52 protein-coding genes, 1 pseudogene and 1 riboswitch are annotated in these 57,671 nt (G+C 37.9%); of the genes and pseudogenes, 30 read left to right on the forward strand and 23 right to left on the reverse strand.

Features of this window, described 5'->3' with window-relative positions; all coding sequences use genetic code 11:
* Positions 1–207, reverse strand: a pseudogene (locus B0B05_RS09025) (IS5/IS1182 family transposase); the annotation flags it as partial.
* A 241-nt stretch (positions 208–448) separates the two neighbouring features.
* Positions 449–2,017, reverse strand: a complete 1,569-nt coding sequence (locus B0B05_RS09030) for a sodium:solute symporter (protein ID WP_076783382.1) — start codon at positions 2,015–2,017, stop codon at positions 449–451.
* A gap of 131 nt (positions 2,018–2,148) precedes the next feature.
* Here B0B05_RS09030 and B0B05_RS09035 point away from each other — a divergent pair, with 131 nt between their 5' ends.
* The 5 genes from B0B05_RS09035 (at position 2,149) to coaE (ending at position 7,243) form a co-directional block, all read left to right on the forward strand.
* The gene (locus tag B0B05_RS09035; RefSeq protein ID WP_076783332.1) at positions 2,149–2,721 is read left to right on the forward strand and encodes a YceI family protein; all 573 of its coding nucleotides are present in this window, start codon (positions 2,149–2,151) and stop codon (positions 2,719–2,721) included.
* A 69-nt stretch (positions 2,722–2,790) separates the two neighbouring features.
* Entirely contained in the window at positions 2,791–4,395 is a 1,605-nt protein-coding gene (locus B0B05_RS09040) for an LIC_10190 family membrane protein (protein ID WP_076783333.1), read from the forward strand.
* Positions 4,396–4,478: 83 nt separating this feature from the next.
* Entirely contained in the window at positions 4,479–5,501 is a 1,023-nt protein-coding gene (gene ruvB, locus B0B05_RS09045; RefSeq protein ID WP_076783334.1) for a Holliday junction branch migration DNA helicase RuvB, read from the forward strand.
* 232 nt (positions 5,502–5,733) lie between these two features.
* On the forward strand, positions 5,734–6,600 hold the full coding sequence (locus B0B05_RS09050) for an MBL fold metallo-hydrolase (RefSeq protein WP_076783335.1): 867 nt from the start codon (positions 5,734–5,736) through the stop codon (positions 6,598–6,600).
* Positions 6,601–6,652: 52 nt separating this feature from the next.
* Positions 6,653–7,243: a dephospho-CoA kinase gene (gene coaE, locus B0B05_RS09055; RefSeq protein ID WP_076783383.1), complete on the forward strand. Its 591-nt coding sequence runs from the start codon at positions 6,653–6,655 to the stop codon at positions 7,241–7,243.
* A gap of 333 nt (positions 7,244–7,576) precedes the next feature.
* Here the strand turns inward: coaE and B0B05_RS09060 are convergent, their stop codons facing one another.
* The 4 genes from B0B05_RS09060 to asnS form a co-directional block, all read right to left on the reverse strand.
* Positions 7,577–9,658, reverse strand: coding sequence for a M13 family metallopeptidase (locus tag B0B05_RS09060; protein WP_076783336.1), 2,082 nt, complete (start codon positions 9,656–9,658; stop codon positions 7,577–7,579).
* 100 nt (positions 9,659–9,758) lie between these two features.
* On the reverse strand, positions 9,759–10,052 hold the full coding sequence (locus B0B05_RS09065; protein WP_076783337.1) for a type II toxin-antitoxin system RelE/ParE family toxin: 294 nt from the start codon (positions 10,050–10,052) through the stop codon (positions 9,759–9,761).
* The gene (locus tag B0B05_RS09070; protein WP_076783338.1) at positions 10,040–10,255 is read right to left on the reverse strand and encodes a DUF2683 family protein; all 216 of its coding nucleotides are present in this window, start codon (positions 10,253–10,255) and stop codon (positions 10,040–10,042) included. Before B0B05_RS09070 ends, B0B05_RS09065 begins: the two co-directional genes overlap by 13 nt.
* 81 nt (positions 10,256–10,336) lie before the next feature.
* Complete coding sequence (asnS, locus tag B0B05_RS09075; RefSeq protein ID WP_076783339.1) at positions 10,337–11,785, reverse strand: asparagine--tRNA ligase; 1,449 nt, start codon at positions 11,783–11,785, stop codon at positions 10,337–10,339.
* A 217-nt stretch (positions 11,786–12,002) separates the two neighbouring features.
* On the opposite strand from asnS, the gene B0B05_RS09080 reads away from it, so the two are divergent.
* Positions 12,003–13,406 carry an NAD-dependent succinate-semialdehyde dehydrogenase gene (locus tag B0B05_RS09080; RefSeq protein WP_076783340.1) on the forward strand — a complete coding sequence of 468 codons (1,404 nt, stop codon included), beginning with the start codon at positions 12,003–12,005 and terminating at the stop codon, positions 13,404–13,406.
* A gap of 86 nt (positions 13,407–13,492) precedes the next feature.
* Here the strand turns inward: B0B05_RS09080 and rimM are convergent, their stop codons facing one another.
* The 10 genes from rimM to mutY all read right to left on the reverse strand — a co-directional run bounded on the left by rimM (position 13,493) and on the right by mutY (position 23,909).
* Complete coding sequence (rimM, locus tag B0B05_RS09085) at positions 13,493–14,035, reverse strand: ribosome maturation factor RimM (protein WP_076783341.1); 543 nt, start codon at positions 14,033–14,035, stop codon at positions 13,493–13,495.
* 119 nt (positions 14,036–14,154) lie between these two features.
* Positions 14,155–14,709 carry a 30S ribosomal protein S16 gene (locus B0B05_RS09090; RefSeq protein ID WP_076783342.1) on the reverse strand — a complete coding sequence of 185 codons (555 nt, stop codon included), beginning with the start codon at positions 14,707–14,709 and terminating at the stop codon, positions 14,155–14,157.
* A gap of 389 nt (positions 14,710–15,098) precedes the next feature.
* Entirely contained in the window at positions 15,099–16,391 is a 1,293-nt protein-coding gene (locus B0B05_RS09095; RefSeq protein ID WP_076783343.1) for a cryptochrome/photolyase family protein, read from the reverse strand.
* A gap of 21 nt (positions 16,392–16,412) precedes the next feature.
* Positions 16,413–16,925, reverse strand: a complete 513-nt coding sequence (locus tag B0B05_RS09100) for a nitroreductase family protein (protein ID WP_076783344.1) — start codon at positions 16,923–16,925, stop codon at positions 16,413–16,415.
* 102 nt (positions 16,926–17,027) lie between these two features.
* Positions 17,028–17,477, reverse strand: coding sequence for a hypothetical protein (locus B0B05_RS09105; RefSeq protein ID WP_076783345.1), 450 nt, complete (start codon positions 17,475–17,477; stop codon positions 17,028–17,030).
* Positions 17,478–17,589: 112 nt separating this feature from the next.
* Positions 17,590–18,264 (reverse strand): tRNA (guanosine(37)-N1)-methyltransferase TrmD, encoded by a 675-nt coding sequence (trmD, locus tag B0B05_RS09110; RefSeq protein ID WP_076783346.1) that lies wholly within the window; start codon positions 18,262–18,264, stop codon positions 17,590–17,592.
* A gap of 71 nt (positions 18,265–18,335) precedes the next feature.
* Positions 18,336–19,595 carry an NAD(P)/FAD-dependent oxidoreductase gene (locus B0B05_RS09115; protein ID WP_076783347.1) on the reverse strand — a complete coding sequence of 420 codons (1,260 nt, stop codon included), beginning with the start codon at positions 19,593–19,595 and terminating at the stop codon, positions 18,336–18,338.
* A 120-nt stretch (positions 19,596–19,715) separates the two neighbouring features.
* The gene (locus B0B05_RS09120; RefSeq protein ID WP_076783348.1) at positions 19,716–20,780 is read right to left on the reverse strand and encodes a DUF5074 domain-containing protein; all 1,065 of its coding nucleotides are present in this window, start codon (positions 20,778–20,780) and stop codon (positions 19,716–19,718) included.
* Between the two features lie 11 nt (positions 20,781–20,791).
* Positions 20,792–22,606, reverse strand: coding sequence for a TonB-dependent receptor plug domain-containing protein (locus B0B05_RS09125; RefSeq protein WP_245799277.1), 1,815 nt, complete (start codon positions 22,604–22,606; stop codon positions 20,792–20,794).
* 25 nt (positions 22,607–22,631) lie between these two features.
* Positions 22,632–22,821, reverse strand: a riboswitch (cobalamin riboswitch).
* A 29-nt stretch (positions 22,822–22,850) separates the two neighbouring features.
* Entirely contained in the window at positions 22,851–23,909 is a 1,059-nt protein-coding gene (gene mutY, locus B0B05_RS09130) for an A/G-specific adenine glycosylase (RefSeq protein ID WP_076783350.1), read from the reverse strand.
* Between the two features lie 47 nt (positions 23,910–23,956).
* Here mutY and B0B05_RS09135 point away from each other — a divergent pair, with 47 nt between their 5' ends.
* The 3 genes from B0B05_RS09135 to porX all read left to right on the forward strand — a co-directional run bounded on the left by B0B05_RS09135 (position 23,957) and on the right by porX (position 27,722).
* Positions 23,957–24,247 (forward strand): HU family DNA-binding protein, encoded by a 291-nt coding sequence (locus tag B0B05_RS09135; protein WP_027383593.1) that lies wholly within the window; start codon positions 23,957–23,959, stop codon positions 24,245–24,247.
* A gap of 234 nt (positions 24,248–24,481) precedes the next feature.
* A complete protein-coding gene (locus tag B0B05_RS09140) occupies positions 24,482–26,038 on the forward strand; it encodes an Rne/Rng family ribonuclease (RefSeq protein WP_076783351.1) in 1,557 nt (518 codons plus the stop codon).
* A 139-nt stretch (positions 26,039–26,177) separates the two neighbouring features.
* The gene (gene porX / locus B0B05_RS09145; protein ID WP_076783352.1) at positions 26,178–27,722 is read left to right on the forward strand and encodes a T9SS response regulator signal transducer PorX; all 1,545 of its coding nucleotides are present in this window, start codon (positions 26,178–26,180) and stop codon (positions 27,720–27,722) included.
* 326 nt (positions 27,723–28,048) lie between these two features.
* On the opposite strand, the gene B0B05_RS09150 is transcribed toward porX, so the two are convergent.
* Together B0B05_RS09150 and B0B05_RS09155 are read right to left on the reverse strand one after the other, a co-directional pair.
* A complete protein-coding gene (locus tag B0B05_RS09150; protein ID WP_076783353.1) occupies positions 28,049–28,651 on the reverse strand; it encodes a hypothetical protein in 603 nt (200 codons plus the stop codon).
* A gap of 6 nt (positions 28,652–28,657) precedes the next feature.
* Positions 28,658–29,323 (reverse strand): hypothetical protein, encoded by a 666-nt coding sequence (locus B0B05_RS09155; RefSeq protein ID WP_076783354.1) that lies wholly within the window; start codon positions 29,321–29,323, stop codon positions 28,658–28,660.
* A 122-nt stretch (positions 29,324–29,445) separates the two neighbouring features.
* On the opposite strand from B0B05_RS09155, the gene B0B05_RS09160 reads away from it, so the two are divergent.
* Together B0B05_RS09160 and B0B05_RS09165 are read left to right on the forward strand one after the other, a co-directional pair.
* Positions 29,446–30,210, forward strand: a complete 765-nt coding sequence (locus tag B0B05_RS09160) for an exodeoxyribonuclease III (RefSeq protein ID WP_076783355.1) — start codon at positions 29,446–29,448, stop codon at positions 30,208–30,210.
* Between the two features lie 49 nt (positions 30,211–30,259).
* Positions 30,260–30,892, forward strand: coding sequence for a trimeric intracellular cation channel family protein (locus B0B05_RS09165; RefSeq protein WP_076783356.1), 633 nt, complete (start codon positions 30,260–30,262; stop codon positions 30,890–30,892).
* A gap of 43 nt (positions 30,893–30,935) precedes the next feature.
* Here the strand turns inward: B0B05_RS09165 and B0B05_RS09170 are convergent, their stop codons facing one another.
* Positions 30,936–31,502, reverse strand: a complete 567-nt coding sequence (locus tag B0B05_RS09170; protein ID WP_076783357.1) for a hypothetical protein — start codon at positions 31,500–31,502, stop codon at positions 30,936–30,938.
* 165 nt (positions 31,503–31,667) lie between these two features.
* Between B0B05_RS09170 and B0B05_RS09175 the strand changes: the two genes are divergently transcribed.
* Positions 31,668–33,071: a hypothetical protein gene (locus tag B0B05_RS09175; protein ID WP_076783358.1), complete on the forward strand. Its 1,404-nt coding sequence runs from the start codon at positions 31,668–31,670 to the stop codon at positions 33,069–33,071.
* Positions 33,005–34,504, forward strand: coding sequence for a T9SS type A sorting domain-containing protein (locus tag B0B05_RS09180; RefSeq protein ID WP_076783359.1), 1,500 nt, complete (start codon positions 33,005–33,007; stop codon positions 34,502–34,504). Before B0B05_RS09175 ends, B0B05_RS09180 begins: the two co-directional genes overlap by 67 nt.
* A gap of 30 nt (positions 34,505–34,534) precedes the next feature.
* Here B0B05_RS09180 and uvrC read toward each other — a convergent pair whose 3' ends face one another.
* A complete protein-coding gene (gene uvrC, locus B0B05_RS09185; RefSeq protein ID WP_076783360.1) occupies positions 34,535–36,328 on the reverse strand; it encodes an excinuclease ABC subunit UvrC in 1,794 nt (597 codons plus the stop codon).
* Between the two features lie 145 nt (positions 36,329–36,473).
* Between uvrC and B0B05_RS09190 the strand changes: the two genes are divergently transcribed.
* From B0B05_RS09190 to ribA, 10 genes are all read left to right on the forward strand, one after another.
* Positions 36,474–37,682 carry a metallophosphoesterase family protein gene (locus tag B0B05_RS09190; protein WP_076783384.1) on the forward strand — a complete coding sequence of 403 codons (1,209 nt, stop codon included), beginning with the start codon at positions 36,474–36,476 and terminating at the stop codon, positions 37,680–37,682.
* Between the two features lie 53 nt (positions 37,683–37,735).
* Positions 37,736–40,033, forward strand: a complete 2,298-nt coding sequence (locus B0B05_RS09195) for a GH92 family glycosyl hydrolase (RefSeq protein ID WP_076783361.1) — start codon at positions 37,736–37,738, stop codon at positions 40,031–40,033.
* A 100-nt stretch (positions 40,034–40,133) separates the two neighbouring features.
* Positions 40,134–41,594 (forward strand): lipopolysaccharide biosynthesis protein, encoded by a 1,461-nt coding sequence (locus B0B05_RS09200; RefSeq protein WP_245799280.1) that lies wholly within the window; start codon positions 40,134–40,136, stop codon positions 41,592–41,594.
* A gap of 47 nt (positions 41,595–41,641) precedes the next feature.
* Complete coding sequence (locus B0B05_RS09205) at positions 41,642–42,661, forward strand: sugar phosphate nucleotidyltransferase (protein ID WP_076783363.1); 1,020 nt, start codon at positions 41,642–41,644, stop codon at positions 42,659–42,661.
* A 204-nt stretch (positions 42,662–42,865) separates the two neighbouring features.
* Complete coding sequence (locus B0B05_RS09210) at positions 42,866–43,663, forward strand: lipoprotein insertase outer membrane protein LolB1 (RefSeq protein ID WP_076783364.1); 798 nt, start codon at positions 42,866–42,868, stop codon at positions 43,661–43,663.
* Entirely contained in the window at positions 43,660–45,195 is a 1,536-nt protein-coding gene (locus B0B05_RS09215; protein ID WP_076783365.1) for a M23 family metallopeptidase, read from the forward strand. The genes B0B05_RS09210 and B0B05_RS09215 overlap by 4 nt, the downstream gene beginning before the upstream one ends.
* 30 nt (positions 45,196–45,225) lie before the next feature.
* The gene (locus tag B0B05_RS09220) at positions 45,226–45,426 is read left to right on the forward strand and encodes a twin-arginine translocase TatA/TatE family subunit (RefSeq protein ID WP_076783366.1); all 201 of its coding nucleotides are present in this window, start codon (positions 45,226–45,228) and stop codon (positions 45,424–45,426) included.
* A gap of 12 nt (positions 45,427–45,438) precedes the next feature.
* Positions 45,439–46,050, forward strand: coding sequence for a DUF4254 domain-containing protein (locus B0B05_RS09225; protein WP_076783367.1), 612 nt, complete (start codon positions 45,439–45,441; stop codon positions 46,048–46,050).
* Complete coding sequence (locus B0B05_RS09230; protein WP_143745984.1) at positions 46,050–46,508, forward strand: hypothetical protein; 459 nt, start codon at positions 46,050–46,052, stop codon at positions 46,506–46,508. Before B0B05_RS09225 ends, B0B05_RS09230 begins: the two co-directional genes overlap by 1 nt.
* Positions 46,509–46,530: 22 nt before the next feature.
* Positions 46,531–47,127, forward strand: coding sequence for a GTP cyclohydrolase II (gene ribA / locus B0B05_RS09235; protein ID WP_076783369.1), 597 nt, complete (start codon positions 46,531–46,533; stop codon positions 47,125–47,127).
* 48 nt (positions 47,128–47,175) lie between these two features.
* On the opposite strand, the gene B0B05_RS09240 is transcribed toward ribA, so the two are convergent.
* Positions 47,176–47,466: an HU family DNA-binding protein gene (locus tag B0B05_RS09240; RefSeq protein ID WP_072997715.1), complete on the reverse strand. Its 291-nt coding sequence runs from the start codon at positions 47,464–47,466 to the stop codon at positions 47,176–47,178.
* 326 nt (positions 47,467–47,792) lie between these two features.
* On the opposite strand from B0B05_RS09240, the gene panD reads away from it, so the two are divergent.
* Entirely contained in the window at positions 47,793–48,143 is a 351-nt protein-coding gene (gene panD, locus B0B05_RS09245; protein WP_076783370.1) for an aspartate 1-decarboxylase, read from the forward strand.
* 11 nt (positions 48,144–48,154) lie between these two features.
* Positions 48,155–49,159 carry a lysylphosphatidylglycerol synthase transmembrane domain-containing protein gene (locus tag B0B05_RS09250; protein WP_076783371.1) on the forward strand — a complete coding sequence of 335 codons (1,005 nt, stop codon included), beginning with the start codon at positions 48,155–48,157 and terminating at the stop codon, positions 49,157–49,159.
* A 52-nt stretch (positions 49,160–49,211) separates the two neighbouring features.
* Here B0B05_RS09250 and B0B05_RS09255 read toward each other — a convergent pair whose 3' ends face one another.
* Complete coding sequence (locus tag B0B05_RS09255; protein WP_076783372.1) at positions 49,212–52,247, reverse strand: SbcC/MukB-like Walker B domain-containing protein; 3,036 nt, start codon at positions 52,245–52,247, stop codon at positions 49,212–49,214.
* 194 nt (positions 52,248–52,441) lie between these two features.
* On the opposite strand from B0B05_RS09255, the gene B0B05_RS09260 reads away from it, so the two are divergent.
* The 5 genes from B0B05_RS09260 (at position 52,442) to B0B05_RS09275 (ending at position 57,321) form a co-directional block, all read left to right on the forward strand.
* Positions 52,442–53,779, forward strand: a complete 1,338-nt coding sequence (locus B0B05_RS09260) for a dihydroorotase (protein WP_076783373.1) — start codon at positions 52,442–52,444, stop codon at positions 53,777–53,779.
* Between the two features lie 40 nt (positions 53,780–53,819).
* Positions 53,820–53,981 carry a hypothetical protein gene (locus tag B0B05_RS17110; protein WP_317044127.1) on the forward strand — a complete coding sequence of 54 codons (162 nt, stop codon included), beginning with the start codon at positions 53,820–53,822 and terminating at the stop codon, positions 53,979–53,981.
* Between the two features lie 147 nt (positions 53,982–54,128).
* The gene (locus tag B0B05_RS17115; RefSeq protein ID WP_317044128.1) at positions 54,129–54,338 is read left to right on the forward strand and encodes a VOC family protein; all 210 of its coding nucleotides are present in this window, start codon (positions 54,129–54,131) and stop codon (positions 54,336–54,338) included.
* An 80-nt stretch (positions 54,339–54,418) separates the two neighbouring features.
* Positions 54,419–55,300 carry an SDR family oxidoreductase gene (locus B0B05_RS09270; RefSeq protein ID WP_076783374.1) on the forward strand — a complete coding sequence of 294 codons (882 nt, stop codon included), beginning with the start codon at positions 54,419–54,421 and terminating at the stop codon, positions 55,298–55,300.
* Positions 55,301–55,380: 80 nt separating this feature from the next.
* Entirely contained in the window at positions 55,381–57,321 is a 1,941-nt protein-coding gene (locus B0B05_RS09275; protein ID WP_076783375.1) for a M1 family metallopeptidase, read from the forward strand.
* A gap of 80 nt (positions 57,322–57,401) precedes the next feature.
* Here the strand turns inward: B0B05_RS09275 and B0B05_RS09280 are convergent, their stop codons facing one another.
* Entirely contained in the window at positions 57,402–57,653 is a 252-nt protein-coding gene (locus tag B0B05_RS09280; RefSeq protein ID WP_076783376.1) for a GlsB/YeaQ/YmgE family stress response membrane protein, read from the reverse strand.
* Positions 57,654–57,671 lie beyond the last annotated feature (18 nt).

The following is a 57,671-nucleotide window of genomic DNA, read 5'->3' on the forward strand; positions in this document are numbered from 1 at the left end:
CAAATGTTTCAGTAGCAAACAACCCACCATAAACCGAATCGGATGGCTCGGATTGCCCACTTTGGAATACAAGGGCGAAAATTCTTTCTCAAAATAATTCCAATCTATTTTTTCTGAAAGTAGAACAAGTTCATGCTCGTGGTCAATAAAATCCACCAACATTGGGCGGAATAATTCTGGCTTCTTTTCTGGATTTTTCCCCAACATATTTGCAAAGTTTTAAAGCTCTAAGATACAAATTCTTGCAATAAAAAACAAGCTATTTTAAACCCAAAATACTAATAATCAGTAAATTATAGGTGGTTTAAGGAGGGACTAATTATATATTCAAAAAATAATTATCTCGTTGATTTTGCGGATTGGGCAGATACATAATTTAGTATTTTCAAAATCAGAAGGGATTTCGAGAATTAATATGGTGGAAGACTTTCTGTGTAAGCCAGCAATTTTATTCAGTGATTGCATTTTTAGACTTAACAAGCCACAATCCCACAAAAGTCAAAAACCCATTCAGGATAATCAGTTCCACACCAATCCTGTAGTCCGTATAATTGGTCACAAGATAATTAATCAAATACGTTGCAACCGGAGCCAAAATTGTCACAGCCAAAATCGAATATTTCTTCGTGATTTGATATTTTGTCAGGATTCCGAAAGCAAATAATCCCAGCAACGGGCCATACGTATAACCCGCTACTTCCATAATCAGGTAAACAATCGACTTATCATTAATCGCTTTGAAAACCATAATCAAGACAAAGAAAAGCACGGTGAAGGTCAGGTGAACCTGCATTCTCAAGCGTTTTTTTTGCTTTTCGGTTTTTTGCTGGTCTTCGTTTAAGTTTAAAAGATCCACACAATAAGAACTGGTTACTGCTGTCAAAGCACCGTCGGCAGAAGGGAACAGCGCAGAAATTAAACCGATGATGAAAATCACAGACAATGCCATTGGGAAGTGCCCCAGAGACAAAGCAGGAAACAGGTCGTCGCCCATAATATTTTTGATTTGACCGGCAGAATCTTTGAATCCAAACGTATTGGTGACAACTTCTTTGCCATCTACTATACTCGTAATTTGACCATAATCTGCGCCATGCTGTATGGCGAAAAGGTAAAGCAAGCCGCCCAAAAATAAAAATGCCAGATTCACGAAAAGCAAAGTTCCGGCAAAAGTCAGCATATTCTTTTTAGAATTTTTCAGGTTATCTACCGAGATGTTTTTTTGCATCATTTCCTGATCCAGGCCTGTCATTGCAATGGTAATGAACATCCCGCCCAAAATCGTTTTCAGGAAAAATGTTTTGGAATTAACATCGGTATTGATAAAATGTGTGTACTGCTTTTGCTCCAAAATATGAAATGCTTCACCAAAAGACAGATTGAGATTTGATAATATATATATGATACAGGCAACGAGGCTGATAATCATAAAGGACGTCTGAAGTGTGTCTGTGATCACAATGGTTTTCACGCCACCTTCGAAGGTATAAAGCAAAATCATCAGTAACAGGACAAAGGCGGTTGCCCAAAACGGAACGCCAAGATTCTCTAAGAGAAAAATCTGAAGAATATTTACCACCAGATACAACCTTGCAGTTGCACCAATTGCCCTGGAAATAATGAAAAATACAGAACCGATCTTATGCGCCTCAACATTGAATCTCTTGCCCAGATAAGTATAGATCGAGGTTAGATTCATCTTATAATAGAGTGGGAGCAAAACGCCTGCAACGATAAAGTAGCCGATGAAAAAACCAATCACCATCATATAATATTCGAAACCGCCAAACGGATTTTCGCCACCTAATAATTTCCCAACCGTTCCGGGAACCGAGATAAATGTGACGCCGGAAAGCGAAGTGCCTATCATCCCAAACGCCACCAGCCACCATTTACTTTTCTTGTTCCCGATAAAAAAAGACTGGTTGTCTGAGTTACGGCTTGTAAAATAGGAGATGACCAAAAGGCCGATAAAATAGGCAAAAACGAAGAATAGTAAAATGGTTCCCGGATTCATTATAGAAATTTGAGTTAGGCAAAAATAGTTTTTTTTGAGAAGAATGCTTTTATTGATGTACATCAATTCATAAAAAGTAATTTCGGGCATAGATTTGCATTGCTTAATTAATCATTAAAATCAATTTTATTATGAAAAAATTATTTTTATCATTTCTGTTGGCAATGGCCACAACATTTTCTTTTGCACAAACTACCTGGGCGGTAGATCCAATGCATTCTTCATTCAACTTTAATATAAAACATATGGGAATCAGCTTTGTACAAGGCCGATTCGATAAGTTTGAAGGTAAAGTTGTGACAACTGCCGATGATCTGACTAATGCCAAATTTGATTTTAGCGTGAATACCGCATCGGTCAACACCAATGTGGAGATGCGTGATAATCACTTGAAATCAGCCGATTTCTTTGACGTGGAAAAATTTTCTGCCATGACATTTGTGAGCACTTCTATCAAAAAACTGAAAGGCAATACTTACCAGTTGAGCGGGAACCTTACCATCAAAGATGTGACTAAGCCTGTTACTGTGACTGCTGTTTACGGTGGTAAGTCAAAAGATCAGCAAGGTAATGAGAAATTGGGTTTCCAAACTAAATTTACAATCAACAGATTAGATTATAACGTGAAATATGACCCAACAGGTGCAGGCGTTGCCAAAGATGTGGATATTGCGGTGTATGTGGAGTTTGTAAAAAGTAAATAAGCATTAAATTTTCCTTATAAATTGATGCATCCAATGAAAGATTGCCTATTTTTATAGGCAATCTTTTTTATGCTTATAATTCTCAAAACTGTTGTTATATTCTTGCTAACTAATTTTGGCAATGGTTTTCTTTTTACTCAATTTTTCAAAAATAAATCCAGCAGTTTTGTTTTTACTTCGCTGATTGGGATGTGTGGCCTTATGCTTTTACAGACTGCCATCGCTTTTTTTTGTCCTTTAAATGGTTATGTTGAGATCTTATTCCTATTATCCGGCGTTGTTGGTTCGCTGATGTTTATTAGAACGAGGAATTTTTCTTCAGTCACCGTTTTTACCAGGCTTAATATTTGGTTCTATATATATATTGTAATCATCTTATTAGCAGGTAGTTTTTTACCCTATTGGTATGACCATTACAGCTATTATGTGCCAACGATCAATTATCTTCGGGAATTTGGTTTTGTGAAAGGCGTCGCAAGCCTTGATCTGCTATTGGGGCAATCATCATTTTGGCATATTTATCAGTCTACATTTTCTCACTTTACAGATCCCGATTTAAAGGTTAATACTTATTTGGCTGTACTATTTTTGTTTTACATCTACGAGAGAAGACAGTGGGTTTTCCTGGTTTTTTTGGCTCTGTTTCTTCCGTTTTTGCAGCAGCCAAGTCCGGATTTCCCGGTTTTGGTCATCACTCTTATCATCATTAATGAATTGATTGGCAAAAGGGATAGTCAGTTATTAATGTGTCTTTCATTACTGGCTGTATGTATCAAACCGACTTCATTTTGGCTGGTCCTTCTGTTGATTGGGTTAAGGATTTATAAGAAAAACTGGTCAGTTAAAATGTTGTTGCCTGTTTTTATTTTTGGAAGTGTTTATATGCTGAAGAATTTTTGGCTTTTTGGTTTCCCTGTGTTTCCGGTGGGGCTGATCGATTTTAACTTACCATGGCAACCTAGCAGAGAAATTCTCACTTACTCCTCACAGATCGGCCTCCTAAAATCTTATGATATGCAGTATAGCTGGCAGCAGGTCATGGCTTTTGATTTTTGGGAAAGGATCTGTCATTGGTTTGACGTAGGTTATAAGGCTATTTTTAATTGGGGAATTCTGGGGTGCCTTTTCGTATTAGGCTTTTTTGCGATTCTTAAAAAAAGCATGTTTTACAGGATTTTGTTTTTTGTTTTCGTCCTGAAGTTTTTTATTATCATCACCATTTCTGCGCAATACCGCTTCTTTGCCGACCTCTATTTGGTGACGTTGTTTGTTCTTTTAAAGGCAATTCCCAGAAAGGAAAATAATATGTTGGCATTAGGTCTGTCTGCAATTGTATTAGTTTTCTTTAGTTTCCCGGGATTGTTAAAAGGTCAGTTTTCTGTGAAGAGATGGCTGAAAGGATTTGATGGATCACAGATTTATAAACCTCAACAATTGGATTCTGTTGCAATTAATTCAGAATATACGATCGGTAATCTCAGTTTTTATGTACCAAAAGATCCGATGCAAAAAAGTATTTTCCCTTCATTAAGCATTTACGACCTGCAAATTTACCGTTATTATGGTGTTTTCCCGCAGCGTGGCGGTAACGGTTTTGTACAGCGAAAATTGTCAGTGCAGGAGAAGAAACAGCTGGATGGGATTATCAGAATACATGAGATTTCCAGACCATAAATTTTTCTTTATCTTTGATCATTGATTTTAAAATCAAATTCGTTTTGATTTAATTGATCAAAGCTAATCATCAATAAACAATTATGCCCGATTTTTTACGTCCCGACAAAGAAAATTATTCTCATGACGACTTGATTCAGGAAGAAAAAATCCGTCCGCAGAGTTTCGGTGATTTTGCCGGGCAACGAAAAACACTGGATAACCTGGAAGTCTTTGTTGCTGCTGCTAAAAACCGCGGTGGTGCGCTGGATCATGTTCTTTTGCACGGCCCGCCGGGGCTTGGTAAAACCACATTGTCCCATATCATAGCTAATGAGCTGGGTGTTAATTGTAAAATTACCTCGGGTCCGGTGCTGGATAAACCGGGAAGCCTTGCCGGATTGCTGACCAATCTTGAGGAGAATGATGTCCTTTTTATCGACGAGATCCACCGTCTGTCCCCTGTTGTAGAAGAATATCTCTACTCTGCCATGGAGGATTATAAGATAGATATTATGCTCGAGACCGGTCCTAATGCCCGAAGCGTACAGATTGGCCTCAATCCATTCACACTCATTGGAGCCACAACCCGAAGCGGAATGCTGACAAAGCCGATGCTTGCCAGGTTTGGGATCCAGTGTCGGTTAGAATATTATACAGTGGAATTGCTCGGGATGATTATCGAACGGAGTGCCCGTGTGTTAGGGGTTAAAATCTATGAAGATGCAGCGCTGGAAATTGCCAGACGAAGCCGTGGAACACCCAGGATAGCCAACGCGCTGCTGAGAAGAGTGCGGGATTTTGCAGAGATCAAAGGTAACGGCGAAATCGAAATTAATATTACCAGATTTGCCCTCGATTCTCTTAACGTGGACGAGTATGGCCTGGATGATATGGATAACAAAATAATGCGGGTGATGATAGAAAATTTCCGTGGGAAACCAGTAGGGATCTCTGCCCTGGCAACATCTATTGGCGAAAACCCGGAAACGCTTGAGGAAGTTTACGAACCATTCCTTATTCAGGAAGGTTTTGTAATCAGGACGCCGCGTGGCAGGGAAGTGACGGAGAAAGCTTACAAACATCTTAATATTACCAGACCAAAGAATCTGGGAGAACTGTTTTAAAAATTATTGACGGCTCTATTTTTAATTTCTAAGGTCATTCTTAATTGTATATTCGGAAATAGGTTTTAAAGATTTGGGATTAGTAATTCAGGATCTGTACATCAGAACGATTTGTGGGCGTCAGAATTAATTTTAAACCCGGAGATCATAATGATTATTAATTTAGGCTTAGGGAATTGAATTGGAGTTTGCAGTTCGGCAGAATTTCTTATATTAGTAGAAAACAAATTCTATGAAGTTATATCCAATCCAATGTGGTAAATTCAAATTAGATGGCGGGGCCATGTTTGGCGTGGTGCCCAAAACACTTTGGGAGCGGACCAATCCTGCCGATGAAAAAAACCTGATCGAATTGGGGACACGTTCTTTGTTGATAGAAGACGGAAAAAAACTGATCCTGATAGACTGCGGCCTTGGCAATAAGCAGGATGAGAAATTTTTTGGACACTATTCGCTTTGGGGCGATGATAACATCGATAAAAATCTTAAGAAATACGGATTTGTAAGGGAGGACATCACTGATGTTTTTTTGACTCATCTCCATTTTGATCATTGTGGCGGCGCTATAGAATGGAATGATGACCGCTCCGGTTACCGTCCGGCATTTAAGAATGCGCATTTCTGGAGTAACGAAAATCACTGGCAATGGGCTACAGAACCCAACCCAAGAGAGAAAGCCAGTTTTTTGAAAGAAAATATTCTGCCAATACAGGAAAGTGGGCAACTTAATTTTTTACCGTTGCCTAAAACCGGGAACTACAGCTTTGCGCCGGATCTCAAGATGGATGTCATCTTTGTTGACGGCCATACGGAAAAACAAATGCTCCCCGTGCTGCAATATCAGGAAAAAACAATTGTTTTTGCGGCAGATCTTATCCCAACTGTCGGCCATATCCCGCAGGTGTATGTGATGGGTTATGATACAAGGCCATTGCTGACGATGGAGGAAAAAGCCAAGTTCCTAAAACAATGTGTAGATAATGATTATCTTTTGTTTTTTGAACACGATGCCCATCAAGAGCTGGCCAGTCTCAAGATGACAGAAAAAGGCGTAAAGCTCGATCAGACTTACAGTTTTAATGAAGTTTTTGGATATTAATTAAATTATGGAAATACAAGATATTAATCAAAATCAGGAAGAAGATGTTCCCATACCCAAGATTATCGGGTTAACAGGCGGGATTGGTTCCGGGAAAACATCCGTTGCAAAATTATTGGAAGAAAAAGGGTTTCCGGTGTACTATTCAGACACCGAGGCCAAAAACATCGTTAATAAAGATTCTGTCCTGCAGGAGATGATTACAGCCTTGCTCGGTGATAAAGCCTATAAGGACGGGCTTTATAACAAAAAGTATGTGGCAGAAAAGGTCTTTAATAATACTGATCTGCTTCAACAGCTGAATGCGCTCATTCATCCGGCGGTAAAGTTGGATTTTCAAAACTGGCTTGCTTCTCAAACGTCAGAATTTGTCTTTAAGGAAACAGCATTGCTTTTTGAGCTTAAGCTTAATCAGGATTGTTACAAATCCCTTTTGGTGACTGCTGATGATAACCTAAGGATCAAAAGGACAATGGACCGCGATCAGAAAACCTACAGGGAGATTGAAGCGATTATGCAAAATCAAATGCCTGAGAAGGATAAGATAAAACTGGCGGACTTTATCATCTATAATAACTCATCTTTCGAAGATCTGAAAGAAGAGACTGATCTGTTTATAGACAACCTTAATGTAAGTGATTAAAGAAAATAACTCATTAATTATTTTCAAAAAATTTAACTCAAAATAAAACTAAAGAGGTGGGAACTTAATTAGATATTTAAAAAATTAGTTGACCTCGCTGATTTTACAGATTGTGCAGATTCTTAATTAATAATCCGGAGAATCAGAATAATCTGTGAGAATTAGAAAATAATAAAAACTTCCTATTTTTAAACCGTTCAGAATATTAAAGTATCAGATCACAATAGTTAGACTAATTCTATACATTACCGTTTTCGATTAGATCATAATTAAAAGTATAATTGGTATAAGACAGAAAAAACCTTCAGGAAAGTGCCTGAAGGTTTTTTAGTTTTACCAGATTTTTATTCTGTTTTCCGGTGCTACATACAATTTGTCACCCGGTTTGATATCAAATGCCTGTTGGAAAGCATCCATATTAACCAATGGTCCAAAACTTCTGTAATATCCCGGCGAGTGCGGATCGGTTTTTACCTGATTGGTCATATATTTATCCGTTGCTTTGGTTCTCCAGACGGTTGCCCAACTCATAAAAAATCTCTGATCCTGTGTTAGTCCACTGATTTTCCCAGGGTTGCCGTGATCTTTGAGATACATTTGCAGAGCTGTGTAAGCCACATTAATACCTCCAAGATCGCCAATATTTTCTCCGCTAGTAAATTTGCCGTTCACAAAACTACCTTTCACCGGTTCGTACTTGTCGTATTGGGCGGCCAGCTGTCCTACTTTTGCATCAAAGTTTTTGCGGTCACTCTCTGTCCACCAGTTGTTTAGGTTTCCGTCTCCGTCGAACCTTGATCCGCTGTCATCAAAACCATGTGAAATCTCGTGACCAATTACGCCGCCAATTCCGCCAAAGTTAACGGCTGGATCTGCATTGAAACTGAAGAAAGGCGGTTGCAAAATTGCGGCCGGGAAAACAATCTCATTGTTAGATGAGCTGTAATAGGCATTCACCGTTTGTGGCGACATTCCCCATTCTGTTTTATCAACCGGTTTGCCAATTTTGTCCAGATTTTTGGCATAGCTCCACTCTGTTATTTTTTCGAGATTGTTATAATAAGTTCCGCCGTTGGAATCCAGTGTCAGGTTGAGTTTAGAATAATCTTTCCATTGGTCCGGATAAGCTATTTTTACTTTGAATTTGGATAGTTTTTCCAAAGCTTTTTCCTTAGTTACAGGTGACATCCAGTCTACATTTTCCAGATGTTGTTTGAAGGATTTTTTGATGTAATCCACATAGGTTTCCATCTTTTGTTTGGCCTCTGCCGGGAAATATTTCTCCACGTACAATTTTCCAAAAGCCTCGCCCAATACGCCGTTCACAACGCCAAGACCACGTTTGTCCATAGAGCGCTGTTCTTTTTGGCCCTGCAGGTACTTGGAATAAAAATCAAATCGGATATCGTCTAATTTCTGATCAAGATTACCGGCGTTGCCATTCAGCAGGTCATACTTCATATATTCTTTGATCAGTCCGATGTTTTTATCAGTCATCCAGCTGTCCATATTTTGGTAATACTTCAGTTCACCAACGATGACTTTATCTGTGTTAACGCCAACTGCTTTCAGGTAATTAGGAAGATTTACATTTTTTACGAGTGCAGGCAGTTCGGCAACAGTTTTCGGATTGTATCGCAGGTTTGCATCCCGGCCTTGCTCCAATGTCAGGAGATCCTGGGCCAGTTTCTTTTCAAAATCTACAATCTTTTGCGCTGTGGCATCAGGTGTTTTGCTGCCCAAAACTGTCTCCAGTTTTGCAACGTAATTTTTATATTCTGCCAGAGTTTTTGTATTGACATCATTTACCTTTTGATAATAATCCTTACCAAGGCCAAGACTTGGGCCACCCAAGTAAACTGCGTTCATTACAGAGTTTTTCATATCTGCACCCACGCGCCATCCATAGAAAGGATTATCGCCGACAGGTGTAGCTTCTATCAGGTATTTTTGCAGATCTTTAACAGATTTGATGGCATCAATTTTTGCCAGCTGAGATTTAATCGGGTTGATGCCCTCAGCATTTCTCTTATTCCAGTCGATAAAAGTTCCGTAAAGAGCTTGAATTTTTTCACCCTCGGAGTTAGCCGGGAATTTTTCTGAAAGTATCTTGTTAAGAATATCCAATGATGCCACATCCACATCCTCTCTCAAGGCGTTAAACGATCCCCAGCTAGGTTTGTCAGAAGGGATTTCTGCAGTTTTCATCCAGCCACCGTTGACATAATTGTAGAAGTCATCCTGTGGCCTTACACTATTATCCATATAAGAAAGGTTGAGGCCTTCTTCTTTGACTTCTTTGGGACTTTCTGCTGTAGTTTTTGTTGCTTCGGATGAGGTTTTTTGTGCTGTGGAGCAAGATTCCAGATAGAATGTTGCTGCGATCGACATCACATAAATACTTATTTTTTTCATTAGATTAATTTAAAAGATTATCAAATTTAAGTATTTTTAATGACGTTTGGCTTTAAAAAATCCTATTCTTGGGAGAATAGGATTTAATAATTTTACGGGATTATAATTCCAAATTATCTGGATTTCTTCTGTTATCCCAAGAAGCGATGATTTCTATAGTTTTATTATTGATTCTATAAAATAATGAATAGTATTTTAGAATTTTAATTTTTAATATTCCTTCAAATTCTGTTTTTACACTGGATCTTGGGTTTTTAGCAATTTCTTTTTCTTTTTTCTTGACCTCAATTCTTAATTTTAATGAATATGTTTCAGATGAATTATGAATATTCCAATATTCTAAAGTCTCTGCTAAAGAAAGCAAGGGCTTTTTTGTCCATCTTATTTGAAACATTTATCTAATATTTTTTCAGCCTCTTCATCTGTGAAGAATTCTCCTCGATTAGCCTGGTTGATACCTTCTTGTAATTCTTGTTTCTGCCATTCGGATAATTCTCCATCTTTTGAAACGTCAAATTTTATTTTCAATTCTTTCAAAAGTGCTTCAATCAATTTTAATTGATTTTCTGATTCGTTATGCAAGGTAATTGTGCTCATTTCAAAAATTTAAGTAAAGTTAATAAAAAAAATCCTTCAGTAGGAACTGAAGGAATTGTGCTTTTTATATTTAATTGATGTTTAAAACTCGGCATTCTTTGGTGTTCTTGGGAAAGGGATCACATCGCGGATGTTGGTCATTCCTGTTACAAAAAGCACCAGCCTTTCCAATCCTAAACCGAAACCGGCGTGCGGCACAGACCCGAATTTTCTAGTATCCAGATACCACCACAGTTCATGTTCATCCACATGCATCTCTTCCATTTTTTGTTTTAGAACATCCAACCTTGCTTCTCTTTCTGATCCACCGATGATTTCTCCAATTCCCGGGAAAAGGACGTCCATTGCTGCAACCGTTTTGTTATCATCGTTCAGTTTCATATAGAACGCTTTGATCTCTTTCGGATAATCAAAAAGAACTACAGGGCTTTCAAAATGTTTTTCTACAAGGTATCTCTCATGCTCAGACTGCAGATCGGTTCCCCAGCTTTCTACCGGATACTGGAATTTTCCTTTTTTATTTTCTTTAGAATTCAGCAAGATCTCAATCGCTTCGGTATAAGACACTCTTTTGAATCTTTTGGCTACAACATTTTCCAGTTTTTCGATAAGCCCTTCTTTCGCTCTTTCTTTTTCTGGTTTCGTTTTTTGTTCTTCGGCAAAACGTTTGTCAAGAAATTCGAGATCGTCCTTACAATGATCCAAAACGTATTGGATCACATATTTCAGAAAATCTTCGGCAAGATCGATATTGTTTTCAAGATTGTTAAAGGCAACTTCCGGCTCAATCATCCAGAACTCTGCTAGGTGACGTGTTGTATTAGAGTTTTCTGCTCGGAAGGTTGGCCCAAAAGTATAGATTCTTCCCAATCCCATAGCGGCTGTTTCGCCCTCCAATTGTCCGGAAACAGTTAGGTTGGTTTTCTTCCCAAAAAAATCCTGGGAATAATCGATTTCTCCAACTTCGTCTCTTGGGATTTTATTAAGGTCAAAATTGGTAACACTGAACATTTCACCAGCGCCTTCTGCATCTGCTCCGGTAATAATTGGCGTATTGATATAAAAAAACTGATTCTGGTTAAAGAATGAATGGATGGCAAAACTCACCGCATGACGAATCCTGAAAACTGCGCCAAAAACATTAGTCCTGAATCTCAGGTGCGCCTGCTCACGCAATTTTTCGAGGCTGTGTTTTTTTGGCTGAAGAATGGTTGATTGTAATTCTTCAAAAAAGTTGTCGCCCAAAACACTGATTTTTTTTGCGATAATCTCCACAGTTTGGCCTGCACCCTGGCTTTCTACCACTTCACCAACAATTTTCAAAGACGATGCGGTATTGATTTTTTTGATAGTTTCTTCGTCAAAACTTTCAAAATCAACAACAATCTGCAAATTATTAATAGTAGATCCGTCATTAAGGGCAATAAACCTGTTGGAGCGGAAAGCTCTTACCCAACCATAAACCGTAATGTCGTGATGCAGCACTTTTTTATAATCTGCTAAAATGTCTTTTATCGTCTGTCTTTTCATGATTTTAAAATAATGAGTGCAAATTTACGAAATTTGACAGAACATGCTAATTTCCAAATACCAATTTGATATTTGTATCACTCGATTTTATTTGTTTTATAAATAATAGTTATTGAATTATCAAAAAATGTAAACAAATGTTTGGAACTGTATTTGCAAAGTAGTGATTAGTAATAAGAATTACTACTACAAACATTAATTAAAACATTGCTACGTTATGAATACACAAGTTAAACACTCATCTATCAAAACTGTTAATCCATTCAATAATGAAGTTGTAAAAGAGTTTGATGCAATGAGCCCGGAACAAGTTGCAAAAATTATAGATAAAGCTGATGAAGCCTTCAGATCTTGGAAAAAAGTAAGTTTTGAAGAAAGAGGGAAAATTTTCCATAAAGTAGCTTCTATCATGCGGGACAGAAAAGAAGAATTAGGTAAACTGGCTACCTTAGAAATGGGTAAACTGATTTCCGAAAGTATTTATGAGGTAGAATTATCTGCTGATATTTTCGATTATTATGCCAGCAAAGCCGGGGAATTTTTGGCAGATCACAAGTTGGATGTAAAACACGGTGATGCGTTTTTGGCTTATGATCCAATAGGTGTTATTTTAAGTGTCCAACCTTGGAACTTCCCTTATTATCAAATCACCAGATCAGCCGCTGCTCATGTGATGGCCGGTAATACGATGGTCTTGAAACATGCTTCTAATGTACCACAATGTGCACAGATAATGGAAGACATCTTTAAAGAAGCCGGCTTGCCGGATGGTATTTATACCAACCTGTTTGTTTCCGGAAAAGATATAGAACCTTTGGTTTCTAACCCGAAAATTGCAGGTGTCACTTTAACAGGATCTAAACCTGCAGGAGCAAGTATCGCAGCCGCCGCAGGTGCTCAAGTCAAAAAATCAACATTGGAATTAGGAGGTAGCGACCCATTCATCGTATTGGAAGATGCTGATATAGATGAAGCTGTCAAAACTGCAGTTGCAGGCAGAATGTGGAATGCTGGTCAGGTTTGTGTCTCACCAAAAAGAGTGATCGTTCCTGCCTCCAAATATGACGAATTTTTAAACAAAACAAAAGAAGCTTTTGCAAAACTCAAAGTAGGTGATCCAATGGATTCTGCAACCAATGTAGCTCCGTTGAGTACAGAAAAAGCTGCGGAAGACGTCGTAGCTCAGGTACAGAAAGCTGCTGAACAAGGCGCAAATGTGGTTTTGGGTGGTAAAAGGATTGACAGAGCAGGTGCTTTTGTAGAACCAACGTTAATCACTGATATTACTCCAAAAATGGATGCTTATTTTGAAGAGATTTTTGGACCGGTCTTTATGCTTTACAAATATGAAAATATAGATGAAGCTGTAGAAATTGCCAACGCCACCGAATTTGGTCTTGGTGGTACAGTGTTCGCAAAAGATACACAGAAAGCGGTTGAAGTAGCAAGAAAAATAGATACTGGTATGGTGTTTATCAACCACGTTACCGGGATTGCGCCAGAACTTCCTTTCGGTGGTACCAAAAATTCAGGGTATGGTAGAGAACAATCTCCAGCAGGAATCTATGAGTTTGTGAATGCCAAATTAATAAGAACCACTACACCTGATAAAAATTATTAAAAGTGAAAACCACAGGTGGTGATAAAAATAAAAACTGTCATATAATGTGACAGTTTTTTGTTTTTTTATTATTGATGAATTTAATTCTACTCATCCTTTTTAGAAGGAATCAGGAAAACATCCATCAGGCCTTCCGGTAAAAACATTTTGATAAATTTTTCTTCGCGGTTTACCTCGAGGATCCAGTCTTTGATAATCGGGATGATGATCTCTTTTCCGGCAAGGTCAAGGATGAAATAATTCTGCGCCGTCTGGTCATTGATAGAAACGATGGTTCCACAAGTTTTCCCGTCAGCTTCACGGATCTCGAAACCGATAACCTCGTGGTAATAGAATTTTTTCCCACTTAATGGTGGAAGCGTGGAAAGTGGAAGATAAACACCTTTCCCAATTGATTGATTGACCAGCGCTTCAGTAGAATTTTTAAAAGATATAATTTTGGTGTCTGCTTTGGACCAGGATTGTTTTTCCACAAAAAAAGGAACCAACAGTCCGTTGACTTCCACAAAAATAGAACCCAGCTTGTTGTACATCTCCGGCTGGTCTGTATCCAGCTTCAGGATGACGTTTCCCTGTAATCCGTGCGTACGGGTAATTGTTCCTAAAAAATAGCAGTCCTCTTTTCTCATTTGGCAAATATAAGAAACCTTTAAGGTTTTCAAAACCTTGGAGGTTTGGATTTAAACAAAAAAAGACACGAATAAATCGTGCCTTTACATTGTGTTGTATCTTGTAATTAAGATTAAGCTTAAGCTTCTTCTGTATTACCAGTAGACTCTTCGTCAATGATTTCTGTAACCTCTTCTGCAGTTTCTGCATTAGCAGCTTCTTCAGCAGCTTTTGCATCCGCTTCAGCTTTAGCAGCAGCATCAATTCTTGCCTGGTTTACTTTAGCTTCAGCTTCCAGAGCTGCTTTTTTAGCTTCAGCCTGAGATTTTGATAAACCTTCAACTTTACCTTGTACTTTAGCATCTTTAGCCTCTACCCAAGCACTGAATCTTTTTTCAGCTTCAGCCTCGTCAAAAGCACCTTTTGCTACACCACCTTGTAAGTGTTTTTTGTACAACGCACCTTTGTAAGAAAGGATAGCTCTAGCGGTATCAGTTGGTTGTGCACCATTGTTCAACCATTGTACAGCAGCATCAACGTTTAGATCAATTGTTGCAGGGTTTGTAATTGGGTTGTAAGTTCCCAGTTTCTCGATGAATCTACCATCTCTTCTGGATCTTGAATCCGCAACTACGATGTGGAAAAAAGGTTTTCCTTTTTTACCGTGTCTTTGTAATCTGATTTTTACTGACATATATTTAAAAATTTTGGGAACACGTCCCGGTTAAATGTTAAGTGTGCAAAGATACAAAAATCTTTCAATGTAACAATTTGAAAATCTAATATTTCAATAATTTTAAAAATATTGCTGTACCGCTGGATTGATATATAGTAAATCAGATTTTTTAGGAGCCGGGAACCTGCTTTTCGCTGTATCTTTTACTCCGCTATGCTTCGTAAAAGGATGCCGCTGCAATCAGGGCTACGGATTTTGTCATTCAATCACGCTTTGTGAAAAAAAATAACGTGATCATTTAAAGCGAGATAAATCCGAAACATCCAAGTCAATACACCAAAGATTTAAAAAATTAATGTTATCATTGAAGTGACGAAATTTTTCATCGCTTTTCTAGTAAAATGAAGTTAATTCAGTGCTTTCTTATAAACTGCTAAAGCTCTTTCTCTGGCAAAATGGTGTTCTACAATCCTGTTATCCAAGACATCTTTTTCAAAATCGGGATTCCATTTTCTGATGTATTTTAAATCTTTATCAAACTTTTTTGTCTGCTCATCAGGGTTAAATACCCGGAAGTAGGGTGCCGCATCGCAACCACATCCCGCCGCCCATTGCCAGTTACCGTTATTGGCAGATAAATCATAATCCAGTAATTTTTTTGCAAAATAGGCTTCTCCCCAGCGCCAGTCAATCAACAGGTGTTTGGTGAGGAAACTTGCTGCCACCATCCGAATTCTGTTATGCATCTGCCCGGTTTGGTTCAGTTGGCGCATGCCTGCATCTACAATTGGATAACCGGTTTCGCCGTTGCACCATTTTTCAAATTCGTGTTCGTTGTTACGCCAAAGGATATTCTCATATTTCTCCTTGAAACAGTGCGTGACAACTTTTGGAAAATGAAAAAGAATCTGCATAAAAAACTCTCTCCAGATCAATTCGTTCAGCCAGGTTTCATTATGACTCAATGCAAATTTCACGCATTTCCTTACTGATATTGTCCCAAACCGTAAGGCAATTCCCAAATGGGTAGTACCTTCCTGAGCCGGAAAATCTCTTGTCTGATCATAGTTGTCAATAATTTTAGAATCCAAAACAGGTGGCTCAAATTCTAAATCGGTTTTTTGAAATCCAATTTTTTCTAAAGTTAAAATGGCTTTGAAGCCTAATTTTTGAAATTGCTCTTTTTCCTGATTATTGTGGTTGTAATCCTTTTCTGTTAAAAGTTTTTTCCATTTTTTAGAATAGGGAGTGTAAACGGTATAAGGCTCGCCATTATCTTTAGTGACTTCATCTTTTTCAAAAATAACCTGATCTTTGAAGTCTAAAAACCGACTGTTTTTTGAAATTAAAAATGCCCTGACCTCATCATCGCGCTTGATTGCTTCAGGCTCATAATCCCGGTTACAGTACACAGCATCAATATCAAAATCATCTGTTAATTTCTTGAAAATTTCTAAGGGTTTACCATAGAATGTCTGGAGTGTACTTCCGACTTCTTTCAGCTCTTCATTGATTTTTTCCAAACCCTGATGGATATAGTCAACGCGACGGTCATATTTATCTTCGAGGAGATCCAGGATCTGTTGGTCAAAAATAAAAATGGGGACTACTTTATGACCGGATGCAAGTGCTTCGGACAAAGCCTTGTTGTCATCCAGCCGCAAATCACGCCTGAACCAAAATATAGAAACTGCCTGCATAGCCACTTTTTAGTGTAAAAATTAGTCCAGACTTCCCATATAGAAAAGGCCAAGACATTGCTGATTTTCTTCTATTTTCAAAGAATCTTTGAGATGGTTGACGATTTTTGGCGAACTCCAATAACAACCAACCTTATTTGCTGTACAAGTTAGATACATATTCTGGACGGCCATTGCTGTAGCGGCAATCTCCTCCCAATCCGGAACCAATTGGCTGTATTCTACAACGATAGAAATAACAACGTTGGCTTTGTTTATTTTAAAACCAATATCATCGTATTTTTTTTTCAGAAACTGAAAATCTGGTGTGGTCTCTCTATAAATATTTTGAAGTTCCTGTGCGAGCTTTTGTTTTTCCTCGCCCTTAAAAACTTTAAAACGCCACGGCTTGGTACGCTTGTGGTTGGGTGCCAAAACGGCATTGCTGAGAACTTCATTGATAATGAGTTCCGGTATTGGTTTATCGGTATAATCTTTTGGGAAGATGCTTCTGCGCTCTTCTATGATGTGTTTGAGAATTGTTGCGTTTTCCATAGTTCAAAGGTACGAGAACGAAGACAAAAGAACAACGTAAAAAGAAACAAGAAAATGATTTAAGGTAAGAATCTTCGGACGTCTGACATCCAGCATCCGACTTTAAAGAATCTCCACAATCTCCTGATGGATATTATTGAGGACAAAATCATCGCCTACTTTTTTGCCTAACATGATCTTTGCCATCGGGCTTTCCGCAGAGATCGCGTAGAAACGGTCGCCCTGGAAAAAAAACTCACCCAAAGATACCGAGATGTAAAAACGGGCTTTGTTGGTAATAACGAGGGAACCTAATTTCACGGTATCAGAAACCGAATTAAGAACTTTTCGCATTTGAGTCTGCATCGTTTTCAGCGAAACCATTTGTCTGTCCAGATGATAAATTTCTTCCTGGATTTCTTCTCTTATTGAATCGTATTTAGACGTTTTCTTGATGTCGCGGCTTGCTTCCAGAGAAAAGTTAAGGTAAAAATCCAGTGTTTTTACCTTTCCCGATATGGTGTTGTTTACAAAGTCTCTTAACTCAATTTTATTGTAAATCGCCTTCTGCATAAGTCCAATTTTAAATAAAGATAATATTTTAAAAATTAATAGTTGGTAACAGAAAAAACCCTTTCTGAATTCAAAACTCTGAAAGGGTTGGTGTTAATGTTTTCTGATAAAATTAATCTAACAGGTCGGGTCTGCGCTCTTTTGTGATTCTTACAGCTTCATCATATTGCCAATCTTCGATTGCTGCAAAATTGCCGCTAAGTAATATCTTTGGGACAGATAAACCTTTATATGTCTCCGGCCTTGTATAGATAGGATAGGACAGTAGGTTATCCTGAAAACTATCTGTGAGCGCACTTTGCTCATCATTAAGAACACCAGGTAGAAGTCGAATTACTGAATCTGCCAAAACGCAGGCTGCTAATTCGCCGCCAGTTAACACATAATCCCCAATAGAGATTTCTTTGGTGATGTGCAGATCCCGGACTCTTTGGTCAATCCCTTTATAATGGCCACATAAGAAGATGAGGTTTTTTTGGATAGATAAAGTATTGGCCAACTTTTGGTTAAGCGTCTCACCATCAGGTGTCAGATAGATGATCTCGTCATATTGCCGCTGAGATTTCAGTTCTGTGATGCATTTATCCAACGGCTCTACCATCATAATCATGCCTGCGCCACCACCGTAAGGTTCGTCGTCTATCTGGCGGTGTTTGCCGACGCTCCAGTCCCGGATATTATGAAAATGGACTTCTGCCAGTCCTTTTTCCATAGCTCTTTTCAGGATCGAGGTCTTGAACGGGCTATCCATAAGCTCCGGCAAAACACTTATAATGTCTATTCTCATATTTGTAAATGGTGATGATAATTGACAAGCGATAAATTGCATTCAATTATCATTATCAGTTATCGATTATACTACTGTTCGGTACAGTTGCTACCCGCCGGTGCAATAATTAAGCGCAATGATGAATCTTTATTGATATAACTCCACATCCAGTTAAAGAAAATTGCAATCTTGTTTCGAACGCTCAAAATCAGCATCAAATGTAAGAACATCCAGAAATACCAAGCAAGAAATCCCTGAAATTTAAATTTAGGCAAATCTACAACGGCTCTGTGTTTTCCCACGGTAGCCATGGATCCAAGATCTCTATATTCATACTCGATCCATTCTTTTTTAGATTTTTTCTTTAGGTTTTTAGCCAGGTTTTTACCCTGATTTATTGCCACATTGGCAAGCTGTGGATGCCCGTGCGGATATTTTGGGGTTTCCATGTATGCAATGTCACCAATAGCAAAAATATTATCATAACCTTTTACCTGATTGTACCGGTTAACAATATATCGGTTTCTCACAATATTTTCTGGATTGAAACCGTCAATAATATTGCCTGTAACGCCTGCTGCCCAGATAACATTGGTGGTTGGGATAGAGTTTCCACTTGCCATCGTAACAGTTTCACCATCGTAATCGGTTACTCTTTCGTTTTTCATGAATTTGGCGCCCAGCTGTTTCAGGTATTTTTCAGCAGCGTCTTGAGAATCGGTGCTCATACTTTCCAGCGGTTTGTCACCGGCACTTATGAGAATAATGTTGAGGTCAGAGAAATTCATCCTTGGATAATCTCTTGGTAGGATCTGGGATTTCATCTCCGAGAATGCACCGGCCAGCTCTACGCCAGTTGGTCCGCTTCCTACGATAACGAGATTCCAATTGCCGTCATCGCTGGCTTTTCTCTCGATAATCATTTTCTCAAAGGTCATCAGGATGTGGTTTCTGATGGAGATTGCTTCCTGTGTGTTTTTCATCCCCAAGGTCAGGTGCTGCATTTTTTGATTACCAAAGAAGTTGGTTTTACAGCCTGTAGCGATAATCAGTTTATCATAAGTAAAGACGCCTTCCTCACCAATCACTTTTTTCTCTGCCGGAATGATTTGTTTAATCTCCGTCATCCTGAACTGGATATTTTTCGATTTCTGAAAAATTTTACGAAACGGAAAAGAAATGTTGGATGGCTCTATACGGCCTGTTGCTACCTGGTAAAATAGTGGTTGGAACATGTGATGATTCATCTTATCGATCACCATCACTTTGTATTTTGGATTGTTATTAAGATGGCGCGCCAGCTGCAAACCGGCAAACCCTCCGCCTATAATGACAATTTTTTCCCTCATTGCGAATTTTTTATAAAATTAAGCTTTATTTTCGGGATACTGTTATGCAAAAACTGTGCATAAAAAACCTTGTCACAAATTAATTGATGACAAGGTTAAAAAAAGTTGATTGCTTATTAATTAGTTTTTATAAAAACCATTGGTACCTACTCCTGCCGTAAAGGTTTTGAGAAGTGATCCGTTGCTGGTACTGTAAACATACACCGTACTGTTGCCGGTAAAAGTTCCTGCATCTGATACAAAGATTTTTCCGTCTATGACATCAAATCCGTACACATATCCTTTTGCAGTGAGCAAAGAGGCGGAGCTAGCAGTTGTGGCTATGTTTTTTGAGTAGATTTTGTTGGCTGCGTCTATAAAGTAAAAATTACCATTGTCTATTCTCAGTTTGTCAACGCTCGGGATATCAGTGAGTGTTGTAGTGGTGTAAGATCCGTCGCTTGGATTTATCTTGTAGATGTAAGAATCTTTTGATGTGGTTGACAATGCGTAAGCGTAATTCTGATAGGATACAAGATCTTTAATTTCTCCAGAATCAGGAAGGGTTACAACTTTATTTACCACGTTTGTTGTTGGGTTTACAAGGGTGATGCTGTGCCCTGTGATGTCCATGGTGCCCGTTGTGAAATTATAAAGGGATCCATCTGTTTGAACAGCAATGTTTCCTCCGGCTTCAACTACTTTTTCGGCATATCGGTCAAATGAGAGACTCTTTACAAAAGTGTTATCATTTTTATAAATATTCAGTTTATAAGTGCCCGAAAAATCATTATTGGTAACAAAATACTGATTGTTAGAAAATGCAATGTATCTTGGGCTTACAAGGTTGCTGGTAACTATCCCTAGTTTTTTAAAGGTATACCGGTTAACAACAGCTATTTTATTGGAGCTGTTAACTACGAGATAGGCCTTATCTCCGTTAAGTCCTACTGACTGAAAAACGTTACCAAGATCTTCACCATTGTTGGTTTTATAAATATCCTGCGAGATCACATTAGCAAGGTCGGAAGAGATAAAATTAACACCGGAATTTGGAGATCCGTAATTACCTTCGTTGGAGATAAATATCCCATTTTCGTAAGCACCTAAAGGTACATTTTCTATGAGGTCATCAGAGTCGTTACAGGCGGCTGTAAATAAAAGCACTGAAGCAAAAAGCGCAGGGATAATTTTTTTGAATTTCATAAATTATATATTTAAAAGTTAAATTTCAGGTAGATGGAAAAGTTCCGTTTAGGCATGTAATAATAATTGGTTGTTGCATAGATCTGATTGCCAATATTGTTGATCTTTGCGCCTATTGTGAAATGTTGTACAGGGTTTACAGACACGCCGGCATTCAATATGACATTATCTTTTAGAAACATATTTTCATAATTATCAGTAAATGTTTTTCCGTTGTAGATTGCCTGTAAAAACACACCAAAAATCTTGTAATGATAATCTGCATTCAGGTTGATTTTGTGCAGAGGAACATACATCAATTGCTTATTTGTTTCCATATCAACTGATTTTGAAAATGTATAAGCAATGACAGAATTGATAGAATGGCTGCCCATTTTTTTCTCAAATGCTAATTGAGTTTCTATACCGTAGGCTTTTGTTTTCCTAATGTTTTGCGGAGACCACAATCCTCCAAAACCAGGGACCCATATTATATTATCCTTGATGTACATATAATACGGCGTTATGATTAGCTTAATGTTTTTATGATGTAAGGTCTGTGAGATCTCTGCCTGATAAGATGTTTCAGGCTTCAGGTTGGTATTTCCGCCAGGTTGCCAGTACAGATCGTTGAAGGTCGGCGCACGGAAATTTTTGGAAAGATTGACGCTAGCCTGATACCATTTTGTAACAGTATATTTTGCCCCTCCAGAATATAGAAAAGGAGCTTGATAACCTTCTACAACATCTTTTTTTGTGCCAATCTCCCAATAGAATTTTTCTGAATTTTGATTTCTGAACAGCAGCGCAAAACTGCCAATATTTCGTTTGACATTTCCGATGCCTGACTGATAGCCTTCTCCTGTGTTGTATTGATATTCAGAAATGAAATTAATGGACGTCTTATGCCAAAGACTAAGGTCCAAATCGTTGTGGATAATGTACTGTTTGCCCGTTCCGCCGCTGGTCTGAGCTTTATCAATATCGGCAAAATATTGGAAATTATCTTCCAAATAGGCTACTTTCAGATCATTATGAATGTTGCCAAGATTCATTTTCCAGCCGGCTACGCTTCGCAAAGTCTGTACAAGATATTTGGTTTTGGTATAAGATTCTTCAAAAACAGGGTAGTGCTGGCTGCTGTCATAATGTTGGCTTTGCCAGTAGATTTCAGAATTTCTATTCACCTTCAGGGCCAAACCAAGATTGATTCCGATGTTCTTGTATTGTCCATTGATATTAATGTAATTTTTTTCCGGAACTTCATAATCATTTGCACTTTGAGAATGATTGGCAGAAAAGCTAAAGCTCATTTTCTCGTTGCTATATTTTGCTTTTATAAAAGAATTAGAAGTTCCAAAAGAAGCATATTCAGAAAATAATGATGCGCTGAAACCTTTATCAAAATCCAAAATATTATTAAGATGTATAGAGCCTCCAATAGCGCCGCTGCCGTACAATACGCTACCACCGCCATATTTAACAGCCAAATTATCGTAGCTTAAAATATTAAGATTGTTGATGTCACCCTGCCCAAGAAATATCGAGTTTACGTTAATCCCATTCCATACAAAAGCAGTCTGCTGCGCTGTTGTACCCCGAAAAGATGGCGAGGATACGGCACCTCTGCCATTCTCTTTGATATAGATATTGCTTTGGCTTCTTAATAGATCTGATAAAGATGTTGTGTTCTCAAGTATTTTATCAGCATTAAGGAAGTTGATTTTAGATATTTCACCAGATTTTTTTAACTGATTATCAATAATAACGGTATCTATCAGAGTTTCCTGCGCGGAAATCTGACTTGTCATCTGAAAAAGAAAAAGTATAAAAAAGTATCTCATCATAACCTGCCTTTCCTCCGAAAGCGTTTATTCAAAATAATTTTTGGCAGGTCTCCTGACTTTCGCTGATTTTGTGCCTTCTCATTCACAAAATGTGAACAATGGCGAGATTACAAAACCCTTTTAAGCGATTTACAGTTGCGGGGACAGTCGGAGAATTACACTCCGTTCCCTTTTAATCCCGAAAAAATTCGGGAACCAAATTCTTTGCAAATATAATCAACTTTAGTTAACAACCTAAGATGTTCTAAAATGGCAGTAGCCCGAGTTTTGGTGCACTAATGGTTTTATAATAATTTTCAAGTGGTTTGGGAAAAGACTTTTCATCGGCTAATTTTTCATCCACAATAATGTAATTCTGATCTTTAGCAAAATTCAGAAACTCTTTTTCTGACTCTATTTCTATCGTATTGATCTCTATCAGGAGATTCTTATGGGTAAGTTTGTGAGTTATCTGTTTGGAATTGATTATATAGTCTTTCCATTTTTCCGGTACAGACATTGGGAATTCGTAAAGTTTTTTCCAGATAAAATCAGAGTCTCTTTGTTTGATAAGAAACTGGTTTTTATTTTTAACAAAAAAATAAGTTAGGCTAAGGTCAGAAACCTTTGTTTTTTTGGTTTTAACAGGGAATTGTGATATGCTACCAGTGCGGAAGGCAATACAGTCATCGTTCACAGGGCATTCGCCGCAAAGTGGATTTTTTGGTTTACAGATCTCAGAACCAATATCCATAACCGCTTGGTTAAACTCACCCGGCTGGTCTTCCGGCATCATTAGTATCGCCAAATCTGAGAAGTACTGAAAAGCCTTAGAATCTGAAATGTCAAAATTATCGGCAAAAATTCTGGATAATACCCGGTAGAAGTTGCCGTCAACTGCCGGTGTTTTTTCCTCAAAACAGATGCTTGCAATAGCTGCAGCGGTATATTTCCCAATTCCTTTCAGTTGGAGGATGTCTTTGTAATTATCCGGGAAGTTTCCCGAGAATTCTTCTGCGATCTGATGTGCTGCCCTATGAAGGTTAATTGCCCTGCTGTAATAGCCCAGTCCTTTCCAATACAGCAAAACTTCGTCCTCGTGGGCGCTGTGCAGTGCCTGAACGTCAGGAAAACGTTCTATGAACCTTAGGTAATGGCCAAGGCCCTGTTTTACCTGTGTCTGTTGTAATACAATTTCGCTGATCCATATATTATAAGGATGCCGGTTTTCTCTCCAGGGAAGTGGTCTGGCATTACGATCGTACCACTTTACAAGCTTTTTTCCAATGTGAAGAAAATCAGCATTTTGTTTGTTAGTTTTCAAAAATATGTTTTATATTTGCACACCAAAAATATAAAGAATTTTAGAAAATGACAAAGGCAGAATTGGTAAATACCATCTCGAACAAGCTGGGAGTGGAAAAGAATGATACACAGAAGGTTATCGAAGCTTTTATGCAGGAAATAAGAACGTCTATGTATAACGGAGACAACGTATACCTAAGAGGTTTTGGTTCTTTTATCATCAAAACCAGAGCCGCTAAAACCGGTAGAAATATCTCTAAGAATACGGCGATAGAAATCCCTGCTCACAATATTCCTGCTTTTAAACCTTCAAAAACTTTTGTAGAAAAAGTTAAAACCAAAGTTGCAGTTAAATAATAAGTTAAATATTAACCATAATAAAAATATATAAATTATGCCAAGCGGAAAAAAAAGAAAGAGACACAAGGTAGCAACTCACAAGAGAAAGAAAAGAAGAAGAGCAAACAGACATAAGAAGAAATAATTTTCTGCACTTACTAAGTCTTATACATACAAATATAGTTGGTCTTTTGCCAACTATATTTTTGTTTTATATTTACAACCTAATCTTAATAAAACCTTTATGAAGTTATGAAGAAAGAACTGATTATTTCCAATGAGGGAGATGCTTCAAAAATCGCTTTATTGGAGGATGGTCGCCTTTTTGAACTCCATGAGCTGGAAACAAAATCCGAATTTGTTGTAGGAGATCTGTTTCTGGGAAAAATCAAAAAACTGGCTCCTAACCTGAATGCCGCTTTTGTGAATATCGGCACAGATAAGGATGCTTTTCTGCATTATCAGGACCTGGGTCCGCAATTTCTGTCCTATCAGAAGTTTCTGAAAAATACAATTTCCAAAAAACAGCAGACGCCAAGTCTCAAGAATTTTGAGAAAGAGAAGGACATCAACAAGATGGGGACGGTTGATAAAGTGCTTACAGCAGGCGATCTTGTCCTGTTGCAGATTACCAAAGAGCCAATATCTACCAAAGGACCAAGAATCTCAACACAAATCTCTCTTACAGGGCGTTTTCTGGTACTAATCCCTTTTGATAATAAGATTTCTGTATCCAAAAAAGTCAGTAATCAGGAAGAAAAAACAAGGCTGAAAACTTTGATAGAAAGTATTCGCCCAGAAGGTTTCGGCGTGATTATCAGGACTGTAGCAGAAGGGAAAAAAGTAGCTGAACTTCATAATGATATGAATCAGCTGATCAAAAAGTGGGAGACAACGTTTAAAAATATTCAGAAGAATAAGGTTCCGAGCAAGATTCTCAGCGAAGATGATAAAGCTTCATCCATCCTTCGGGATAACTTTAACCAGGATTTTGTCAGCATTATCTGTGATGACGAAAAAATGGTGGATGATATGAAGGCTTATCTGGAAGTGATTGCACCCGAAAGGAAAAATATCGTGCAATTTTATGACTCGCATATCCCTTTGCTGGAGTATTATAATGTAGAAAAACAGCTGAAGCAAAGTTTTGGGAAACATGTCAATATCCCAAGCTCCAAGGGGGCTTATCTTGTGATAGAACATACCGAAGCTCTTCATGTTGTAGACGTCAATTCCGGTAACAATATTTCGTCTGCCAATACCAATAAGACTCACGCGCTTAATGTCAACAAGATGGCTGCAACAGAGATTGCAAGGCAGTTGCGGCTGCGTGATATGGGAGGCATTATTGTAGTGGATTTTATCGACATGACAGATCCCGAACATAGGAAAGAACTCTATGAGCATTTTCGCAGTGAGATGCAACGAGATAAAACCAGGCACAAAGTTTTGCCACCATCAAAATTCGGGCTGATACAGATGACAAGGCAGCGCGTAAGGCCGGAAAACCATATAGAAACTTCCGAAGAGAATCCCAACAAAGACGGGGAGATTATCGCTCCAATCGTTATTGTGGAGCAGATGGAAGAATCTATCAGAACAATTATGCAGAAGGAGAAAGGCAAACTATACCTCCATGTACATCCTTTTCTGGAGGCCTACCTTACCAAAGGCCTGGCCAGTATCCAGAACAAGTGGTTTTTGAAGTACAAAAAGTGGGTAACGATTATCCCAAGAGATTCTTTTAAGATGTTAGAGTTCCATCTCTACAACGCCAATAAGAAAGAACTGATAAGTTACTCTAATTAAAAAACTAAAACTTTGCTGATATGTCGGCAAAGTTTTTTTTATTACATTAACTTATATTTAACGTCCTCAGTCGATTAATTTAAACTTAATTATGATATTTTGGTCATAATTTTGATGTACTATAAAAAATAAAAAATATATGTCAGGAAAAATTTTATGGATCGATGATGAAGTAGATTTACTTAAGCCGCACATTGTCTTTTTAGAAAACAAAGGTTATAATGTGACACCGGTAAACAACGTGAATGAAGCGCTGGAAATGATCGATAAAGAGAAATTCGAGTTGACACTTCTTGACGAAAATATGCCGGGTATCTCCGGATTAGAAGCCATCCCCATGATTAAGGACAAAGATAGTGCCCTAAAAATTGTGATGGTGACAAAAAGTGAGGAAGAGCATATCATGGAGCAGGCTATAGGCTCGCAGATTGCAGATTATATATTGAAACCTGTCAATCCTAATCAGGTGCTGTTGTCGCTGAAAAAAAACCTGCAAAGTGAAACCTTGGTAGAGCAAAAAACCATCGTCGATTATCAGCAGGAATTCCGTAATCTGAGTATGGAATTGTCTTATCTCAGAACTTATCAGGATTGGGCAGAATATTATAAAAAAATCCTTAACTGGGAAATTAAATTCGATAAAGTCTTCGATAGCGAGTTTGCTGACCTGTTGCAGAATCAGAAGGAAGAAGCTAACATTCAGTTCTCAAAATTTATCGAAAATAACTACGAAGAATGGCTTCATAGCAATGACAAACCTATGATGAGCCACACACTCTTCAAAGACCGGGTAAAACCCGAAGTAGAGAAAGATAAAGTACTGCTTCTGATGGTAGATAATCTGCGTTATGACCAATGGAAAGTGATAGAACCGCTGTTTACGAAGTTCTATAACAAAACTTCAGAAGAGTATTACTTCAGCATTTTGCCAACAGCTACCCAATATGCACGTAACTCGTTTTTTGCAGGGCTCATGCCATCAGAGATCGAGAAAAGATTTCCGGAATATTGGTTTAATGACAACGAAGAAGGTAACAAAAACGAGCACGAGCGCGATTTTCTCGAAGATCAGATGAAAAGAATCGGCCTTTCTGGGAAGTCTATGAAATACCTCAAAATCCTCAATGCCGATTTTGAAAGAAAAATTCTGGATGATTTTAACCAGCACAAGAATAATGATCTTTTGGTGATCGTTTATAACTTTATAGATATCTTATCCCATGCAAAAACAGATAATAATATTGTCAATCAGCTGATTAGAGATGATAAAACCTTCCGTTCTTTGACATACAACTGGTTCGAGAATTCGTCGTTGATCAAGATCATCAAAGCAGCCGCAGAGAACGGTTTCAAATTGGTAATTACCACAGATCACGGTACCATTTATGTCAAAAAACCAAGCAAGGTAGTGGGCGACAGAGAGACTTCTACCAACATCCGTTACAAGACCGGGCGCAGCTTGACTTATGATGACAAGGATGTGTGGGCCATCAGCAATCCGGACAAATTATTTTTACCAAAAGGAAACCTGAGTTCCAAATATATATTTGCCAAAAATAACATTTTTTTGGCCTATCCAAAAAACTATAACCACTTTGTCAATTACTACAAAGACACCTATCAGCACGGCGGGATCTCATTAGAAGAGGTCATTATCCCGATCAGCATATTAGAGCCCAAATAGTTTTTTTCATAGTTTATTTGATTTGGGTTTACTGGGGCGGAAGAAACGAATGTTTTTTCCGCCTTTTTATTTTGAGGAGCATTACGTTTGTCATTCTTTACACGTTGGTACCCGCTTTTCGCTACAATCTTTTTTGTCATTGCGAACGAGTGAAGCAATCTGTTGAACTTTTTATACTCGCAATAACAAAAAAGGATTTCCACTGCAATCGGGGCTAGGATTTCGCTAGTAAATCTTTTTGACCAATCCATACAAAATCACTCAAATAGCAAATAATATATTCCTTATCGTGCTGACAAGGAATATATTATTTTTGTAATGATTTCTTATAATTTATCTAAGTTATATGCAAAAGAGATCCCAAAATTAAAGCCATTATTGCTCAAATTGTTGTAGTAACTCTTACCTAATTTTGATAAGTTTGAGTTGTAATAGGAATAAGCACTAAATCTAAAATCTCCAAAATAGCGGGTGAAACCTAATTGAATGTTTGCTGAAAATAGGGTTTTGTTCAATTCATAATCATTCTCATAAGGTGTATTATCAAAAGGATCCCGAGATAACAAAAAATTAATTTCCGGTCCAATTCCCAAATAAAAATAGGCATCAGGAATATTAAATTTATAACTAATATAGCTGTCAAATGAGATATAATTCCAACGTTTGGTTATTTTATTCCAATCTCCAATTATTAATGGGTTGTTTTCCCGTCCACCTCTTTGTTTGTAACCAAGATTACTGGATACGAAAAATTTTTCGTGTTCGGCATAATCGATCCCTACTTTTAAACTGTAAACTTGAATGTTGGTTTTCAGAATATTAAGGCTGCTTCCTTTAACAGAATTGCTGGAGAACTCTGGTGAAATACGGATGTACTGACCCGTAATTGATATGAAACTTAAAAATATTATAAGGTATAAAGATTTCATTATACTCTAAAATTTAAGATATCTATATGTAAATCTAATAGCACTGGGATTCATTGGTCTAAAAAGATTACCCAAGTATTGACCTGCAGCATTATATTTTAGATGTAATGTATATGTATTAGCATACAAATAATTTTTTCCATTTTCGACTGCCATACCATAAGTAAAACCACTGGTTTGGTTTGAATAATTTGAATATCCAACAGGATATACGGTGTCAACAATTCCTACACTGTTTGCTGGTATTTCTACTTTTAAGAAATATCTATAGACATCCGCATAGTAAACACCGATTGGTGGGTAATTTGTACCGTCATTAAAGATTATCGCTTGATTGGTTGCAATAGGTCCATTAATTCCAACTTCTATAGTATATGGTCCAAAAATATTCTGTGCTTCCATAGGGGGATCTTGGCTAGTAATTGAACTTGTATTTCCAGATGAAGGAAAAGAAGTATTTACTGTTGTTGTTTTAATGTTTTGAAAAATAGAGTTGTTCAATTTCTCAAACATGGCTTCAGATTCTTTTTTAATCATTGACATTTCCTTTTTATCAATTGCTTTCCCATTAGCATTAGAAATACTTTCTACTGGATCACTTATCTCATTATTTCCATTACACGAAATTAATGCTAAACTAATAATACAAAAAAAGTTAAATTTGTTTTTCATAATATGAATTTTTGTAATTGGTACATTAAAATTAAAACTAAAAAAAGAAATATACAAGAGGTTTTTATATTTTTAGTTAAAATTAGGATTTATATTATATCTAATAAACTACAAACTAATTCATGAGAATTATTTCTTACAACGTCAACGGTATCCGCTCAGCATTTACAAAAGATTTTTTAGGCTGGCTCAATGTGGCTGGCCCCGATGTAATTTGCATTCAGGAGAGTAAAGCCGGGAATGACCAGATCGATATCGACAGTTTCGAAAAACTGGGTTATCATAGTTATTGGCATTCGGCGGTCAAAAAAGGTTACAGTGGCGTTGGGATTGCATCCAAAATAGAGCCTAAGCACGTGGAATATGGCTGTGGCATAGAAAGTTATGATAACGAGGGCAGAGTCATCCGCGCAGATTTTGAAGGACTTTCTGTAATTTCGGTTTATGTGCCATCAGCTTCTAATATAGACAGATTAGGTTTCAAGATGCAGTTTTGCCAGGATTTTTTGGATTATATACAACAGCTCAGAAAAACCATTCCCAACCTTGTGATTTGTGGCGACTTCAATATCTGTCATCAGGCCATCGATATCCATAACCCGGTTGGTTTGGCCAATGTTTCCGGCTTTCTGCCTATGGAGCGCGAGTGGATGACCAGTTTTATAACAGATAATAAGCTTACCGACAGTTTCAGATATTTTAATGATCAGCCAGATCAATATTCCTGGTGGAGCTACAGAGCCGGTTCACGTGCCAGAAACAAAGGTTGGCGCTTGGATTATAATTTTGTCTCAGAACCATTAAGAGATAAGATGACCAGAGCCGTCATATTGCCGGAAGTTAAACATTCTGACCATTGTCCTGTTTTGGTTGAGCTGGATCTGTAACAGTTCTTACCACCATTCAATCATTATTTATCAATTATAAAAAAGAGCCGTGCATCAGCAGTTTAATTTTCTTATTGAAGTTTTAGGGACTATCTCTTTTGCCATGTCCGGCAGTTTTGCAGCCATGCAAAAAAGGCTGGACCCTTTCGGGGTTTTGATTATAGCATTTGTTACATCAGTAGGTGGTGGGACTGTCCGCGATCTCCTACTGGATGTTCCTGTCTTTTGGATGACCGATATGCTGACCTGCTCATTGATATTCTTCACCTGCCTTTTCTCTATGATTTTCAAATCGATAGAGAGGAACTTCAAGGTCACACTGTTTATATTTGACAGTTTTGGTTTGGGATTATTTACAATTATTGGGATTCAGAAAGGCCTTTCGGTGGGTCTGCATCCGTTGATTTGCCTTACGTTAGGTACTATTACCGGTTGTTTTGGTGGTATTATCCGTGATATTTTGCTTAACCGAATTCCTTTGATTTTCCGAAAAGAGATTTATGCAACGGCCTGTATTATTGGCGGCGGTATTTTTTTACTAATGACCAAATATTCTGGCTGGTCTTACACTTTGGTTCAGATCTCCACCATTCTTCTCATTGTTGTTATCCGAACACTGGCAGTAAAATACCATTGGCAAATCCCAAAATTTTATGATGATGGATCTCATGGAGAGGCCTAAAAAAATGAGCAATTTTATATTGCTCATTTTTTTGATATCATTCTTAGAAGAATTTACCTCTCTGTCTCATATTGGGGTTGTGCATATGCTTTTGCATGGATGGCAGTTTAAGCTGCTCTTTCATCATTTTGATTTGGTCTGTCATCATACCTGCAGAATCCAGGTGTTTGGCTTCATCCAACAATTTTTGAGCTTCTGTTTTTCTGCCTTTAGATAATGCCGATGCAGCCAGATTAAGCTTTGCCATAGCACGGTCATGTTTCATATTAAGGCCATATTCCAAAGCTTTTTTCATAAGGGTTTCGGTCTTTGCAGGATTGTCCTGTGCGGTAGTTAAAGCCTGAAGATAATGGAAATAACCATATTGACTCTTGTGGAGTTGTGATTGATAATTGGTGATTTTGGCTAAGAAATGGGATGCTTTTTCCATATTTTGTTTTCTTAGTTGCCAAAAAGCAAGAAGGATATATTCGTTTTTGTAGAAAAGTAAAATAGGGATAGCAGAAAGGATTACCAATACAATTCCCCATCCAATGTTCCGGTTAAACATCAGGTAAACTCCCAATGCAATAATTACAGCAGCGATTACAAACTTTATGTATTTGTTCATTATTTAATTTTAAGCTGCAAAGATAAGAATTACCGGTAAGAATTCCGATAGTTATGATGTTATGAATTTTCTGATATATTTACTATTAATTATTAATCTCAATCCATTCATATTTGGAATAATATATATCTTTGGTTCCTAAAGTAACCATTATAATAATTGTAGATGAAACATTATTTTATTCTCTTAATTTCTTTTTTAACCATAACATTTTCTGCACAGAATATCAATGCAGATGTTTTTGAAATTAACTATCAGACAAGTCTCAATGCCAAAAATCTATTTAAATACAAAGACAAGATTTTATTTACAGGAGAAAATATTAATGGTAAAGAAAATGTAATTTGGGCTTACGATAAGCCAACTCAGAAAAGTTATCGTGTAAAGGAGATAGAAACCGGGTGGAATTCTCTTTTTATGTCCAACACACCAAAGTTTTCTTTATTAAAAGAAAAAGTGTATTTCGCAATTGCTAATTCTCCAAATAACGAGCTTTGGGTAACAGATGCAACATCAGGGGGAACTTATAAGGTTTTTGAATTTCCAGAGAGTACCTATGTTTATGATATGGAATCGTTTGGTGATAATATTCTAGCTATAACTACAAGTAAAGGATTGTATCTATCAGACGGAACTACAGGCGGAACTAAAATTATTCAAGAGATAACAGGGGAAATTGCTCCGGGAATTTCTTATTATAATGGCTATGTTATTTTTGGTGCAAAAAATGCAAATTTTTCTACTGAGATGTGGGCTTCTAATGGGAGTGATACGTTTAAAATTCTAGATGCAGAAACCAATAATTCCATCTATGTTTATCATGAAGCGTTTGGCTATAATGTAGGGAATAAATTTGTTTTTTACGCGCGTTCAGGAAACGGGTCGAAAGACGGTCTATGGAAATTTGATGCTGATTCAAAGAAAGCATCTTATATCGCCGAATCAAAAAATGTTTCAGGTGGTGTTGTGTTAAATGATAAACTTATTTATAAGGCTTGGGACTCTCAATATGGTGGTAGGATTTGGGCTTCTGATGGAACTTCTCAAAATACATTTCCGCTTAATAATGAAAATCAATTTGTAACATCTTTGTCAAATCAGAACTTTCTGATGAAAAATGGAAATAGTGTTTATTTCTTTCCAACCATTGGTAACTGGAATACGCTTTGGAAAACAGATGGTACAGCAGAAGGTACGGTTGCTACCAATATTGTGTTTGATAACAACAGGCCCGATTTTGAAAAATCTTTTCCAATAAATAAAAAATCTGTCATACGAAATTCAAACTACAATCAATATTGGCTCTTGGACGAAAGTGAGAACATAACTCCAATAAATAATAGATTTGATTCTTCCATAGAAGAACCTGGGAAATCATTTTTCCTTACACAAATAAGAAGTATGGAAATGAGTTATTTCAATATAGTTTTGACTCGAAGGTTATTTCTCTTTTCCACGATGGAAATCATTCTGCTGGAAGTAATCCCAAAAGTTTCCAAAAAATGCCGAATGGTAAACTTATTTTTACAGCAGCTAATGCAGAAAGCGGAAATGAATTTTACTCTATAGAGAATAAAAACAGTTTGCCTCAATTAATAAAAGATTTCGATTATAATGGTGATTACTCTTATGGCATTCCTGATGGTAAGCTTTTCAAGGTTGGAAAATACTATTATCAAAAACCTAATTCCTATACAGGTGTTCTTGCAAAATCTGATGGGACTGCAGAAAATACACAAATGTTAACTTTTCCAGGGAATGGAAATGATCGGCTTGATGATAACAGCTCTTTTGGTAACCTTAATGATGCTGCTTTAGTAATTTTGACATATAGTTCTGATAATGACAGAAAAATAAAAGTCTGGAAAGTTGAAAATAGCCAGAATACTATTACTCTCATAAAAGAAATCCCAACTTCGGCTAATGTTCATGATGGGAAAGATGGTATTTTCTATAACGGCTATCTATATTTTACAGTACGAAAGCCAGATAATAAAACTGAAATTTGGAGAACAGATGGGACCTCTGAAAATACAACCCTGGCAAGTTTTTCAATTCCTGATAATGAATATTATAGTAATATTCCTGAGTTTGTAATTGTTTTTGATAATCAGTTATTAATTAATAAAAACTATAAACTATGGACTTATGATGATGCCAGTCAAGTGCTTAAAGATATTACGATTGCCACCGATAGCTATCCTTATACAGTTCAATTCAATATTGTCAAAAACTCAAAAATTATAGATAACAAGTTATACCTGTATTCCCAATCCAATAATAGCCTGTACAGATTTGATAATTTTAGCAGTCAGCCGCTTGTGGTATTGACCAATTATGGCTCGACATTTTATCCTTCCTATTCTTCCTTGGAAAAATGTGGAAACTCTATCTATTTGGCTGTAGGGTCTTCTGAAAATAATTTTAATTCTTTGTGGAGTTTCGATCCACAGAGTAATATAAGCAATCTAATTTATACCACTAATTATTCAGGTCTTAACAAAGCAAAAAATTTGACCTGTTTGAACAATTACATGTATTATTCGAAAGAAAACAGCAACAGCATTTACAGAACCAATGGTACGCAACAGAGTGTCGTCACAATGGATACTACTATTGATAATGCTGAGCAGTTGGAAACTACGGATAGCATCGATGATATTTTTTCTTATGATGGTCATTTGTATTTTGTTGCGACAACAAAAGAGTCAGGAAAGGAATTGTTTCACATCAAGACAGATCTTCCTACATTTCTAATGACTGATGATATCCAAAATGTAAAAAAATCAAATATTACAATTGCTCCCAACCCAACTTCAGGATTTGTAAAAATATTTGCAGAATCAAATATTAATAAGGTTGAAGTGTACAACTCTTCTGGAGCTAAAATATCAGAAACACAATCGGATAGGTTAGATTTTAGCAAGTTAAATTCTGGCGTTTATCTCGTCAAAATCTACACTGACGATTTTATCGAAACAAAAAAAATTATCAAGAAATAATTTAAAAGAGTGCCTTTGATCGGCGCTCTTTTAATTTTTATTAAAAAACTTCCAAACTACCTTTGCTTTGGATTTTCCAAGGATTTCCTCCAGAGTGGTAAGGTCTGCTTCTTTGATTCTTTTGACGGATTTCAGTTTTGATAAAAGTAGCTCTATAGATTTTGGTCCTACGCCCGGGATTTCTTCCAATTCTGATTTAATGGTAGAATTTTTCCGTCTTGTCCGGTGATGCTTTACCCCGAAGCGGTGTGACTCATCCCTTACGCGTTGCAAAATTTTGAGTGTTTCAGCTTTTTTATCAATGTATAGCGGGATAGAATCCTCCGGGAAATAGATCTCTTCCAGCCGTTTTGCAATGCCTATGATGGTTATTTTACCATAAAGGCCAAGCAATTTTAGGCTTTTAACCGCAGACGATAACTGGCCTTTTCCGCCATCAATCAAAATCAGTTGCGGCAAAGGTTCTCCCTCGTCTAGCAATCTTCGGTATCTTCTGTAGATCACTTCTTCCATCGTGGCAAAATCATTAGGGCCTTCCACCGTTTTTGGGTGAAAAATCCTGTAATCGGCTTTGCTGGGCTTGCCATCTTTGAACACAACGCAAGCCGAGACCGGATTGGTTCCCTGAATGTTGGAGTTGTCAAATCCCTCGATATGCCTTGGCTCTACGGGCATTCTCAGGATGTGTTTCATCTCGGACATGATTCGGTTGGTATGCCTTTCCGGATCTATGATCTGCACCTGTTTTAGTTTTTCCAGACGGTATTCTTTAGCGTTTTTTTCTGAAAGCTCCACAATTCTCTTTTTGTCTCCAACTTTGGGAACAATCAGTTTTACACCCGGGATTTCCAATCCCAGATGAAAGGGGATAAGTATTTCCTTTGATACAGAATCAAATTTTTGCCTGATTTCTATCAGAGCCTCTTCCAGGATGTCCTCATCGGTCTCTTCCAGCACTTTTTTAATTTCTGTGGTAAAACTCTGTACGATAGATCCATTTCTTATTTTAAAATAATTGACATACGCAGCCGTTTCGTCACTCGTCATCCCAAAAACATCCACATCATCAATGCTTGGATTTACCACGGTATGCTTAGACTGATAATCATCCAGGGACTCTATGTTCTGCTTTATCATCTGCGCTTTTTCAAACTCAAGATTGGCAGCAAAGCGAAACATGCGTTCTTCAAGATATTTCTTAGCAAACCGGAAATCTCCTTTGATAATCCCGCGGATCGCTTCTACTTTTTCATCGTATTCTTCCTTAGACTCCAGGGCTTCACATGGCCCATTGCAGTTTTTGATATGATACTCCAGGCAAACACGGTACTTGCCCTCTGCTATTTTGGCGGGGGCAAGATTCAGGTTGCAGGTTCTTATTTTATAAAGGCTTTTGATGGTGTCCAACAGTACTCTTGCGGGTCTTACTTTGGCATAAGGACCGTAATATTCAGAACCATCCTTTATCTTGGTTCTTGTGAGGAAAATTCTTGGGAAATCCTCATTCTTGATGCAAATCCACGGATACGACTTATCATCTTTCAGCATGACATTATAAAATGGCTGATGCTCTTTGATCAGATTATTTTCCAGCAGAAGCGCATCATACTCACTGTTAACAACGGTGGTTTCCAGACGGTGGATTTTGGACACCATAATCCTGGTGCGGTATCCGGACTGGTTTTTGTTAAAATAGGAGAGGACTCTTTTCTTAAGATGTTTGGCCTTCCCTACATACAGCAGCTGATCGTTTTTATCATAATAACGATAGACGCCGGGTTCCATTGGTAGAGTTTTGAGCTGAAGTTCAAGATTGGGATTCACAATACAAATTTACGCAATTTCACGTGATTTTTCAATACAGTGGTTTTTGCAGGATGGACGACTTCTTTTGAATGGATGTATTGATTTTAATTTTGTTTTCCTGTTTTTGTTTTGTCCTTTTTTATCAAAAAACTATCTTTATCCAATGAAAATCCTGCACACGGCCGACTGGCATCTTGGTAAACGCCTCGAGAATTTTTCGCGGCTGGAAGAGCAAAAGCTTGTGATGAAGGAGCTGGTGGACATTGCCAACGCAGAACAGGTTGATTTGGTTTTGGTTGCCGGTGATTTGTTTGATAACTTCAATCCATCTACCGAGGCGGTCGAACTATTTTATAAAACGCTCAAACAGCTTTCTGATAACGGTAAAAGGCCGGTAATTGCCATTGCAGGTAATCACGACTCCCCGGACAGGATAGATGCGCCGGATCCGCTGGCAAGGGAATGTGGCATTATTCTCGTTGGTCATCCTAATGCTGAGGTTCCTTGTTTTGAATTGGATGCTTTCCGGGTTTCTAAATCCGATAAAGGATTTATAGAGTTAACATTAAGGAACTTTGACTATCCTGTCAGGATTCTCCATACAGCTTATGCCAACGAGATCCGCTTAAAAGAATATCTTGGCGCAGAGAACAAAGAGCTGGCACTTAATCAAATTTTAAAAAATAATTGGGAAGCGGTTGCTGAGGAATATTGTGATGATAAGGGTGTTAATCTCCTCACAGCTCATCTTTTTATGATGAAAAAGGGGATGCCCAAACCTGAAGAGCCCGAAGGCGAAAAACCAATAATGATTGGTAATGCAGATCTCATCTATTCTGAGATTATTCCGCAGCAGATACAATACAGTGCTTTGGGGCATCTTCACAATTATCAGAATATTGGAACTGTGGAAAAGCCTGTTGTTTATTCATCGTCATCGCTTTGTTATAGTTTTAGTGAGGCCGGGCAGAACAAATCCGTAACCATCATCCAGGCCAGGCCTAATGAAAATGTCAGCATCAGACAGATTAATCTTACGCAGGGAAAACCACTTGTCCGGAAAAAATTTGATGATATAGAAGAAGCGGTCAGTTGGTTGACAAATCATCCCGACTGTCTGGTGGAATTGACCTTAGAAAGCGATACTTTTCTAAAAGCAGAAGACCGCAAACGACTTTATCAGGCACATAGCGGGATTATCCACCTCATTCCCAAACTCAGGAGGGAGCATACTGATTCTGAAAATCCTGTTAAGAGCATTGATCTCAATCAGGATATCCAGGATTTATTCAAAGATTATTTCAAATCCAAAAATAAAAACCAGGAACCTAACGAAGAGCTCATCAATATATTTCGGGAGATTGTTGACTAATTAAATGATGTGCAAAGCCCCGAAGTTACCAATCATTGTTCAAAATAAAACTCATGTTTAAGAAAAACCATTTTTTAATTTTATCAATTCTAATTGCCTCACAATTCAATGCCCAAAAAATGCAGAATCTTGCAAAATATGTGAATCCTATTATAGGAACAGAAAAAATGGGACACACCTTTCCGGGCGCCACTGTACCTTTCGGATCTGTCCAGTTAAGCCCAGAGACAGATACGCTGTCTTACGAAATCAACGGAAAGTATAATCCCGATGTTTATAAATATTGCGCAGGTTACCGCTATGAGGATAAAACTATTGTCGGTTTCTCACACACCCATTTTAGCGGGACAGGACATTCGGATTTAGGCGATTTTCTGATAATGCCAACCGTTGGGAAATTAAAATTGAATCCCGGTACAGCGCAACATCCCGGAAGTGGCTTCCGTTCCGGATTTTCTCATCAGAACGAAAAAGCAGAAGCTGGATATTATCAAGTAAAACTGGACGATTCTAATATTTTAGCTGAATTAACGGCTACAACCAGAGTTGGTTTTCATCAATATACATTCCCGAAATCGGATGATGCCCATATTATTTTGGATCTGATGTCGGGGATTTACAATTACGATGACAAAAATGTCTGGACTTATGTAAGGATTGAAAATGACCACCGCATCACCGGTTACAGGCAAACCAACGGCTGGGCAAGAACCAGAACCGTTTACTTCGCGATGGAATTTTCTAAGCCTTTCAAATCCTACGGGCAGAAAAATTATGATGGCAAACAGCCTTACCGTGGTTTTTGGAGAAAATGGAATCAGGATGAAAATTTCCCGGAGATTGCCGGCAAAAAAATTAGGATGCATTTTGATTTTGACACCCGTGATAATGAGAAAATCCAGGTTAAGATGGCTATTTCGCCTGTTAGCCAGGCCAATGCTTTGGATAATTTACAAAAAGAAACGCCGGATTGGAATTTTGAAAATATAAAATCTCAGGCCCAAAATGACTGGAACAAAGAACTGAATAAAATTGCTGTTAATACGCTTTCCGAAAATGATATGGTGAATTTCTACACGGCGATGTACCATACTTTTATCAATCCAACCACCTATATGGACAGTAATGGCGAATATAAAGGCTTGGATCAAAATGTACATCTGGCTAAAGATTTCACCAATTATACCACATTTTCGCTTTGGGATACGTATCGCGCTTTGCATCCGTTTTTCAATATCATACAGCCAAAACGGAACAATGATATGGTAAAATCGATGTTGGCGCATTATGACCAATTCAGCTTGAAAATGTTACCAGTTTGGTCGCATTATGCCAATGAAAACTGGTGTATGAGTGGTTATCATTCGGTGTCATTGATTGCAGATGCGATTATCAAAAATACGTTTACAGGTAACCCGGAGGAAGCTCTGGCAGCCTGCATTGCCACGTCTAACAAAAGAAATTACGAAGGTATTGGCGAATATATAGACAAAGGTTACATCTCAGCCGAGAAAAACGGGACGTCGGTCTCCAATACTTTGGAGTATGCTTATGATGATTGGGCCATCGCGCAAATCGCTAAGAAATTGGGAAAAACGGATGTTTATAACGAATATGTGAAAAGATCCGAAAACTGGCGTAATGTCTTTGATAAATCAATTGGTTTTATGAGGCCGAGATTGTCTGACGGCAGTTTCAAAAGAGAATTTGATTTGCTGAGCACACACGGCCAGGGTTTTATTGAAGGTAATTCCTGGAACTACAGTTTCTTCGTTCCGCATAATCCTAATGCTTTGATTGATGCGATGGGCGGGAAAAAGAAATTCGGGGAAAATCTCGATCAATTGTTTACAATGCATTTGCCAGATGAGTTTTTTGCAGATACAGAAGATATCTCCAGAGAAGGTATCATCGGCGGCTATGTTCATGGTAACGAGCCGGCGCACCACGTCGCTTATCTTTATAATTTTATTGATCAGCCCTGGAAAACGCAGGCTCAGATCCGCAAAATTTTAACAATGCAATACCAGGCAAGGCCAGACGGCTTAGGCGGAAATGACGATTGTGGACAGATGAGTGCATGGTATATCTTCAGTAGTTTGGGATTCTATCCGATTGCGCCGGGATCTGATGATTATTCCATAGGAAGCCCGAGTGTGAAAAATGCCAAACTAAATCTTGAAAGCGGAAAAGTTTTTGAAATCGAAGCCAAAAATCAGTCGGTCAAAAATGTATATGTTGAAAAAGTTGAACTGAACGGGAAGCCAATTAAAGATTTCACTATCAAACATCAGGATATTATAAATGGTGGCAAACTGGTGTTCTGGATGACGAATAAAGCGAAGAAATAAAAATCATTTTTAGCCTTATAGATACTTTATCTATAAGGCTTATTTTTTTACATTTTTTTAATTTAATTAAAAGAATACCTTTGCAAAAATTATTTCACTATTGAAAAAGCTTCTCGGACAGACCGCTCTTTATGGGTTAACAACTGTCATTATCAGGTTGTTCCCATTTGTTATTAATCCGATTATTACAAGAACGTTTGGGCCATCTGCCTATTCGCCTTACGCTGATTTTTATTCTGTAGCAGGTGTTATTGCTGTACTTTTAACCCACGGGATGGAAACCACATTTTTCCGTTTTGCTCTGGATGAGAAAGATGACAGAAAGTTGATTTCTACTTCGTTCTTCAGTGTTTTTGCCGTGACTTTAGTCTATCTTATTTTGACTCTGATATACAGGCAGCCGCTGGCTAATGCTTTCAAGACGCCTGATCAGGTGGATTTGTTGGCCATTCTTACAATCACTTTGGCTTTGGATGCTTTTTGTGCGATGCCATTTGTCATGCTTAGAAAGAACGAAAGACCGCTGAAATATGCCGGAATCAGGATCACCAATGGTGTTATTAATTTTCTTTTAGTTATATTTTTTATTATTGTTCTTCCAAAATATCCGAATGGGATTTTTGGATTAAAATATAGTTCAGAATTTGGTATTGGATATGTTTTTGTAGCCAATCTTGTAGCCAGTGCCATAACGTTTCTGATGCTTTCCAAAGAGCTTTTTATTGCAAGAATCAAATATTTCTGCTGGGAACTCTGGAAAAAAATGATCAAATATTCCTGGCCAATTACCATTGCAGGCTTAGCGGGAATTATCAATGAGACTTTTGACAGGCAGTTTCTGAAGTTTCTTCTTCCCGAAGAGATAGGACGTCACGAGTTAGGCGTCTATGGTGGAGTGGCTAAGGTGGTGACTTTTGTGATACTCTTTAGGCAGGCTTATGCCTTGGGTATAGAGCCTTTTTTCTTCAGCAATTCCAAAAAAGAAAACGCCAAAGAGATGTATGTAAAACTGATGGATATTTTTATTGCTGTCAATTGCATCATTGTATTGTTTCTGTCTGTCAATCTGGACTGGATTGTGAGACTGTATATCAACAATCCGGAATATTATGAGGGTGTTGGTATTCTTCCCATATTATTCTTTGCAAGTTTGTTTTTAGGGATTTATCTCAACCTTTCCATCTGGTACAAGCTTACAGACAGGACTATTGTTGGCGCTTATATTTCTGGTATTGGTGTTTTGATCACAATAATCATTAATTTCTACTTCATTCCCAGATATGGTTATTGGGCATCTACATGGGCTACTATTGCCAGTTATTTTGCAATGATGGTCATTTCTTATATTTGGGGACACTACAGGTATCCGGTAGCATACAATGTTTATAAAAACAGTCTGGTGATTCTTGTGACGATGATTGTATCGCTGGCTTATTACCAATATTTAAAAGAAAACATTTGGTTAGGAAATGTTATATTTCTATTTTTGGCAACCATTTTGTTAAAATCAGAAGGCTTAATTCCTGCTAAAATTCTTGATAAAATAGGGCTTAAAAAATAATAAAAGACACTGCCGATGCCGGCAGATCATGCTTTAATAATATATTTATGAAAATTATAGTTCCAATGGCTGGGCGAGGTTCCAGACTTAGACCACATACACTCACCGTTCCAAAACCACTCATCCCGATCGCAGGCAAACCAATTGTCCAGAGATTGGTAGAGGATATTGCAAAAGTGGCTAATGAGCCTATCGAGGAGATTGCCTTTATCATAGGTGATTTTGGACCCGATGTAGAAGCTTCTCTTGTAAAAGTTGCAGAAAATCTTGGTGCAAAAGGCAGCATCTATTCCCAAACTGAACCTTTGGGTACGGCACATGCCATCAACTGTGCCAGAGAAAGTATGAGTGGGCCTGTGATAATCGCTTTTGCAGACACCTTGTTCCGGGCAGATTTTCATCTGGATACCAATGCAGATGGCGTAATCTGGGTGAAGAAGGTAGAAGATCCTTCCGCATTTGGTGTGGTAAAGTTGGATGATTACGGCTTTATAACTGACTTTGTAGAGAAACCTAAAGAATTTGTTTCTGATTTGGCGATTATTGGCATCTATTATTTTAATTCAGCAGAGAAGCTGATGGCCGAGATAGATTACATCATGGATAATAATATCATGCAGGGCGGCGAATATCAGTTAACTACTGCACTGGAAAACCTAAGAGCCAAAGGGGCTAAATTCTCCTTAGGGAAAGTAGATGACTGGATGGATTGTGGTAACAAGACTGCAACTGTGGAGACCAACAGCAAGATTCTTGAATACGAAAAAGATGCGATGGCAAAATATCCGGAGTCTGCCGAGATCGTGAACTGTATGATAGTCCCACCGTGCTTTATTGGTGAAAATGTCAAGATTTCCAACTCCAAGATTGGGCCTAATGTTTCCCTTGGTAATAATACGATTGTTATTAATTCTAATATTAATAACTCCCTGATTCAGGAAAATACGATGATTGATAATGGTAATCTCAGCAACTCAATGATTGGTAATTCTGCAAAATATTTTGGGGTTGCCAGAGAGATTTCTTTGGGAGATTATTCGGTTTTGGATTTTGTTTCCAAAGATTAATTTATTTAACTAAACAATACAGACTTTGCCAGCCAACCTGGCAAAGTCTGTCATTTTAGGACATTCGTATCCTGCAACATTTGCAATTATTTTGGCGTTAATATTGTAGTTTTACTTAATAGAATTCATGAGATGCCGTGCTTTGTAATTTAAAATGCAGGTCGGGGCAATTCCATTGACCTTTAACAAAATAAATATCTACTTATGAAATCAAGTATTTTCATCATTATAGCAGCTTTGGCTGTGTCATCGTGTGCAGTTCAGAAAAAACAAACTGAAGCGCCTGTCAGCACAACAAAACCAATAGAGAATAATGCCGAATTTTTCTCTTCAATCGCGAAGAAATCAAGTTTTGATGCGGTAAAAATCAATAGCAGGATAGATGCAAAAACAGGCTCATTTATCCCAACGCTGGATGCGGTAATCTATATAGAAAACGGGCAAAAGATCTGGATGAACCTTACCGCTGTCATTCTTCAGGCGGCCAGAGGCGTGGCAACACCCCAGGGTATAAAAGCTTATAATAGGCTTGATAAAACCTATATTGATTCTGATTTTTCTTATCTTAATAAGTTATTGAATGTCAATTTTATTGACTACAATGCCATGCAAAATCTATTGACGGGGAAAACATTTCTGCCTGTTTCTGATGACAAATTTAGACTGACCACCAATGCGTCAGGATTTAACCTTGTGTCAAAAGAAGCACAGAAAATTACAGAAAATGGGAAAACTGTGTCATACAATATTGCCCTTGATTATGATAAGGATCTCAATCTGAACCACGTTTTGTTAACTAATCCACAGAATAATGACCAGTTGGATATAACCTATTCCAACAGAGAAATACTCAATAATGAGAGCTTTCCAAAAAATGTTAAAATAATTATAAAAGCCAACAAAACCACCGAAATATTAATTGAAAATACGAAATTTGATTTTTCCCGAATGGAAACTGCTTATGCCGTTCCTGCCAATTATACTAAGACAGAAATTAAATGATTAAGAAATTAAGTTTTTTTGTAAGTATCTTGTTATTCGGAAGCGTTTTTGGGCAGAAGGATAAAGAACAGTTGCAAAAACAGAATTCCGATCTTAAGAAACAGATATCGTCGATAAATGCTTCGTTAAATCAAACAAAAAAAGAGTCCAGATTATCAATAGCATACCTTAATGCTGTTAACCAAAAAATTAATCTTAGAGAAAAAGTCTATAATAATACGCAAAAAGAGAAGCGGTTTATAGAAGATGATATCTACAAAAGACAGCTGGAAATCAATAAAAATAATCGCGAACTAACAGTTCTCAGAAAAAACTACGCCGAGATTCTTGTAAAGGCATACAAGACAAAAGGTGTTCAGAACAAGGTAACATTTATCCTGTCTTCAAAAAATCTTGGACAAGCGCTTACCCGTATAGAGTACCTCAAGAGATATTCTGAATATCAGGATAAAAAAGCAGCTGAAATTACGAATAAGGCTGCCGAAATCAAAAGGAATATCGAGCTTAAGAAGAGATCCGTAACAGAAAAGGATAACCTATTGTTATCTCAGAAAAAAGACCTGGTAACCATTCAGGCAGAGCGGCAGCAGAAACAGGAATTGCTGGATGAGTTCAAGAAGAACGAAGCGCAGCTGACTGCAGAATTGAGGCAGAAACAGGCTCAGTCCAAAGAATTGGAAAAACAGATCCGTAATATTATTGCAGAAGAAATCAGGCTGGCCAAAGCTAAAGAAGAAGCTGAAAGAAAAGCTGAAGCTGAGCGCAAGAGACTGGCAGAGATTGCTGCAAGAAAAGAAAAAGAAAGAATTGAAGCTGAGAACCGTGCCCGGATGGCAGCTGCAGAGGCTGAACGAAAAAGAGCGGAAGCCGAACTGAAAAAAGCGAACGAATTAGCAGCTAAAAGAGCAGATGACGAAAGAAGGGTAGCTGAATCCAACAGGGCAGCAGAGCGTAAAGCTGCTGCTGAAAAAGCAACCAGAGACGCGGAAGCCTTGGCTAAGCAAAAAGCAGAACAGCTGGCAACAGCTAAAGCCAACGAGATAGCTGTTAATAAAAGAACCGAAGATGCAAAAGATCAAGCTGAGAAAAAGGTGATGAAAAGCTATGGTGTTGGTTCGGTTGTTGGGAGCAATTTTGCGGAGAACAAAGGCCGGATGTCCTTCCCTGTAGAGCGTGGCAGTGTGACGCACCGTTTTGGCCGTCAGCCGCACCCGGTCTTTAAAAATATTGTGGAAGAGAATATTGGGATCAAGATAGCGGTTGCGCCTGGTACAAGAGCAAGATGTGTTTTTCCTGGTGTAGTTTCCAGCATTCAGGCAATTAATGGCAGCAGGACTGTGGTTGTGAAACATGGTAATTACTTTACAGTTTACTCCAATCTGTCCAGTACTTCGGTGAGAGCAAATCAGCAGGTATCTGCGGGAACAACAATCGGTGAGATTGGAAGTGATTTTGATGGTACGGTAACACTTGATTTTCAGGTATGGAATGGAACGAATCCCGTCGATCCTTTGGGTTGGGTTTCGTATTAAAAAATAATTTAACTTTGCAAAAAAATTAAGATGTTAATATCAACAGTTATATTAAGTTTATCCTGGCAACACATTGTGATTGTTGCGCTTATTTTACTCTTATTGTTTGGAGGAAAAAAAATTCCCGAACTAATGAAAGGATTAGGATCCGGCATCAAAGAGTTTAAAGATGCTGTGAAGGATGAAGACAAGAAAGAAAATAACTCATCCACTACCAATAATCCTTCTTAAAAAGTATTATTGATGAGTTTTACAGAGAATGCATGGGCAGTCTTTAACCAGTCTGTTGAAGATTATCATGTAAAAGATAATGTTAATTCTGAAGAAAAAAATCCATTCCAGGCTGATAGTCTGGAATGGATTTTGTATACAAAAAACTGGATTGATACAGTTCAGTGGCATCTTGAGGATATTATCAGAGAGGAAGATATAGATCCGTCAGAAGCGTTGGTAATCAAAAGAAGAATTGATAAACTTAATCAGAAAAGGACCGATCTTGTAGAGCAAATCGATTTTTGGTTTTACAATAAGTTTAAAGGAATTGTCCCGGATCAGGACGCCAGGATCAATACAGAAACTCCGGCCTGGTCTATAGACAGATTTTCTATTCTTGCTTTGAAAATATACCACATGTCAATTGAAGCGTCGCGAGTAGATGCTTCTGATGATCATAAAATGAAGTGCAGGCAAAAGTTGGATATTCTTCTTGAACAGCAATCAGATTTGGCAACAGCTATTGAGCAATTGTTGGCGGATATTGAGATTGGGAAAGTTAAGATGAAGCTTTACAAGCAAATGAAGATGTATAATGATGAATCCCTGAACCCAATCCTGTATCAAAAAATACGGAAGTGATGAAAAGTTTGCTTAAACTTTTAGCTATATATCTTTTAGGTTCTCTAATGTCATGCTCTGCAAGTTCTGCAGCGTCGGACGATTTGTATGCAGATTTGCTTTCAGATTCATATGCTTATCTTTCTCCCGAAGATATTGTTTATGCTTCATCAATCTCCAATCTCATTTCTACTTTCCCAAAATTCAGGAATGATGCTGTAAACCGCGAGGTTGGCTTTCTTAAAGAAGCACTCTCTGATTATTTGAATTCTGTGAGACAGCTTAATGAGGTCAATAAAAAAAAGTCCATTGAGGAGTTTGAGAAATCATACAAAAAGATCCAGAAACTTCGTAAATTTATGACCAGTGAGGATGATGAGGTACTTAACCGTTATATGGTGAAGATCAAAACCAATATCAATCTTTTGGAAGCGTCACAAAGTAAGAATGTAGAGACCTCCTCTATGTCTGCTAACTAATTCTTTTTTTTTTTCTATTTCGATGTTAAAAGTACAAGCGGAAGCTAATGTTCCCACAGAATTTGGGGAGTTTAGGATGATCGCCTTTTCCGAAGACGATAACAATTGGATGCCACACATGGCACTTATTGCAAAAGGTACAGATTTTAATAAACCGGTTAATGTACGCATCCATTCTGAATGTATTACCGGTGAGGTTTTCCATTCTCAGAAGTGCGAGTGTGGGCAGCAGCTCAATTCGGCTATGCATTATATGCAGGAAAATGGAGGTGTCATCATCTACCTGAGACAGGAAGGCCGCAATATTGGTATTATTAACAAGCTAAAAGCTTATGCGTTGCAGGAAAAAGGTCTGGATACTGTTCAGGCCAATCTCAAGCTAGGCTTACCTGCCGATGACCGTGATTTTGGTGTTGCTATAGAAATACTAAAAGACCTTGGTGTCAAATCCGTGAATCTGATGACCAATAACCCTGAAAAAATTAAAATTATCGAGAATAGCGATATAACCTTTAATTCAAGGATTCCGTTACAGATAAAGGCAAACGAGGCAAGTTTGTCTTACCTTAAAACAAAAAAAGAGTTTTTTGGGCACCTTCTGGATGACGAAAATAACTAAACAAAAAAACCCGTATAATACGGGTTTTCTTATTTGAAATATCAAATATTATTTTTTCTTAGCACCGGCAACCGCAGTAGCCAAATCAGCACCAGCCTTGAATTTTGCAACTTTCTTAGCAGCAATTTTGATTGGTTTTTTAGTAGCAGGGTTGATACCTTGTCTAGCAGCTCTTTCAGAAACTGAGAAAGTTCCGAAACCTACTAGTGATACTTTACCTTCTTTTTTCTTAAGTGTTTCTGTTACATTAGCAACAAATGATTCCAAAGCTTTTTTAGCAGCAGCTTTTGTGATTTCTGCATCTTTTGCGATAGCATCGATTAATTCAGACTTGTTCATAATATTTTTAATTAAAGTTATGTTGTTAAAGCAAATATAAGACTATTTTCATACCGTGCAAATAATTTGAAAAAAAATAATAAAAAGTATATCATTCTTTTTGTTCTGATGAATTTTTCCTAAAATTAATTTTTACGGAAATGCAGTATTCAGCAGGTACTCAATTATCACTTTTTTCAGTATTCATCAATAAATAAGCCAATGTGGATTTTAATTCTATTAATTCATGATTTCGTAAAATTTAATATTAATTTTCGAAGCTCAGTCAATGCAGTTTTTATTGACAAATTTTCAAACTATTATTTAATTAATGTAAATTTGCAACTATGTTAATCGAAGTTTTTAAATCAAAAATTCACAGAGTCCGTGTAACAGCATCGGATCTTGATTATATTGGCAGTATTACTATAGATGAGGATCTTATAGAAGCAGCGGGGCTGATTGTTGGCGAGCGCGTTTACATCGTGAATGTAAATAACGGTGAGCGTTTTGACACATACGTTATCAAGGGAAAGAGAAAATCCGGAGAAATATGCCTAAACGGGCCAGCCGCGAGAAAAGTTCAGAAAAACGATACTGTAATTATCATTGCTTATGCACAAATGACACCGGAAGAGGCCAAAGATTTTCAGCCGAAAATAGTCTTCCCGGATGAGACTACCAATCTATTGACTTAATTCAGAAAAATATCTTGGAGGATAACAAAAGTTCAGTACTCAAAAATACAGTTACCATTTTGGTTTCTGTTTTGGTAGCCGGTGTATTCCTTTGGTTGGCGCTGAAAGGTTTAGATTTTGAAAAAATCTCAAATTCACTTAAAAAAGCAAATTATTTGTGGGTTGCAGCGGCAGCTGTTTTTGGTGTTTCTGCTTATATCTTCCGCGCGGTTCGTTGGAATCTTCTGCTGGAGCCTATGGGATACCAGGTTTCCAATGCCAATTCACTTTGGTCTATTTCTTTCGGCTATCTGATGAATCTTACAATTCCCAGGAGTGGCGAGGTAGCACGTTCCACCGCACTTTACGGTGTAGAAAAGGTGCCGGTAGATAAATCTTTTGGGACGATTATTCTGGAGAGAGTGATTGATCTGGTTTGTATGTTGTTTTTTTTGGTTCTCACACTGATTTTCAAATTTGATGCAATCTATAGTTTCTACGAGCGTTCGGGCGTGCGTTTTAATCCTGTTTTTATAATTGGCATTATTGCCGGAGGTGTTTTGGCTCTGGTTACATTTTTCAGGTTCAAGGAGCGATTCAGAAAGTTTGGCTTCATTTCAAAAATTATTGATTTTATAGACGGGATTTTTGCGGGCCTAATGTCTGTTTTCAGGCTTCGTCAAAAAGGTAAATTCATACTGCTTACCGCAGGCATCTGGATTTGCTACTTTTTTGCTTCCTACCTGGTTTGTTTTTCTTTGCCGGAAACTTCGGATTTTACTTTGGCTGATGGCTGTTTTATTTTGGTCGTCGGGACACTGGGTATGATTATTCCTGCAAGTGGCGGTATTGGAGCTTTTAATCTTGCGATGAAGTTTGGCTTCACGGCACTCTTTATTTCTATGGGAAAGGACGCCGTAGAAGGCGGAGAGCTGGGGCTGGCCTATTCTTTTATCACATTGCCTTTGCAGATTATTATCATGCTGATAATGGGACTGGTTTCTATCCCGATGCTCGCTAAGAACAGAAAGATTTAGAAAAACTCAACCCTATTCTTTTAATTTACAAAAAAATTAGATCTATTTAGAATCAATTCATAACGACTTCTATCTGGCTTCCGGTTTCTTCATTTTTTTTGATATTCAAAGAAATTGGTATTTTTTCTTTGAGTTCTTCAACATGAGAAATAATGCCGACAATGCGGTTTTCTTTTTGGAGGTTGGTTAAGGTTTCAAAAACCAGACTGACAGATTCAGGATCCTGAGTACCAAAACCTTCATCAATAAAGAAAAAGCTTTTATCAGATTTTGCCTGAGACTGCACACTTTCTGCCAGTGCAAGCGCCAGGCTGAGAGAAACCTGAAAACTCTGCCCGCCTGATAATGTCTTTACACTTCTTGTTTTCCCTTCATTAAGGTAATCAATAATTTCGAATTCGTTTTTGTCGTTAACCTGCAGGCTCAGCTGGTTTCGGGTCATCCTGTGAAAGCGGATATTAGCATTGTCACAAAGCTGTTTCAGGTAAATGGACGACACATAATTGACAAATCCGGCAGCTTTGAAAAGATTAAAAAGTATGTCAAGGTTCGCCTTTCTCAGGAGCAATTGATTCTGCTCTGTAAGCAGTTCTTTTTTGGTTTCAAAACTTTTTGCAAGCTCTGAGAACTGGCTTTCCAAAACAGCAAACTGCTTTTCTGACTTTAGGATGCTTTGTTGAGAAACCAAAAATTCTTCTTCTTTTTTTGCAAAATCAGCAGCCTGATAGTTGGCTTCTTTTAGTTGATGTCTCAGTGTCGCAATAATTTCTTTCAAGGTACTGAAAGCAATTCTAAAATTCTGTATCTCTTTTCTACGCGTGGGTATGTCAAAATCCTGAGACAAGATATGTTCGGCTTCCGCAAGATCTTTAAAGTCAGAATTCGTCAAAGCCAAATCCAGATTTTCTGTATTGTCCTTTGCAGACCTTGTTAATTCTTTAATTTGCAAAGTAATCTGATTCAGCAATGTTTCTTTAGAGGCCACTTGAGGAACTATTTCCAGTAAGTCTTTTTGGAGTTGCTGGTATTGGTTTTCCACCTTTTGATTTTTGTTGCTAAGCGCTTCGGATTCCTGATGTAGGATTTCAGCATTTTGGTCTGCAAATTCGGCAAAGTCAAGAACTTTTAAGCTTTGTTTGAGGTCTGATATCGAGGTCTCCAGGCTGATTTTTTTATGACTGAAATCAAGGATGGCTTCTTCAAAACGCTTGCTTTCTTTCTGTTGATGATCCAGCAATTTTCGGATGTCTTCCAGTTTTTTTTCTACAACAGTTATCGTTTTTTCTGATTCCAAAGCGTGATTTTTCTGGGTTTGGAAGTTACTTTCATTATTTTTATCAAAGTTGTCCCATGTGAAATTACCAATATGAATCTGAATTTTTTTCTCGATTTCCAATTTTTGGTTGGCAAGTTCATTTTTTTGCTTTTCCAACAGCTGCTTCATCTCCAGGATTTTCTCAACCTGTCGGTCTTTTTCTTTTAATAGATCTGTTTCCTGTTCATTTTTCTTGATCTCAGCATTAATATTAATGATCGATTCATAGACGTTTTCTGCCTCCAGTATAGCAGGATGTTCTGTCGATCCGCAAAGCGGGCAGGGTTTTCCGGATTCTATATTTTGGGCGAATTCGGAAAGCTTTTGCGACAATTCCAAATGGCTTTTGCGGTTTTGCAATTCAATTTTTTTCTGACTGAGGGCAAGGATTTTTTCTGCAAAATTGGCTTTCCAATTTTCCGGGAATTGCTCCAATAGGTTTTGTTGTTCTGTTATTTCTTCTGATTTTGCTTGGATTTTTTCCTGAATTTTTGCCAGTTCTGCCTGAAGGTTTTTGTTGCTCTGAAACCAATTTTCAACATCCAGCAATAGTTTTGTATCGATTTTTTTTGATTTTAGTTCAGAGATTAGTTGCGACTCAATATCCCAATTTTTCTGAATCTCGTTTTCTTTTTTCCTGGATTCATTAATGGCTATTTCACCTTTTGTAATGCGCTCCAGCAGTTTTTCTTTTTGATTGCTGTATACCAGGATTTTTGATATTTGAGATAGGTCTGAAGCTTTTTGCCTGCTGTTATCCAGATTGTTAAAATCTTTTTCCAACTCGGAAATTTGTCGTCTAATTTGACTTAAATTGTTGGATAATTTCTCAAATTCACCCTTTACAGATTCCTGATTTTTATAGTTTTGAGAGAGTTCATTAGCCAGTCGTTTTTTTTCTGTCAATAATGCTTTAAAGTGTCGCTCGGCATATTCAAAAATTTCTAGTTGTTGCTCCAGATTTTTGATTTTTTCTTCCTCCGATTGTTTAATATTCAATTCAGCTTCTTTGCTTTGCAGGAGGTCTGCATCTTCTTTCAGTTTTTTAAGTTGCTGAAACTGTTTTTCCAGCTCTTGATGCTGCCTTTTGTGAACTTCAAAATTGCTTTTGGAAGAACTTAATTCTTCTTTTTTCTGATAAATCAGCTCTTCAGAAACATCTTCAAAAGTTCCCAGCTTGCCATCCAGTTCGGCAAGTTTATATTTGTTCTCCGACATTTTTGCGGACACCTTATCCTGAAGATCATATTTTTGCAACCCAAATATTTCCTTCATCATCCTTGTTCGTTCTGTGGCGCCCAATTCCAGAAATTCTTTGAACTGGCCTTGCGGAATGATGATGGTTCTCTTGAAGTTGTCGTAACTCAGTCCCAACAATTTTTCAGCATTGGTATGCTCCAACGGAATCCATTGCTCGTTTTTTTCTTCATAAAATACCGAGTTGGCTAATTTGACGTCCTCAAAACGTTTGGTATTTCGCCTGAACTCCCGGCATACACGAAATTTCCTATTCTCAAAATTCTGAAACTCAAACTCGATATAAGACCTGTTACTTCGCAGATTCATCATATTGTAAGCCCTGCTGTCTTTGCTGTTCATCCGTTCGGTTTCTGCATAAAGCGCAAAAGTGATAGCTTCCAGTATTGACGATTTTCCGGATCCTACTGCCCCAAAAATACCGAACAGGCCGGCTTCCGTCAGTTCAGAAAAGTCGATGGTCTGTCTCGTTTGATATGAGTATAAACCTTCTATGGTCAGTGATATTGGGAGCATATTACGGTGGATATTAGGAATGCTAATTTAGTGTATTCAGTCAATAATTATTCGTTTTTAAGCGGAAATTATAATAGTTGTTTCCACAAATCGCTTATGATTTCTGATCCTATTGATGTCATTAAAACTTGAAGAATCATTAATAATAGTTTAAATTTGTTAGATCAATTTTGACAACCTAACATCCAGTAAAAATGAAAGTTCTAATAAAAAATGCACAAATTGTTAACGAAGGGAAAATTTTTAAAAGTGATCTTTTAATAGAAAATGATCTGATTAAAACGATTGCTGATAGTATTTCTGGGGATAATGTTGACGAGATTATTGATGCTCAGGGAAAATACCTATTACCCGGAGTTATTGATGATCAGGTCCATTTTCGTGAGCCCGGATTGACTTGGAAAGGTGATATAGAAACGGAATCTAAAGCAGCCATTGCTGGCGGAATCACCAGTTTTATTGATCAGCCTAACACTGTGCCGAATGCCGTTACTCAGGACTTGCTTCAGGATAAATATAATTTGGCTTCTCAAAAAGCCTATGCTAATTACGGTTTTATGATGGGCGGAACCAATGATAATTTAGAAGAAGTCCTGAAAACCAATCCGAGAAATGTACCCGGAATCAAATTGTTCCTAGGTTCGTCAACAGGAAATATGTTGGTTGACAATCCGGAAACATTAGAAAACATTTTCAGCAATACCAAAATGCTGATCGCCGTGCATTGCGAAGATGAGGCAACTATCCGTGCGAATACCGAAAAATACAAAGCAAAATATGGTGATGATATTCCTGTCAAATTTCATTATTTGATAAGAAGCGAAGAGGCGTGTTACAAATCTTCATCAAAAGCTATCGAACTGGCCAAAAAAACTGGGGCAAGACTACACGTCTTCCATTTGTCCACGGCTAAAGAAACGGAGCTTTTCCGAAATGATATTCCGTTAAAAGATAAAAAAATCACCGCGGAAGTCTGTGTGCATCACTTGACTTTTACCAACGAAGATTACGAAACAAAAGGAAACCTGATCAAATGGAACCCTGCCGTAAAAACTCAAAAAGATAAAGACGGACTTTGGGAAGCTTTGCTGGATGACAGAATCGATGTGATTGCAACCGACCACGCACCGCACACTTGGGAAGAAAAACAGAATGTTTACACCCATTGCCCATCAGGAGCGCCTTTGGTTCAGCATTCTTTGGTTGTGATGTTAGAAAATTTTAAAAACGGAAAAATTACATTAGAAAAGATCGTCGAAAAAATGGCTCACAATCCTGCGATTCTTTTCAGAGTGGAAAAAAGAGGTTTTATCAGAGAAGGTTACAAAGCCGATTTGGTTTTGGTGGATATAAATAAAAACTGGACTGTTGAGAAAGAAAACATTTTTTACAAATGTGGCTGGAGTCCGCTTGAAGGAACCGAATTTGGTTCCAAAGTCACCCACACATTTGTCAATGGAAATCTGGTTTATGAGAACGGTAATTTTGCTGAAGGTCGTTTTGGAGAGCGTTTGCTTTACAATGTTGATTAGTGAAAAAATCTAATCACGCGATTGAAATAAAAATCTGCTTATGAAAAAAATAATACTTGCTTTGGTTATCGGTTGTGCGTTCCTTTCGGGCTATGCATTCAGATCTTTAAATGATAATCAAACAAGTCAAAATATGAAAAGAGTTACAGGAATTGGCGGGATCTTCTTCAAATGTAAAGACCCGAAAAAAATGAATGAATGATACAGCAATCATCCTGGCCTCAAAACCAATGAATATGGATCTGTCTTTGAATGGTACCAAGGTGCCGACCAGTCCAAAAAAGGTTTTTCGCAATGGAGCCCTTTTAAAGAAGATACCAAATATTTTCAGCCTTCGGAAAAAGACTTTATGATCAATTATCGTGTTGAAAACCTTGATGCTTTGGTTCAGGAATTACAAAAAGAAGGGGTAACCATTCTGGATAAAGTTGAGTCTTATGATTATGGCAAATTTGTCCACATTCTGGATCCCGAAGGTAACAAAATCGAACTTTGGGAACCAAACGATGTAGAATATGAAAAACTTGGCAATAGTATGGGCGCTGAGACGACCAAATAAAAACTATTTACCTCATTCTATTATTGGCAGAAAAAGAAATTTGATTTCTGATTTTAATTAAATTTACCCAAATCAAAAAAATGAGTTTATATACACAACCGATGTTGCGCGAAGGCGCACTCAAAGATAAAGTAGCCATCGTAACCGGCGGCGGAAGTGGTCTCGGAAAAGCGATGACCAAATACTTTCTGGAGTTAGATGCCAAAGTCGTGATTACCTCCAGGAATCTGGGAAAATTACAGGGGACGGCAAAAGAATTGGAAGAAGCGACCGGTGGAAAAGTCCTTTGTGTGGCTTGTGATGTCCGAAATTGGGAAGAAGTGGAGGCCATGAAAGAAGCCACAATAAAAGAGTTTGGCAGGATTGATATTCTTCTGAATAACGCTGCGGGTAATTTCATTTCACCAACGGAGCGATTGACTCATTCGGCTTTCGATTCTATTTTGGATATCGTCCTGAAAGGAACTAAAAACTGTACATTGTCTGTTGGGAAATATTGGATTGACAACCAAATCCCCGGGACGGTTCTTAATATCGTAACCACTTATGCCTGGACAGGTTCAGCCTATGTTGTTCCTTCTGCTTGTGCCAAAGCAGGCGTTTTGGCCATGACCAGAAGTCTAGCTGTAGAATGGGCAAAATATGGTATCCGTTTCAATGCGATTGCGCCGGGACCGTTTCCTACAAAAGGAGCTTGGGACAGGTTGTTGCCGGGAGATCTTCAGGAAAAATTTGATATGAAAAAGAAAGTGCCTCTCAGAAGAGTAGGAGAGCATCAGGAACTCGCGAATCTTGCCGCTTATCTGGTTTCCGATTATTCAGCCTATATGAATGGGGAAGTGGTAACGATTGACGGTGGAGAGTGGTTGCAGGGTGCAGGTGAATTTAATATGCTGAACCAGATTCCCACAGAACTTTGGGATCAGCTGGAAGCAATGATCAAAGCAAAAAAATCGAACTGATTTAATTAAAAAAATCTCAAATTTGTAACAAGTTTGAGATTTTTTTTACTTATCAATTTATTCCAAAAATCCTTTACACTATGAATTTAACATTTCCTACAAAAATTTCCCTTTTTGCGGCCTTGGCTTTTACAGGCTTTGTGTTTGCGCAGGATGTACCAAAACCAGCTGCTCCCAAATACAATTATACAGAAGCTTTCAAACCGTTTTTCTATCCTCAGACCGGGACAGAAACACGCTCTGCCAGTGGGCAGCCTGGGCACAAATATTGGCAAAACTCCGCCGATTATCAATTGAATGTGAGCCTTGATGAGACTAAAAATGAAATCACCGGCTCTGCAGACATTACCTATACCAATAACAGCCCGGATCAGCTTGGTTTCCTTTGGTTGCAATTGGATCAAAATCTATTTGCAAAAGACTCCAGAGGCAACGCTGTAGTTCCTTTGTCAGGAAGTAGAAACGGTGCGCACGGAGAAACTTTTGATGGTGGATACAAAATAAAATCTGTAAAATATGATGGTAAAGATGTCAAATATACCATTACAGATACCAGAATGCAGATTGATTTGCCAAAGGCACTAAAAGCCAATGGTGGTGTTGCAAAACTTAAAATCGAATATTCTTTCCTTTCTCCAAAATACGGTTCGGACAGAATGGGCGTAGAAGAAACCAAAAACGGGAAAATCTTCACAATTGCACAATGGTATCCTAGGATGTATGTTTATGATGATATCATGGGCTGGAACACGCTGCCTTATCTGGGTGCGTCAGAATTTTATCTGGAATATGGAACGCTTTCTGCGAATATCACCGTCCCTGCCAACCACTATGTTGTGGCTTCGGGAGAACTGCTGAATGAGAGAGAAGTGTATTCCAAGGACGAAATCAACCGCTGGAATGAGGCGAAAAACAGCGAAAAAGCTGTAATGATACACCCCGAATCTGAAATAGGAAAAAATACAAAATCAGGCACAAAAACCTGGAAATTCAAAATAGAAAAAGCGAGGGATTTTGCCTGGGCATCGTCGGCAGCTTTCATCATTGATGCAGCGAGAATCAATCTCCCAAGCGGTAAAAAATCTTTGGCAATATCTGCATATCCCGTAGAGAGTGCCGGTGACAAAGCATGGGGAAGATCTACAGAATACACAAAAGCAGCCATCGAACATTATTCTCAAAAATGGTTCGAGTATCCTTATCCGGCTGCAACCAATGTTGCCGGCAATGAAGGCGGAATGGAGTATCCGGGCATTGTCTTTTGTCATATGAACTCGAAAGGTGAAGCGCTTTGGGGCGTTACAGATCATGAATTTGGGCATACTTGGTTTCCGATGATCGTGGGTTCTAACGAGAGATTATTTGCGTGGATGGATGAAGGTTTTAACACTTTTATCAATGGTCTTTCTACAGAAGCTTTCAACAAAGGTGAGTATTACCGTAAGCAGGATATTGGAAAAATGGGACCGTTCGTCCTTAATGACAATTTTGAGCAGGTAATGGTAGGGCCTGATAATATGAAGGAAAGAAGCATTGGAGTTTTAGCTTATTTCAAACCGGGGATGGGCTTGGACATCCTGAGAGAATCAGTTTTGGGACCAGAAAGGTTTGATAAAGCTTTTAGAACGTATGTTGACAGATGGGCTTTTAAACATCCAACACCATGGGATTTTTTCCATACTATGGAAAATGTTTCCGGAGAAGAGCTCAATTGGTTTTGGAGAGGCTGGTTTATTAACAAATGGAAAGTTGACCAGGCTGTGAAATCCGTAAAACCTATGACCAGCGGTACACAAATTACTGTTGAAAATATTGGGCAATTGCCAATGCCAACGACTGTTCTGGTAACTTTTAAAGACGGGACTTCTCAAACTGTAAAATTACCGGTTGAGGTTTGGAAACGTAATACTGAATGGACTTTCCAGGTAGATTCTGCCAAAGAAGTTACACAGGTTAAGCTGGACCCCGCATCCAGGATCCCTGACATTAATGTCAAGAATAATATTTGGCCTGCAAATTAGGATTTGGCCAGAAAAAATTAATCCCTGATTTAATACTAAATCAGGGATTTTTTTATAGAGTAAAGTGCTATTAAAGTTAATTAATTTTTGGTAACCAGCCTGTATAGGAATAACAAAAGTACGGATCCACCAATTGCTACCAGAAAACTGGAGAAATTGAAACCAGTTACGTCTACACCAAAAATCATAGAACCTAACCAGCCTCCGAGCATGGCGCCTAAAATTCCAATAATAATTGTGACAATCCATCCGCCGGGATCATTGCCCGGATGAATAGCTTTTGCGATTGCTCCGGCAATAAGACCGAAAATAATCCAAGTTAAAATACCCATAGTTTAAATTTTTTAATG

Source organism: Epilithonimonas bovis DSM 19482, from assembly GCF_900108115.1.
GTDB classification, from domain to species: Bacteria; Bacteroidota; Bacteroidia; order Flavobacteriales; family Weeksellaceae; genus Epilithonimonas; species Epilithonimonas bovis.

Coding starts and splice junctions, on each gene's coding strand:
- B0B05_RS09035 (WP_076783332.1), top strand. CDS start 2,149: ATGAAAAAATTATTTTTATCATTTCTGTTGGCAATGGCCACAACATTT.
- B0B05_RS09155 (WP_076783354.1), bottom strand. CDS start 29,323: ATGAAAAACAAATTTAACTTTTTTTGTATTATTAGTTTAGCATTAATT.
- B0B05_RS09220 (WP_076783366.1), top strand. CDS start 45,226: ATGTTAATATCAACAGTTATATTAAGTTTATCCTGGCAACACATTGTG.
- B0B05_RS09150 (WP_076783353.1), bottom strand. CDS start 28,651: ATGAAATCTTTATACCTTATAATATTTTTAAGTTTCATATCAATTACG.
- B0B05_RS09080 (WP_076783340.1), top strand. CDS start 12,003: ATGAATACACAAGTTAAACACTCATCTATCAAAACTGTTAATCCATTC.
- B0B05_RS09050 (WP_076783335.1), top strand. CDS start 5,734: ATGAAGTTATATCCAATCCAATGTGGTAAATTCAAATTAGATGGCGGG.
- B0B05_RS09030 (WP_076783382.1), bottom strand. CDS start 2,017: ATGAATCCGGGAACCATTTTACTATTCTTCGTTTTTGCCTATTTTATC.
- B0B05_RS09270 (WP_076783374.1), top strand. CDS start 54,419: ATGAGTTTATATACACAACCGATGTTGCGCGAAGGCGCACTCAAAGAT.
- B0B05_RS09170 (WP_076783357.1), bottom strand. CDS start 31,502: ATGAACAAATACATAAAGTTTGTAATCGCTGCTGTAATTATTGCATTG.
- B0B05_RS09210 (WP_076783364.1), top strand. CDS start 42,866: ATGAAATCAAGTATTTTCATCATTATAGCAGCTTTGGCTGTGTCATCG.
- B0B05_RS09225 (WP_076783367.1), top strand. CDS start 45,439: ATGAGTTTTACAGAGAATGCATGGGCAGTCTTTAACCAGTCTGTTGAA.
- B0B05_RS09125 (WP_245799277.1), bottom strand. CDS start 22,606: ATGATGAGATACTTTTTTATACTTTTTCTTTTTCAGATGACAAGTCAG.
- B0B05_RS09120 (WP_076783348.1), bottom strand. CDS start 20,780: ATGAAATTCAAAAAAATTATCCCTGCGCTTTTTGCTTCAGTGCTTTTA.
- porX (WP_076783352.1), top strand. CDS start 26,178: ATGTCAGGAAAAATTTTATGGATCGATGATGAAGTAGATTTACTTAAG.
- rimM (WP_076783341.1), bottom strand. CDS start 14,035: ATGAGAAAAGAGGACTGCTATTTTTTAGGAACAATTACCCGTACGCAC.
- B0B05_RS17110 (WP_317044127.1), top strand. CDS start 53,820: ATGAAAAAAATAATACTTGCTTTGGTTATCGGTTGTGCGTTCCTTTCG.
- B0B05_RS09240 (WP_072997715.1), bottom strand. CDS start 47,466: ATGAACAAGTCTGAATTAATCGATGCTATCGCAAAAGATGCAGAAATC.
- asnS (WP_076783339.1), bottom strand. CDS start 11,785: ATGAAAAGACAGACGATAAAAGACATTTTAGCAGATTATAAAAAAGTG.
- trmD (WP_076783346.1), bottom strand. CDS start 18,264: ATGAGAATAGACATTATAAGTGTTTTGCCGGAGCTTATGGATAGCCCG.
- panD (WP_076783370.1), top strand. CDS start 47,793: ATGTTAATCGAAGTTTTTAAATCAAAAATTCACAGAGTCCGTGTAACA.
- B0B05_RS09140 (WP_076783351.1), top strand. CDS start 24,482: ATGAAGAAAGAACTGATTATTTCCAATGAGGGAGATGCTTCAAAAATC.
- B0B05_RS09160 (WP_076783355.1), top strand. CDS start 29,446: ATGAGAATTATTTCTTACAACGTCAACGGTATCCGCTCAGCATTTACA.
- B0B05_RS09190 (WP_076783384.1), top strand. CDS start 36,474: ATGAAAATCCTGCACACGGCCGACTGGCATCTTGGTAAACGCCTCGAG.
- B0B05_RS09105 (WP_076783345.1), bottom strand. CDS start 17,477: ATGCAGAAGGCGATTTACAATAAAATTGAGTTAAGAGACTTTGTAAAC.
- B0B05_RS09180 (WP_076783359.1), top strand. CDS start 33,005: ATGCCGAATGGTAAACTTATTTTTACAGCAGCTAATGCAGAAAGCGGA.
- B0B05_RS09260 (WP_076783373.1), top strand. CDS start 52,442: ATGAAAGTTCTAATAAAAAATGCACAAATTGTTAACGAAGGGAAAATT.
- B0B05_RS09280 (WP_076783376.1), bottom strand. CDS start 57,653: ATGGGTATTTTAACTTGGATTATTTTCGGTCTTATTGCCGGAGCAATC.
- B0B05_RS09065 (WP_076783337.1), bottom strand. CDS start 10,052: ATGTTTCAAATAAGATGGACAAAAAAGCCCTTGCTTTCTTTAGCAGAG.
- ribA (WP_076783369.1), top strand. CDS start 46,531: ATGTTAAAAGTACAAGCGGAAGCTAATGTTCCCACAGAATTTGGGGAG.
- ruvB (WP_076783334.1), top strand. CDS start 4,479: ATGCCCGATTTTTTACGTCCCGACAAAGAAAATTATTCTCATGACGAC.
- B0B05_RS09205 (WP_076783363.1), top strand. CDS start 41,642: ATGAAAATTATAGTTCCAATGGCTGGGCGAGGTTCCAGACTTAGACCA.
- B0B05_RS09135 (WP_027383593.1), top strand. CDS start 23,957: ATGACAAAGGCAGAATTGGTAAATACCATCTCGAACAAGCTGGGAGTG.
- B0B05_RS09215 (WP_076783365.1), top strand. CDS start 43,660: ATGATTAAGAAATTAAGTTTTTTTGTAAGTATCTTGTTATTCGGAAGC.
- B0B05_RS09040 (WP_076783333.1), top strand. CDS start 2,791: ATGCTTATAATTCTCAAAACTGTTGTTATATTCTTGCTAACTAATTTT.
- B0B05_RS09230 (WP_143745984.1), top strand. CDS start 46,050: ATGAAAAGTTTGCTTAAACTTTTAGCTATATATCTTTTAGGTTCTCTA.
- B0B05_RS09070 (WP_076783338.1), bottom strand. CDS start 10,255: ATGAGCACAATTACCTTGCATAACGAATCAGAAAATCAATTAAAATTG.
- B0B05_RS17115 (WP_317044128.1), top strand. CDS start 54,129: ATGATCAATTATCGTGTTGAAAACCTTGATGCTTTGGTTCAGGAATTA.
- B0B05_RS09195 (WP_076783361.1), top strand. CDS start 37,736: ATGTTTAAGAAAAACCATTTTTTAATTTTATCAATTCTAATTGCCTCA.
- B0B05_RS09115 (WP_076783347.1), bottom strand. CDS start 19,595: ATGAGGGAAAAAATTGTCATTATAGGCGGAGGGTTTGCCGGTTTGCAG.
- B0B05_RS09100 (WP_076783344.1), bottom strand. CDS start 16,925: ATGGAAAACGCAACAATTCTCAAACACATCATAGAAGAGCGCAGAAGC.
- B0B05_RS09275 (WP_076783375.1), top strand. CDS start 55,381: ATGAATTTAACATTTCCTACAAAAATTTCCCTTTTTGCGGCCTTGGCT.
- B0B05_RS09095 (WP_076783343.1), bottom strand. CDS start 16,391: ATGCAGGCAGTTTCTATATTTTGGTTCAGGCGTGATTTGCGGCTGGAT.
- B0B05_RS09060 (WP_076783336.1), bottom strand. CDS start 9,658: ATGAAAAAAATAAGTATTTATGTGATGTCGATCGCAGCAACATTCTAT.
- B0B05_RS09090 (WP_076783342.1), bottom strand. CDS start 14,709: ATGTCAGTAAAAATCAGATTACAAAGACACGGTAAAAAAGGAAAACCT.
- B0B05_RS09175 (WP_076783358.1), top strand. CDS start 31,668: ATGAAACATTATTTTATTCTCTTAATTTCTTTTTTAACCATAACATTT.
- B0B05_RS09255 (WP_076783372.1), bottom strand. CDS start 52,247: ATGCTCCCAATATCACTGACCATAGAAGGTTTATACTCATATCAAACG.